This is a genomic window from uncultured Luteimonas sp. (genome assembly GCF_947492465.1).
Taxonomy (GTDB): domain Bacteria; phylum Pseudomonadota; class Gammaproteobacteria; order Xanthomonadales; family Xanthomonadaceae; genus Luteimonas.
The window spans coordinates 1-57249 of the sequence record NZ_CANLNF010000012.1; the positions used below are offsets into that span (position 1 = coordinate 1).

A 57249-nucleotide genomic window follows, 5' to 3' on the forward strand; every position below is an offset into this window, starting at 1 on the left:
GGCGGCAGCCTGTACGTCGAGGATCCGGACACGGGCGAAGTGCTGCTCGACCAGACCACGACGGCGTCGGAGGTCGGCGCGAGCGCGTTCGGCGCCGGCGCGCAGGCCAACGGCGCGTTCAGCACCGCGACCGGCGCGGCGGCATCGGCCGATGGCCTGCAGGCCACGGCGATCGGCTACAGCAGCACCGCATCCGGCCTCGCCGCGACCGGCCTGGGCGGATTCTCGGAGGCGACCGGCGACTTCTCCACGGCGCTGGGCTATGGCGCGGAGGCCAGCAATACCCGCACCACGGCCGTGGGCATCTCCTCGACCGCCTCGGGCGTGAATGCCACCGCGGTCGGCAATACCGCGACCGCCAGCGGCAATGCCTCGGCTGCACTGGGCACCAGCGCCAGTGCCAGCGCACTGAACACGACTGCCCTGGGCGGCTCCTCGCGGGCCAGTGCCGACAACGCCACCGCCATCGGCCAGCTGTCCTGGGCGACGGCGGCCGGCGGCACTGCGATCGGCCGCGATGCCTACGTGTACGGCGCGGGTGTCAATGCCACGGCAGTGGGCCTGAATGCCTGGGCCAATGGCGCCAGCAGCGTCGCACTGGGTGCCGGTTCGCGGGCGACCGAGGCCAACGTCGTCTCGGTTGGCAACGGCACCGGCGGCACGCATCCGGCCACGCGCCGGATCGTCAACGTCAGCGACGGCGTCGCCGCCACCGACGCCGCGACGGTCGGCCAGCTGGAACAGGCGACCGAACACACCCGCTACTTCGCGGCCAGCGGCGGTGTCGACAGCGACAGCGCGGCCTACGTGGAAGGCGAGTACGCGACCGCGTCCGGCGAGTCGGCCACTGCCGTGGGCCAAGGCGCGTCGGCCTATGGCAGCGGCGCGTTCGCGCTCGCTCCGCAGACCACCGTGGTCGGTTTCAACGCCTCCGCCAGCGGGCAGTACGCGGTGGCGCTTGGCGCCTCCGCGACCGCCGTTGGCGACGGCGCTGTGGTGGTCGGCCCCGGGGGCGCAGCCTGGGGTTCGGCGGCGGTGGCCGTCGGCTCGGGCAGCGCTGCCAACGGCGTCTTCTCGACGGCCGTCGGCGCATTCGCCAATGCCGCCGCGACGACCAGCTTGGCGATCGGCCGCAATGCGGTGGCGCTGGCGGACTTCTCCTCCGCCCTGGGTTCCGGCGCTTCCGCCACTGCCGAAAACAGCGTCGCGCTGGGCCAGGACTCGCTGGCCGATCGCGAGAACACGGTCTCGGTGGGCAGCGAGGGCAACGAGCGCCAGATCACCAATTTGGCCAACGGCAACGTCGTCGCGGGCAGCACGGATGCGGTGACCGGCGGCCAGATGTACGACGCCCTCGACAGCGCCGCGCAGATCCTCGGTGGCGGTTCGGAAGTGACGGCGTTCGGGACGCTCTCGGCACCGGCTTTCATGATCCAGGGCAGCACCTACTTCAGCGTCGGCGACGCGTTCGGTGCGGTGGACGCCCAGATCAGCAGGTTGGGGAGTCGCATGGATGCACTCGAGACAACCGTAGCCGACGTGGCAGCTCGGCAGAACAGCGGAGGATCTGGTAGTACGGATGGAGTAGAGGTCGATCCGGACGAACCTGCCTCCATTGAAGATGATGTGGCATTCGAGCCCGAGGATGAGGATACGGTGGCCGGTGAGGGTGATTCCGCAAACGGGGGCGTGGGCTCGCCGGGGACCGCTTCTGCTGGCAGACGCATTGCGGAAACGGACGTCGCAGGGAACTCTTCCATGCAGGATGGAAGCGGCAACGGTAGCCGGGGGTCAGGTCGGGTAGATATTGATGTTTCCGGGAATGGTGTGGCACCGGCGCTGGCCCTGGGGGAAGGAGCCAGCGCGGTAGCAGGTGCAACAGCAATAGGTGAGGGTTCGACGGCGACTGCGGAGGGATCGGTCGCCCTGGGTCAGGGTTCTTTGGCGAATCGCGCCAACACCGTGTCGGTCGGCAGCGCAGGCAACGAACGCCAGGTCACCAATGTGGCGGCGGGCACGCAGGCCACCGATGCGGTGAACGTGGCCCAGCTCGAGTCGACCGCCACCCAGGCGGTGAGCACGGCAAATGCCTACACCGACCAGCGCTTCGACGCCTGGAGCGACAGCTTCTCGGCCTACCAGACCGAGCTCGAGCAGCGCTTCACCGACCAGGACCGCCGCATCGATCGCCAGGGCGCGATGGGCGCGGCGATGCTGAACATGGCGACGAGCGCTGCGGGCATCCGCACCCAGAACCGCGTCGGCGTCGGCGTCGGTTTCCAGGGCGGCCAGAGCGCACTGTCGCTGGGCTACCAGCGTGCGATCAGCGATCGCGCCACGTTGACGATCGGCGGCGCGTTCAGCGGCGACGAGAAGTCGGTGGGCGTCGGCGCCGGCTTCGGCTGGTGATGGCTCGGGCGGGAGCGCCGGTGCGCTCCTGCCGGCACGACAACACGGTTCCCTTGGTGCGCACCGCGCGTCCGTCAGCCGCGGGGACGGCTGCAGCTTGAGACGGTACCTGCGACGCGTGCGGAGGATCCGCCCGCGTTGTCCCACGCCAGTTGATCCATTTCGTCGAGAGGGCATCACATGAGCAAGCGCAACATCATTCCCTGCACCCTGGCCGTCGCGGTCATCGCCGCCATCGGCGCGACGGGTGCCACCGCCGCCAAGAAGCCGAAGTTCGCGATGGACACGGCCAGCCTGTCGGCCAGCCTCGGCGACCAGCAGTCGTTCCATCGTTTCGTCGTGCAGTACCGCGACGGTACGCGCGAGAAGGCCGATCGCAGCGCGGGCGTGGCCGCGTTCAGCCGCGCGCTCAACCGCTCGGGCCTGGCCAGGGGGCGCATCGCCAACGCCAGCCACGTGCGCACGCTCGCCAACGGCCAGCAGCTCATCAAGCTCTCGCGCAGTCTCGACCGGGTCGAAGCCGGCGCCCTGCTGCGCCAGATCAAGGCCGACCCGAACGTGGTGTCGGTGCGCCCGGACCGCCTGCGCCAGATCGCGCGCCTGCCGAACGTGCAGCCGGCCTACGTCCCCAACGACCCGCTGTTCCAGGAATACCAGTGGCACATGCGCGCCCCCGACGGCGGCGCGACGTTCGACGGTGGCCCCAACCGCGGCGGCGCGAACGTCTCGGCCGCGTGGGACCTGGCCGACGGCAACGGCGTGACCATCGCCGTGCTCGACACGGGCATCTCCGCGCACCCGGACGTGGACACCACGCTGGCCGACGCGGGCTACGACTTCATCTCCGACGCTTTCGTCTCCGGCCGCGACACCGACGACCGCGTGCCCGGCGGCTGGGATCTCGGTGACTGGACCATCGGCTATCCCGGCGCCGAAACCTGCCAGCAACGCAACAGCTCCTGGCACGGCACCCACGTCGCCGGCACCGCGGGCGCGCAGGCCACCGACAACAGCGTCGGCATGACCGGCGTGGCCTACAACGCCAACATCCTGCCCATCCGCGTGCTCGGCCACTGCGGCGGCTACGACACCGACATCTCCGACGCGATCGTCTGGGCGGCCGGTGGCGAGGTCGAAGGCATGCCGATGAACGAGAACCCGGCGCAGGTGATCAACCTCAGCCTTGGCGGCGCGGGCGAGTGCACCGCGTACGAGGCCGACGCCATCGCCCAGGCCAACGCGCTGGGCGCGGTGGTGGTGGTGGCCGCCGGCAACCAGAACGCGAACACCTCGGGCTATTCGCCCGGCAACTGCCCCGGCGTGATCACGGTGGCCTCCAACGGCGTGACCAGCCGGCGCGCGTTCTACTCCAACTACGGCGATGGCATCGAGATCTCCGCGCCGGGCGGCGGCGTCTACGCCAACGACGGCGGCAGCGGCACCCAGATCTACGACGGCTTCATCTGGCAGGCAGTCAATCCCAGCGACACCGAGCCGATGCCGGCCGACGAGATCGCACCGGACGGCTCCAACGGCGGCTACGGCGGCTCGGCCGGCACCTCGCAGGCCGCGCCGCACGTGGCCGGCGTGGTCGCGCTGATGCAGGGCGCGCGTCTGGATGCGGGCATGCCGCTGCTCACGCCCGCCGAAGTGCTCGACATCCTCCAGGACACCGCAAGCCCGTTCTCCGTCGCGCCCTCGGCCTCGCAACCGATCGGCCCGGGCATCGTCAACGCCGCCGCGGCGGTGGCCAAGGCGATCGAACCGCCGTGCGAGGTGGACTGCGCTCCCGACGCCACGCCAATCGCCAACGGCGTGGCGGTCACCGGCCTGTCGGGCACCGCGGGCAGCGAGACGCTGTACAGCATCACCGTGCCCGAGGGCGCGCGCGGCCCGCTGAGCATCACCACCACCGGTGGCAGCGGCAACGTGAACCTGCTGGTGAGCTTCGAGGCCGAACCCACGGATGCCGATGCGGACTTCCGTTCGACCCGGCCAGGCAACAACGAGACTGTGCGGATCAACTCGCCGCAGGCAGGCACCTACTACATCAAGCTGGTCGGCGCCCGCGCCTACAGCAACGTGCGCCTGCAGGCTCGCCACAACTGATCGCCGACGTGTGTCATTGCAGGAGTACCGGCCCATGCCGGGGCTCCTGCTTTTTTTTGCATGCGCCGCCGCCGGCCCGGTTGGCGACGCGGACCGGCCGCGGATCGTGAATATGCTCTGTCGACCCGCCTGCCGGCGGACGGATCCGGCAGCGCCGGCGGCACAAACTGCTAAAGTCGTGGCCCCCGACGGATGCCGAACGTGAACGCGATCCCCGATCCTCCCGTCAGCGACTCCGTGGCGCAGGACGCGGAGGACCGCATCGTCGCCGCGCTGCTCGAGCGCCAGCAGCTCAAGGAAGTGGATCTGGCGCGCGCGCGCCGCCTGCAGGAAGAAACCGGCGGCGGCATCCTGCCGCTGCTCTCGCGCCTGGGGCTGGTGTCCGAACGCGACCATGCCGAGGCCTGCGCCGGTGCGCTGGACCTGCGACTGCTCGCGGCCCGGGACATGCCCGCCGAGCCTCCCGAAATGCCGTCCGATGCGCCGCCGCTGAGCGCGCGCTTCCTCAGGCAGTTCCACCTGTGTCCGATCGGCGAGCAGGACGGCCGCCTGCAGCTGTGGATGGCCGATCCGCACGACGGCTACGCACTCGAAGCGGTGCGGCTTGCCGCCGGCCGCCCGGTCGAACCCGTGGTCGGACTGCGATCGGAGATCGACGACCTGATCGAGCGCTGGCATGGCCAGGGCCGCAGCGCGATGGGCGCCATCGTCGAGACCGCCGACGGCGAAGGCGGCGCCGACATGGACGACGTCGAGCACCTGCGCGACCTCGCCAGCGAAGCGCCGGTGATCCGCCTGGTCAATCTCGTCATCCAGCGCGCGGTCGAGCTGCGCGCTTCGGACATCCACATCGAGCCGTTCGAGAACCGGCTCAAGGTGCGCTACCGCATCGATGGCGTGCTGGAGGAGGGCGAGAGCCCGCCCAGCAACCTCACCGCCGCGGTCATCAGCCGCATCAAGATCATGGCCAAGCTCAACATCGCCGAGCGCCGCCTGCCGCAGGACGGTCGCATCATGCTGCGCGTGCAGGGCAAGGAGCTGGACCTGCGCGTGAGCACCGTGCCCACCGCGCACGGCGAGAGCGTGGTGATGCGCCTGCTCGACCGCGAGACGGTGGTGTTCGATTTCGGCCGCCTCGGATTCACCGGCGATTTCCTGCCCGCCTTCCAGCGCGTGCTCGAACAGCCGCACGGCATCCTCCTGGTCACCGGCCCGACCGGCTCGGGCAAGACGACGACCCTGTACACGGCGCTGAGCAAGCTCAACACGCCCGACGTCAAGATCATCACCGTCGAGGATCCGGTCGAGTACCAGATCGAGGGCATCAACCAGATCCAGGCGCGGCCGCAGATCGGGCTGGACTTCGCCAACGCCCTGCGCAGCATCGTGCGCCAGGATCCGGACATCATCATGATCGGCGAGATGCGTGACCTCGAAACCGCGCGCATCGCGATCCAGTCCGCGCTCACCGGGCACCTGGTGCTCAGCACCCTGCACACCAACAACGCCGCCGGCGGCATCACCCGCATGCTCGACATGGGCGTGGAGGACTACCTGCTGACCTCGACGGTCAACGGCATCCTCGCCCAGCGCCTGGTGCGGAAGCTGGAGCCCACGCATGCCGAGCGGTACCCGGCATCGCCCGAGGAAATCGAGAAGTTCGGCCTGCGCCGCTTCCAGCCCGAAGGCGAGATCTTCCTGTACCGCGCGTGCGGTTCGGCGATCGCGCCGACCGGCTACCTCGGCCGGACCACGATCGTCGAGTTCCTGGTGATGAACGACGAGCTGCGGCGCGCGGTGATGCGCCACGCCGGCATGGGCGAACTCGAGCAGCTCGCGCGCCAGAACGGCATGCGCACCATGTACGAGGACGGCCTGGCCAAGGCGCTGGCGGGCGTGACCACGATCGAGGAAGTGCTGCGGGTGACGGAGGAGGCATGAGACCTTCGGTCTTCCTCCGGCCGGCCGTGCGGCGATCCCCTTGCGCTGGCGTGGGCGGCTGATGCCCCTGTACCGCTACAAGGCGCTCAACAGCCGCGGCGAGACGCTGGACGGGCAGATGGAGGCCGCCAGCGACAGCGAGGTGGCGCTGCGGCTGCAGGAGCAGGGCCACCTGCCGGTGGAGACACGGCTGGCCAGCGCGGGCGGTGGCGGCGCGTCCTGGCGGTCGCTGCTGCGGCCGAAGCCATTCGCCGGGCAGCGCCTGGTGCAGTTCACCCAGCAGCTGGCCACGCTGCTGGGCGCGGGACAGCCGCTCGACCGCGCCCTGACCATCCTGCTTGAACTGCCGGAGGAGCCGGCCGCCAAGCGCACGATCGTCGAGGTCCGCGACGCGGTGCGCGGCGGCAGCACGCTGTCGGGCGCGCTCGAACGCCAGCACGGCACCTTCTCGCGCCTGTACATCAACATGGTCCGCGCGGGCGAGGCTGGCGGCAGCCTGGAGGAGACGCTGCAGCGCCTGGCCGACTATCTCGAGCGCAGCCGCCTGTTGCGCGGACGCGTGGTCAACGCGCTGATCTATCCGGTGATCCTGCTGGTGATGGTCGGCCTGTCGATGATGTTCCTGCTCGGCTACGTGGTGCCGCAGTTCGCCGCGATGTACGAGAGCCTGGACGCGCCGCTGCCGCTGTTCACGAAGATCGTGCTGGCGCTGGGGCTGTTCGTGCGCGACTGGTGGATCGTGCTGCTGGCGGTGCCGGCACTGGCGCTGTGGTGGCTGGACCGGCGCCTGCGCGATGTCGCGTTCCGCACGCGTTTCGACGGATGGGTGCTGCGGCTGCGGCTGGTCGGGCCGATGATGGCGCGCCTGGAAACCGCGCGGCTGGCGCGGACGCTGGGGACGCTGTTGCGCAACGGGGTGCCGCTGATGGCGGCGCTGGGTATCGGCCGGACCGTGGTGGGGAACCGCGTGCTGGCGGCGGATGTCGAAGTCGCGGCGGAGGAAGTGAAGAACGGCGTTGGCCTGTCGGCGGCGCTGGGGCGGGGCAAGCGTTTTCCGCGGCTGGCGCTGCAGATGGTGCAGGTCGGCGAGGAGTCCGGGGCGCTGGACGCGATGCTGCTCAAGACCGCCGACACCTTCGAGCAGGAAACCGGTCAGGCGCTGGACCGCATGCTGGCCGCGCTGGTGCCGGTGGTGACGATGGTGCTGGCGCTGGTGGTGATGGCGGTGATCCTGGCGGTGCTGGTGCCGGTGTACGACCTGACGAGCGTGATCGGTTAGATGCGCCTTCGTGCGGGTGGATTCGATGAATTGGAGAAATGTGATGGGAAATCGGCGATATCAGGCGCGGCATGGGGTTGAGGGGCGGGCACGCGATGGGTGGGATGGCGCAGATGGTGCGATGTCTTTCGGCGGCGTGCGAGGGCGGGAGGTTGCGCGCGGGCGATTCTCTGGCGTCAGCCGTGGCGACGGCATCATCAACCCGGCTACGGCGCGTGTCCCGCGGCGCGGCGACGGCATCATTGATGGCAAGTCGTCCGGCGGTTCGCAGCGGGACAGCGCCGGGCGCGGGCGATTCATTGGTGTCAGCCGTGGCGACGGCATCATTTTTGGCGAGTCGTTCGGCTTTTCGCAGCGCGGCTTCAGCCTGATCGAGATCATCCTGGTGGTGGTGCTGATCGGCGGCATCGTCGCGTTCGCGGCCACGCGCATCCTCGGCGGCGGCGACCGCGCGCGCGTCAACCTGGCGCGTGCCCAGGTCCAGACCATCGCCGACAAGGTGAGCCAGTTCGAGATGGATACCGGCGCGCTGCCGGCCTCGCTCGACCAGCTGGTGACCCAACCTGGCGGCAGCGTGGGCTGGCTGGGACCGTATGCGAAGGATTCCGAACTCAAGGATCCGTGGAACACGCCGCTCGAGTACCGCGCGCCGGGCGATGGCCAGCCCTACGACATCGTCAGCTATGGCGCCGACCGCAAGCCCGGTGGCGACAGCGTCGACGCGGACATCCGCAACGATTGACGGCCCGGGCGTCGGACGCGGTGAGGAGGCGGCTGCCCCGTGCAGGGCGCCCGACTGCGTCGCAGCGCGGGATGACCCTGCTCGAGATCCTGCTGGTGCTGTCGCTGGTCGCGGCCACCGGCCTGCTGGCCGCCGGCATCCTCACCGGCGGGTTCGACCGCATGGAGCTGCGCTCAAGCGCGCGTGAGCTCGCGGCGCAGCTGCGCTTCGCGCGTACCCGCGCGATCGCCACCGGCACCACGCAGCAGTTCACCATCGATCCGGCGACGCGCGCCTGGCAGGGCGCGGACGGGCACGGCGGCGAGCTGGGCGGATCGCTCGACGTGCAGTTCACAGGCGCGCGCGAGGTGCAGCCGGCCGAAGGCGTTGGCGCGATCGTGTTCTTTTCCGATGGCGCCTCGACCGGCGGCCGCGTGCAGCTGCGCATGCGCGATGCGGCCTGGAACATCGACGTGGCCTGGCTCACGGGCGAAGTGACGCTGCGGCGCGCGGAGCTGCGGCGATGACCGTGCGTGCATCGCATGTGGCGGTGGGGAATCGCTGCGCGGGCGGTCGCGCCGCCCTGGAACGCGCCGGTTCCCGCACCCGCCGCGGCCGCCTGCCGCGCAGCGCGCGTCGCTGCGCGCAGCGCGGCTATTCGCTGCTCGAGATCATCGTCGCCTTCGCCGTGATGGGGCTGGCGCTGAGCCTGCTGCTGGGCACCCTGTCCGGTGGCACGCGCCAGGTGCGATGGGCCGCCGACAGCGGGCGTGCGGTGCTGCATGCGCAGTCGCTGCTCGACCAGGTCGGCGTGGGCGAAGTGCTCGTGCCCGGACGCCGCGACGGCGAGTTCGATGGCGGCCGCTACCAGTGGGTGCTGGATGTCGCGCCTTACGTGGATCCCGAACGCCTGCCCGCACAGCCCGCCGATCCATACGCGCCGCGCCTGCTGCAGCTGCGGCTGCAGGTGACCTGGGGCGAGGGCGGGCCGCGCGAGCGCCTGCAGCTGGACACGCTGCGGCTGGTGCAGCCCGATCCGTCGGGGCTGTCGGGATGAGGGAATCGATGCCCGGTCTGCATGGATTCGCGGCTGGACTGGCGTGGCTGCTGTCGCGCCGCCGCCCCGGCTCTCCGCTACGGGCTGACGGGGAAGCCACGGCCAGTGCGGGGGTTGCCAGCGTGGGCGGGTCTTCTTGTGCGAAGGCCCGCTTCAGCCTGCGCGCCGGCGCCCTCTCGCGCCTTCGGCAGCGGGCTGGTGCGGGAACGAAGCTAGGTTTGCGACGTGCCGATGTCGGTACGGGACGCGGTTGGGATCCCGGGGCTGCCTGTGGGCCATTCACCGATGTCGGCCGTGGCGACGGCGCCACCGGCGTCGCGGGGGGAAGCCGCTCGCGGCGCGGCGACGGCCCCACCGGTGTCGCGATGAAGCGTTGCCGGGGGCGCGGCGGCGGCCCCGTTCCGCTCGCGACGGTGGGCAACTCGCAGCGCGGCTTTACCCTGATCGAGGTCCTGCTGGCGACCACCCTGCTCGCGCTCGGCCTGGCGCTGGCCTTCGCCACCCTGCGCGCGACGACCGCGACGGTGGAGCGGGGCGAGGTGATCGCCGCCCGCAGCGAACGCATGCGCGCGGTCGATGGTTTCCTGCGCCGACGCCTCGCCCAGGCCACGCCCATCGCCTTCGCCATCGACGAGGGCAGCGGCCGCATGATCCGCTTCATCGGCGAGCCCGATCGGATGCGCTTCGTCGCCGACCTGCCCGACTACCTCGGCCGTGGCGGGCCGCACCTGCACGACGTCGCGGTGCTGGACGGCGAGGGCGGGTCGCGGCTGGCCGTCTCGTTCGCGATGGTGGCCAGCGGCGCGATCATCGAGGACCGGCAGGCGCGCCCGCCTGAAACCCTGGTGCCCGACCTGGCGCAGGCGCGCTTCCGCTATCGCGGGTTGGGCGAGGACGGCCTGCTCGGCGAATGGACCGACACCTGGGAGCAGGTCGACATGCTGCCGCTGCAGGTGTCGGTGGAACTGGCCAGCCGCGGCGGCGGGACGTGGCCACCGCTGGTGGTGATGCTGCCGCAGCGCATGGGCGGGATGGTGCCGTGAGAGGTCGCGCCCGCCCTGTCATGCGCGGCGCCGCGCTGATCCTGGTGCTGTGGCTGACCGCGCTGCTGGCGGCATTGATCGGCGCCTTCGCGATGACCGCGCGTACCGAATACCTGCAGGGCCGCACGCTGGGCAGCGGCGTGGTGGCCGCGCAGGCCGCGCGCGCGGGGCTGGAGTACGCGGCCACGCGCGTGTCGGTGCCCGATCCGCGCCTGCAATGGCTGCCCGACGGCCGTCCGTATCGCTGGCAGCTGGGCACTGCCGAGATCGAGGTGCGTATCGTCGACGAGTCCGGCAAGCTCGATCTCAACGCTGCCGAAGCCGCGAGCCTGTCGGCGCTGATGCGCGTGGTCGGCGCCACGCCGCAGCAGGCCGACGCGATTGCCGCGGCGATCGTCGACTGGCGCGACGACGACGACCTCACCCAGGTCCAGGGCGGCGCCGAGGATCCCCAGTACGCCGCCGCGGGGCTGGCCTGGGGCGCCAAGGACGCGCCCTTCGAGACCGTCGCCGAAGTCGAACAGGTGCTGGGCATGACCCCGGCGCTGTTCGCGCGCCTGGTGCCGCACCTGACCATCTTCAGCGGCCTGCCGGTGGCGGACGCGCGCTTCGCCACGCCGCAGGTGCTCGAGTCGATGGGCGTGGACGCCGCCACCGTGCTGGCGGGGCGTGAACGCCCGCCGCAGCCGGGCGATGCCTCGTTCGTGGGCGCCGGCAGCGGCACGTATAGTATCGACAGCCATGCACGGCTCAGGGATGGGCGCGAATCCGTCCTGCGCGCCGTGATCCGGCTGGGGCCCAGTGGCGTGCCCGGATCGGCATTCACCGTCATGAGATGGGAGGAGGGCGCGTCGCCGCGATGATGGCCGTGGTCGAACAATCCGTAGACGCTTCGTCCGGCCTGCGCGGCGGGCTGCGCCGTGTCGACGGCTCGCTGCGCCCGCGCCTGCGCGGCTTCCGCCAGTGGTGGACGCGTTCGCTGGCGGCCTGGCTGCCGGCGCGCGTGCGCGACCTGTTCGGGCTCTCGCCGCAGCGCCTGCTGCTGCAGCCCACCGGCGAAGGCCTGCGGCTGGCGCTGTGGCGCGGCGACGAGGTCCGCACGCTGGCCGACCTGCCCATGCCGGCGGGCGCCGCGGACCAGGGCGATCCGCTCGCACGATTGCTGTCGCCGGCGATGGCGCGGGTCCCGCGCTGGCTGGTGCTGCCCGGCCACGCCGTGCTGCGCCGGCGCCTGACCTTGCCGGCGGCGGCGGGCGACCGGCTGCGCGAAGTGCTCGGTTTCGAGATCGACCGGCAGACCCCCTTCACCGCGGCCGACGTCAGCTACGACGCGCGCGCACTCGGCCGCCGCGGCGGAGACCAGCTCGAGGCCGAACTGGTGGTGGTGCCGCGTGCGACGCTCGCGGCGGCGCTGGCGGCCCTGGGCCCGCTGGCGCCGACCGTGGCCGGGGTGGACGTGGCCGATGCCGGCGCGGCGCCGCTCGGCGTCAACCTCGCCAGCGGCGCCGCGCGCCGGCACCGCGAGGATCCTGCGCGCGGTCGCAACCTGGTGCTGCTGCTGGTCGCGGTGCTCGCGCTGGCGGCGGGCATGTGGCAGATGCTCGCCAACCGCGAGGCGGCGGCGGACTTCTTCGCCCGGCAGGTCGAAGCCGAGGTGGAGCGCGCGCGCGCCGCCTCGCTGGAGCGGCGCCAGCTGGTCGACCTGATCGAGGGCGGCGCCTTCCTGCGCGCCGCGCGGGCGGGCCGCCCGACCATGGTCGAAGTGATGGACGAACTCGCCCGACGCCTGCCCGACGACACCTTCCTGGAAAAGCTCTCGGTCGAGGGCGACCGCATCCTGCTGATCGGCCTCAGCCGCGAAGCCTCGGCCCTGGTCGCCAGGCTGCAGGGTTCGCCGCTGTGGTCGGAGCCGACCTTGGCCGGTGCGCTGCAGCCCGATCCGCGCACGCGCATGGACCGCTTCACCCTGACCGCCACGCTGACCGTGGCCGAGACCCGCCCTGGCGCCGCGGTGCCCCCCGCGGAGGCGCCCGGTGCAGCCGGAGGTCACTAGCCGCGACCGCTGGCTGGCGCTGGCGATCCTGGCCGGCGTGCTCGTGCTCGCCTACCTGCTGCTGGTGCATCCGTGGTGGACGGTGCCGCTGCTAGAGACCAATGCCCGCATCGAGGGCCTGCGCGAGCGCGACCTGCGCGCCCGCACCAGCCTGCAGCAGGCGCCCGAGGTGCGCGAGCGGCTGGACGCCGCGCGCGCGGCCGCCGGCAGCGCACCGGGTTTCATGGCCGAGGGCAACGTGCAGCTGGCGACCTCGGCCCTGGTGCAGCGCCTGGAACAGGCCGTCGCCCAGGCCAGTCCCGGCAACCGCAGCTGCGCGATCAGCAACCGCCAGCCGATGAACGATCCGCGCGAGCAGCGCTTCCCTCGCGCCACCGTGCAGGTGCGCCTGACCTGCGGCAACGCCGAGCTCGCCACCGTGCTGCATTCGCTTGAAAGCGGCTCGCCGCGGCTGTTCGTCGACAACCTCAACATCCTCGCCCAGCGTTACCAGTTCAGCGGCAACCAGGGCAGCGGCGGCGGCGTCGACGCGAGTTTCGATCTGTACGGCTACCTGCAGCCGGGTCCAGCGACGGTGGCCGCCGATGCGCGCTGAGGATGTCGGCGCGCGCACCTGGCTGCTGGCCGGCCTGGCCGGATGGGCGGTGTGCGTGTGGGTGCTGGCGATGTTCGGCATGGGCGGCAGCATCGACCGGCTCGACGACGATCCCTCGTTGCGCCAGGCGCTGCCCGAACCGGCCGCGCCCGGCCAGGAACGCCTGGGGCCGCTCACGCAGTACGGCGATATCGCCGCGCGGCCGTTGTTCACCGACAACCGGCGGCCGCAGCCGTTCGTGATCGATCCGATGGGCGAGGCCGAGGGCGCCACCAACGATTTCGACTATGTGCTCAGCAGCGTGCTGCGCACGCCCACCCTGCAGATGGTGATCCTGCAGCCGGCCGGCGGTGGCGAGCCGGTGCGGGTGAAGCTGGGCGACGCGCCGGGATCCGCACCGGGCTGGGTGCTGCAGTCGGTCGCGGCCCGCGGCGCGGTGTTCGCCGGCCCCGACGGCGAACGCAGCCTGGAGCTGCGCGTGTTCGACGGCACCGGCGGCCAGGCGCCGACGCCGATGGCCACGCCTGCTGCTGCGTCCGCTGCCGGCGCACCGGCCCCGGCCGCGACGGCCGATGCGGACATGGCGGCGACGCCTCGCGCCACGGGCGGAGCGCAGGCGCCGGGCAAGAACGATGAGGCGGATGCCGGCGCCGCGGCCCAGGCCGACGCCGTTTCCACCGCGGCCCAGCAGCAGGCGGCGCAGGAACAGGTGGAGATGATTCGCCGCCGTATCGAGGAACGCCGCGCCCGGCTGCGCCAGGAAGACCGGGCGCGTGCTGGCCAGCCCGCCAACGAGAACCAATAGACTGCGCCGATGACTTCACGATCCCTGTGCCAATCCGCCGTCGCGGCGTTCCTGTCCATGGTGCTGGCCGGCTGCGCCTCGATGCCGCCGCCCACGCTCTCGCGCGGCCAGCCGCGCCCGCCCGCGGCGGCCGGCCCCGGCCAGGCCGGCATCCAGACCGAGCCGCTGCAGGACGAGGACGAAGGCCCGCGCGCGCAGATCCGCCGCGGCAACGGCCAGGTGATCAACCAGGGCGTGGCCGCCGTCCCGCCGCCCAACCTCGGCGGCAGCAGCGGCGAGGCCTCGTTCAACTTCGAGGGCGAGCCGCTGCACGCGGTGGTCAAGGCCATCCTCGGCGACATGCTGGGCCAGAACTACACCATCGCCCCGGGCGTGCAGGGCACGGTGACGCTGGCCACCCCGCGCACGGTCAGCCCGGCACAGGCCTACGTGCTGCTCGAGCGCGCGCTCGCCGACAACAACGCGCGCATGGTCTACAGCGGCGGCATGTACCAGATCGTGCCGGCCGACGCGGCGCTGCCGTCGGGCACGGTGGCCCCGCGCACCGGCGGCGCCGCGGCCGCGCGCGGCTTCGAGGTGCGGGTGGTGCCGCTGCGCTACATCTCCGCCACCGAGATGGAAAAGGTGCTCGAACCCTACGCGCGCCCCAACGCCATCGTCGCGGCCGACAACGGCCGCAACACCATCACCGTGTCCGGCTCGCGGGTGGAGCTGGAGAACTACCTGCGCACGATCGAGATCTTCGACGTGGACTGGCTGTCGGGCATGTCGGTGGGCGTGTTCCCGCTGCAGAGCGGCAAGGCCACGCGCGTGGTGGCCGACCTGGAGAAGGTGTTCGGCGAACAGAGCAAGTCGCCGGTCGCCGGCATGTTCCGCTTCATGCCGCTGGAAGGCGCGAACGCGGTGCTGGTGATCACGCCGCAGCCCGACTACCTCGACGACATCGGCGACTGGCTCGAACGCATCGACAGCGCCGGTGCGGGTGCCCGGCTGTATTCCTACGAACTCAAGTACATCCGCGCGCGAGACCTGGCCCAGCGCCTGGCCGAGGTGTTCGGCGGCAGCAGTGGCGGCTCGGGTGGCGGCGACGGCGGCGCCTCGCTGATGCCGGGACTGTCGCCGGCGACGATCGGCAGCGGCACTGGCGGCGATGGCGCCAAGCTCGACGGCAGCGATTCGATGTCCTCGGATTCGGGCATGGACGGCTCCGGGTCCGGTGGCCTGGGAGGAGGTGGCAGTTCCCTCTCGCTCAGCCAGGACCGCGGTGGTGCCAGCGGCGTGACCCTGGAGGTCGAGGGCGATCGCGTTGGCGTGTCGGCACTGGACGAGACCAACGCGTTGCTGGTGCGGACCACGCCGGCGGCTTGGAAGTCGATCCGCGACGTGATCGAACGGCTCGACGTGATGCCGCTGCAGGTGCATATCGAGGCGCAGGTGGCGCAGGTGACGCTATCCGGCGACCTCGAATACGGCGTGCAGTGGTTCATCGAGCGCGCCATGACCGACAACGGCCTGCCCGCGTTCCCGTCGCCGGCGGATGGCGGCCCCAGCAGCTGGAGCACGCTGGCTGGCAGCATCGGTGGCGTGGCCGGTAATGGTCTCGCCTGGACCCTGGCCAAGAACGATGCGGCCGCGATCATCCGCGCGCTCGACAGCGTGTCCGACGTGCGGCTGCTGCAGACGCCGTCGGTGTTCGTGCGCAACAACGCCGAGGCCGAGTTCAACGTCGGCGACCGGATCCCGGTCTCGACCGTGTCGGTCAACCCGATCCTCGGCAGCGACAACAGCCTCACCTCGGTGCAGTACCTGGAAACCGGTACCATCCTCAAGGTGCGTCCACGCGTCACCCAGGACGGCACCGTGTTCCTGGATATCGTGCAGGAGATCAGCGCGCCAGCCGGCCAGCCGGACAACAACGGCAATTACCGGATCACCACGCGCAGGCTCAAGACCGAGGCGGCTGCGCAGGACGGCGACACCGTCATGCTGGCGGGCCTGATCACCGACGGCGTCGAGCGCGGTGCCGGCGGCATTCCCGGGTTGAGCCGCATCCCGGTGCTCGGCGCGCTGTTCGGCACCCAGCGCTCCAATACATCGCGCAGCGAGACCATCGTGCTGATCACCGCGCGCATCGTCCGCAACAACGCCGAGGCCCGCGGCCTGACCGACGAATACAGCCGCCGCTTCCGCGCGATGGAGCCGCTGCACCGGACGCCGCAGGACTGACCGGCCGTGGACGCGTGTGGGGACGCGCATGGCTGAGGTTCCGGTGGTGCTGTTGCCGGTCGGCGCCGACGACGACGCGCTCGATGCCTGCCTGGCCGCGCTCGATGCCGGCACGCCCGCCGGCACGCGCGTCTGGCTGGCGGACGACGCGCAGGCCGGGCCGCGGGGTCTGGCGATCATCGAACGCTGGCTGGCGCACACGCCGCTGCAGGCCGACTACACTCGCCGCGACCGCCGCGTGGGCGAGGTCGCGCACATCGACCAGATGCTCGCCGCCTGCGGCGATGCCGACGCGATCGTACTCGCGCCCGATGCCGTGCCGGCGCCGGGCTGGGCCGTGCAGCTGTCGGCCTGCTTCGCGCGCGACGCTTCCATCGCCAGCGCCACGCCCTGGTGCAACGCCGGCGAAGTCGCGGCCTGGCCGCGGATCGGCGAGATCACGCCGGCGCCGGCCGATCCCGGCCGGATCGCGCGCGCCTGCGCGGCGATGCCGCCGCTGCATCCGGAGCTGCCGGCCGCGGTTGCGCATGCGGTACTGCTGCGCGGAACCGCGCGGCGCAAGGCCGGCGGGTTGGACGCGGCCAGCTACGGGTCCTGGTACGCCGCGCTGATCGACCTGTGCCTGCGCCTGTCCGGCCTGGGCTGGCGCAACGTGCTGTGCGAAACCGCCTTCGTCGCGCGCGGCGGCGAGGGCGGCGCGGCCGAAGGCGACATGGACGCGCTGGGCGCGCGCTGGCCGGCTTGGCATGCGCGGCTGGCGCACTTCCTGATGGAGGACCCGCTGCACGCGGCGCGCGAGCAGCTGGGCCAGCGCCACGCCGAGGCCGGCGGTCCGCAGCTGCAGCAGGAACTGTTCCCGGCGCCGCCCGGCGATGACGACGCGGCCGATTCCGCAACCGAAGATCCGCGGAGGCCGCACTGATGTCGGCCGACTCCGGCATCGCCGCCGTCGTGGTCAGCTACCAGAGCGAGGCCACCATCGACGAATGCCTGACGCGGCTGCGCGCGGCGGACGGGGTGCGCCAGATCCGGATCGTGGACAACGGTTCGACCGACGCCACGCTGGCCCTGGTCCAGCGCCACGCTTCGCTCGATCCGCGGCTGCATTTCATCGGCAACCCGGACAATCCCGGCTTCTCGGTCGCCTGCAACCAGGGCGCGCGCGACAGCGACGCGCCCTGGCTTGCCTTCGTCAATCCCGATTGCCTGCTCGAGAGCGACGCGCTGTCGCGACTGCTCGGTCATGCCGTCGCGATGGGCGGCGACTGCCTGCTCGGCGCGGACCTGGTGGACGAGCACGACCGGCGCGATGCCGCCGCGCGGCGCCGCGATCCTGCGTTCGTGGCCATGCTGCAGGACCGGTCCGCGCGCGAACTGGGCGTGGCCGCGGATGACGCCATCGCGCTGCAGCCGGTCGATGCGGTGTCCGGTGCGCTGATGCTGATGCCGCGCGCGCTGTTCGAGCGCATCGGCGGCTTCGATGAAGGCTACCGGCTGCACGCCGAGGACCTGGACCTGTGCCGCCGCGCGCGCCAGGCCGGCGCGCGCATCGCCGTGGCCAATGCGGTGCGCGTGCTGCACCTGCGCGGCGTGTCCAGCCGTTCGCGGCCGCTGTTCGTCGAATGGCACAAACATCGCGGCCTGTGGCGCTATTTCCGCAAGTTCGAATCCGGCCAGGTCGCCTGGACGACGCGGATGACGGTGTGGGCGGCGATCTGGCTGCGCTTTCCGCTGGCGGCGGCGCGGCAATGGATGGCGGGCTGACCCGGGCCACGCCACGGCCGGACCCGGCGCGGCGGTTGGTGCACCCGCTCAGCGGACGCGGTTGATGGCGTCGCGCAGGCGGCGTGCCGCGGCGGCGGCCGCGTCCGCGTAGCCTGCGCCGGACGAGGCGTAGAGGATCCCGCGCGAGGAGTTGACCATCAGGCCGGTGCCGTCGGCGCTGGCGCCGTGGCGCACCACGGCCTCCACGTCGCCACCCTGCGCGCCCACGCCCGGGATCAGCAGCGGCATGTCGCCGACGATGCCGCGGATCACCTTCAGCTCCTCCGGGAAGGTCGCGCCGACCACGAGCGCGCAGTTGCCGGACGCGTTCCACTCCTGCGCGATGGTGCGCGCGATGTGCTGGTACAGCGGTCGCCCGTCGACCTCGAGTTCCTGGAAGTCGCGCGCGCCGGGGTTGGAGGTGTGGCAGAGGAAGATGCAGCCGCGGTCGTCGCGGCGCAGGAACGGTTCGGCCGAATCGCGGCCCATGTACGGATTGAGCGTGACGGCGTCGGCGCCGTAGCGGTCGAAGGCCTCCACCGCGTACTGCTCGGCGGTGCTGCCGATGTCGCCCCGCTTGGCGTCGAGGATCACCGGCACGTCGGGATGCGCGCCGTCGATGTGCGCGACCAGCCGCTGCAGCGCCGCCTCGCCGCCGTTGTGCGCGGCGAAGTAGGCGATCTGCGGCTTGAACGCGCAGGCGAACTCCGCCGTCGCGTCGACGATGTCGCGGCAGAAGTCGAACAGCGCGTCCGGATCGTCCACCAGCGCCTCGGGGAATCGCGCCGGGTCCGGATCGAGCCCGACGCAGAGCAGGCTGTCGGCATCGCGCCAGCGTCGGCGGAGCTTGTCGACGAAGTTCATGCGGGTCTCCCGGAGGGTTCGGTCAGCACGATCGGTCCGGCAGCGGTCACCACCACCGTGTGCTCGAACTGCGCGCCGTGGCCGCGCCGGCAGGTCAGCGACCAGCCGTCCGCCGCCTCGTCGGCTGCGCTGCAGTGGGTGGAAAGGAAGGGTTCGATCGTGATCACCAGACCTTCGTGGAGCCGGCGCGCATCGCCCGCGACGTAATGCCCGGGAATGTGGCCCGGTTCCTCGTGCAGGGCGCGGCCGACGCCGTGGCTGCCGAGGTTGCGGATCACGCGGAAACCGCGGCGCGAGGCCACGGCCTCGATGGTGCGGCCGATGCCGTTCAGGCGTCCGCCCGGCCGCAGCTGGGCGATGGCCGCGTCGCGCGCCTCGCGGGTGGCGTCGAGCAGGCGCTGTTGCGCGGGCGTGGCCTGGCCGACGACGAAGCGGGCGCCGGTATCGGCGAAGAAGCCGTCGAGTTCCGCCGACACGTCGATGTTGACCAGGTCGCCGTCGCGCAGCCGAGTGTCGTCCGGGATGCCGTGCGCCACCACGCGGTCGACGCTGATGCAGGTGGCGCCGGGAAAGCCGTAGGTCAGTTGCGGGGCGGAGCGCGCGCCGGCGCTGCACAGCAGCCCGGCGCCGAAGGCGTCCAGCTCACGCGTCGGCGTCCCGGCCACGGCGGCCTCGCGCATCGACGCCAGCACCGATGCCACCAGCGCGCCCGCGCGGCGCAGGCCGTCAAGTTCGCTCTGGTGCTCGATGGTCATGGACGGCCCTCGCCGGATGGATGCTGGTGCCGGAAACGCGGCGCCTGCCCGGTCGCGGGCAGGCGCGGCCGTCTTACTTGAGCGCCTTGAAGCGCAGGCGCTTGGGACCGGCGTCGTCGCCCATGCGCCGGCGCTTGTCCTCTTCGTACTCGCGGTAGTTGCCCTGGAAGAACTCCACGTGGCTGTCGCCCTCGAAGGCGAGGATGTGGGTGGCGATGCGGTCGAGGAACCAGCGGTCGTGCGAGATCACGAAGGCGTTGCCGGGGAACTCCAGCAGGGCGTCTTCGAGTGCGCGCAGGGTCTCGATGTCCAGGTCGTTGGACGGTTCGTCGAGCAGCAGCACGTTGCCGCCCTGCAGCAGGGTCTTGGCCATGTGCAGGCGGCCGCGTTCACCGCCCGACAGCGCACCCACGCGCTTCTGCTGGTCTTGGCCCTTGAAGTTGAAACGGCCGATGTAGGCGCGCGACTGGATCTCGACGCCGTTGATGTTGAGGATGTCGAGGCCGCCGGACACTTCCTCGAACACGGTCTTGTCGCCTTCCAGCGCGTCGCGGCTCTGGTCGACGTAGGCCAGCTGCACGGTCGGGCCCATCTCGATGGTGCCGGAGTCGGGCTTTTCCTGTCCGGTGATCATCTTGAACAGGGTCGACTTGCCGGCGCCGTTGGGACCGATGATGCCCACGATCGCGCCGCCGGGGACCATGAAGCTGAGGTCGTCGATCAGCAGCCGGTCGCCGAACTTCTTCGAAACGTTCTTGAACTCGACGACCTTGTTGCCCAGGCGCTCGCCCGGCGGGATGAAGATCTCGTTGGTCTCGTTGCGCTTCTGGTAATCGACCGACTGCAACTCGTCCAGCCGCGCCAGGCGCGCCTTGCCCTTGGAGCGGCCGCCCTTGGCGTTCTGCCGCGCCCATTCCAGTTCCTTCTGGATCGCCTTCTGGCGCGCCTTCTCCTGGTTGTCCTCCTGCTTGAGGCGCTCTTCCTTCTGCTGCAGCCACTCGGTGTAGTTGCCCTTCCACGGGATGCCGCGGCCGCGGTCGAGTTCGAGGATCCACTCGGCGGCGTTGTCGAGGAAGTAGCGGTCATGGGTCACCGCGACCACGGTGCCGGTGTAGCGGGCGAGGAACTGTTCCAACCACTCGACCGATTCGGCGTCGAGGTGGTTGGTCGGTTCGTCGAGCAGCAGCATGTCCGGCTTCTGCAGCAGCAGCCGGCACAGCGCCACGCGGCGCTTCTCGCCGCCGGACAGCTTGCCGACCACCGCGTCCCACGGCGGCAGGCGCAGCGCGTCGGCGGCGACTTCCAGCTGGTTCTCCAGGGTGTGCGCGTCGCCGGCGGCGAGGATCGCCTCCAGACGCTCCTGTTCCTTGGCCAGCGCGTCGAAATCGGCGCCTTCCTCTGCATAGGCGGCGTACACCGCTTCCAGCGCGGCCTGGGCCTGCAGCACCTCGCCCACGCCTTCCTCGACCGATTCGCGCACGGTCTTCTCCGGATCCAGCTGCGGCTCCTGCTCCAGGTAGCCGACCTTGATGCCGGCCTGCGGACGCGCCTCGCCCTCGAAATCGGTGTCGACCCCGGCCATGATCCTGAGCACGGTCGACTTGCCGGCGCCATTGAGGCCGAGCAGGCCGATCTTCGCGCCCGGGAAGAACGACAGCGAGATGTCCTTGATGATCTGCCGCTTGGGCGGCACGACCTTGGACACGCGGTTCATGGTGTAGATGTACTGCGACGACATGGCGGCTCCGGGTTGCACGCGGCCGAGACCCGCACCTTGGGCACGGACCGGCGGGATCGAACGGGATCGGGAGATTATAGCGTCAGCGGGCCTGCGGGGCCGGCTGAGCAGCCGTTAAACGCGCGTGACGACCGCCGCCCGGGAGGCCGCCACGGGGAGCGCCTGTTCAGGCGCCCCAACCGATATTCACTCCACGCCGACCGGCATGCGGACGGCCCGGGATCGTGGAGAGACACATGAACCGTAGACTCAAGTGGGGCACCGCCCTGATGCTGGCGCTGGCGACCGCCGCCGCCCCCGCCATTGCCATGGCCGACAACGACCGGCGCGGAGGCTACAGCCACCGCGACCACGACCGCCGTGGCCACGATCGCCACGAGCGCCGCTGGGACAACCGCGACCATCGGCAGGCGCGCCGCGAGTATCGCCAGGACCGGCGGGACCATCGCTACGACCGTCGCCACGACCGCCGTGACTACCGCGATGCCCACCGCTACTCGTACTCGCGCACCCACCGCGCGCCGGTGCGGGTGGTCCATCATCGCCCCGTGGTCCGCCACTACCACCCGGGCCCGCGCCACGGTCCGCCGCGCTGGGCGCGCGGTGGCTACGTACACCACTACCAGCGTCCGATCTACGTGGTGAACGACTACTACGGGCGCGGCCTGCGTCATCCGCCGCGCGGCCACCACTGGGTGCGCGACGACCGCGGCGACATGCTGCTGGTCGCCATCGCCACCGGGCTGATCGTGGACATGATCCTGCGCTGACACACGGCCCGGGCCTGTTGAAGAACGCGCCTTCCGGAAGGGGGCGCGTTTTCTTGTGCCCGCCACGCCGGGATTGGCTGGCGCGGTCAGATGTGCAGCGGCAGGCCGTGCGGGCGCTGCGGGGCTGCCGTCGCGAACCCTGCGCGACCGCAATTCCGCCCGACACAGGCATCCGCCTGCGGCCGCCAGGGCCGGGGCGACGCGGCACCGACGGAACGGGCCGGTGCGCCAGGTCAGGACCGGCGCGCCACGTTGCTGCCGGCGGCCGTTGCTTGCAAGGGAAACCGGATGCCCATGCGGGTGGCGCGCGCTGCCCTCCGCCCGCCTCCGCGGCAGCGGAGAGGTACAATCGCAGGGGTCCGTCACCGCCCCGGAGTCACGATGTTTTCCCGCCAAGCCCGTATCGAAGGCTACGACCCTGAACTCGCCGCGGCGATCGCTTCGGAGGTCCGGCGCCAGGAAGACCATGTCGAGCTGATCGCGTCGGAAAACTACGCCAGCCCGCGGGTGATGGAGGCGCAGGGCAGCCAGCTGACCAACAAGTACGCCGAAGGCTACCCGGGCAAGCGCTACTACGGCGGTTGCGAATACGTCGACGTGGCGGAGCAGCTCGCCATCGACCGGCTCAAGGCGCTGTTCGGCGCCGACTACGGCAACGTGCAGCCGCATTCGGGCTCGCAGGCCAACCAGGCGGTGTACTTCGCGCTGCTGCAGCCGGGCGACACCATTCTCGGGATGTCGCTGGCGCACGGTGGCCATCTCACCCACGGCGCCAAGGTCAACGCCTCGGGCAAGCTGTTCAACGCGGTGCAGTACGGCGTGAACGACGCCGGCCTGATCGACTACGACCAGGTCGAGAAGCTGGCGCTCGAGCACAGGCCGAAGATGGTGGTCGCCGGCTTCAGCGCCTATTCGCAGAAGATCGACTGGGCGCGTTTCCGCGCCATCGCCGACAAGGTCGGCGCGCTGCTGTTCGTCGACATGGCGCACGTGGCCGGCCTGGTCGCCGCGGGCGTGTATCCCAACCCGGTGCCGCATGCGCACGTGGTCACCTCGACTACGCACAAGACCCTGCGCGGCCCGCGCGGCGGCGGCATCGTCGCCTCGAAGGAGGGCGCCGGCGAGCAGTTCGACGAGATCACCAAGAAGCTGCAGTCGATCGTGTTCCCCGGCATCCAGGGCGGGCCGCTGATGCACGTCATCGCCGCCAAGGCCGTCGCCTTCAAGGAGGCGCTGGAGCCGGAGTTCAAGGCCTACCAGGCGCAGGTCGTCAGGAACGCGCAGGCGATGGCCCGGACAATCATCGAGCGTGGCTACAAGATCGTCTCCGGCGGCACCGAGAACCACCTGATGCTGGTCGACATGATCGGCAAGCCGATCACCGGCAAGGCGGCCGAGGAAGCGCTGGGCAAGGCGCACATCACGGTCAACAAGAACGCGGTCCCCAACGATCCGCAGAAGCCCTTCGTCACTTCGGGCCTGCGCATCGGTACGCCGGCGGTCACCACCCGCGGCTATGGCGAGCAGGACTGCATCGACCTGGCCAACTGGATCTGCGACGTGCTCGACGCGCCGCAGGACGAGGCGGTGCTGGCACGCGTGCGCGACAGCGTCACGCGGCAGTGCCGGCAGTTCCCGGTCTATGGTTGAGATGCGGGGATCCGGGATTCCGTATCCGGGACGCGAAGCAGCGCCCCGGGTCACGGCTTTTCCGAATCCCCAATCACTAATGTCCAGTCCCGAAGCCTGATGCATTGCCCCTTCTGCCAGCACCAGGACACCAAGGTCATCGATTCGCGCGCGTCCGACGACGGCGCGACGATCCGGCGCCGGCGCGAGTGCGAGGCCTGCGGCGAACGCTTCAGCACGCTCGAGACCATCGAGCTCAAGCTGCCAGCCATCATCAAGGACGACGGCCGGCGCGAGCCGTTCGATGCGCGCAAGCTGCGCACCAGCATGGACCGCGCGCTGCACAAGCGGCCAGTGTCGGAAGAACAGGTCGAGGCGGCGGTGCGCGCGGTCGTGCACCAGCTGCGCATGACCACCGAACGCGAACTGCCGTCGCGCCGCGTGGGCGAGTTCGTGATCGCCGAACTGCGCAAGCTCGACCACGTCGGTTTCGTGCGCTTCGCCTCGGTGTACCGCTCGTTCGAGGACATCACTGACTTCCGCGAGGAGCTCGACCGGCTCGAGCGCGAGCTGCCCGGTGAAGGCCAGCTGCCCCTGCTCGGCGGCGGCGACGTGGTGCCGTTCGGCAAGCCCGGCGGCAAGGGCCGCAAGCGTTGATGCGACGCTCGCGGCCGGGCCGCGGATCCGCAGGGAGCCGGGCGTGCCCGGGCGAAGCGCGACGCGGGGCGTCGCCGCATCCATCCGTGACGACACAAGGCGGCTTGCATGACTGATTTCAGCGCGACCGACCACGCGATGATGGCGCGCGCGCTGCGCCTGGCCGAACGTGGTGCCTGGACCACCAAACCCAATCCGATGGTCGGCTGCGTGATCGCGCAGGGCGACGAGGTGCTGGGCGAAGGCTGGCACGAACGCCATGGCGGACCGCATGCCGAGGTGGCGGCGCTGCAGGCGGTTGGCGCGCGCGCGCGCGGCGCCACGGCCTACGTCACGCTCGAGCCCTGCAACCACACCGGCCGCACCGGGCCGTGCGCGACCGCGCTGATCGACGCCGGCGTGGCGCGCGTGGTGGCGGCGATGCGCGACCCCTTTCCGCAGGTGGACGGCGCGGGGTTCGCCCGCCTGCGCGAGGCGGGCATCGCGGTCGAGGCAGGCCTGATGGAAGCGCAGGCGCGCGCGCTCAACGTCGGTTTCCTCTCGCGCGTGGAGCGCGGGCGCCCTTGGGTGCGGGTCAAGCTGGCCTGCAGCCTGGACGGCCGCACGGCCATGGCCAGCGGCGAGTCGAAGTGGATCACCGGCGAGGCCGCGCGCGCGGACGTGATGCGCTGGCGCGCGCGTGCCGGCGCGATCCTCACCGGCGCCGGCACGGTACTGGCGGACAATCCCTCGCTGACGGTGCGCCTGGACGAGGTACGCGAATTCGTGCCGCCGCTGCGCGTGGTGCTCGATCCGGGCCTGGCCACGGTGGCGCGCGGGCGGGTGCGCGAAGGCGATGCGCCGACCCTGTACCTGCACGCGCCGGACGTCAAGCCGCCGCGCGACCTGGTGGCCGACCGCGCACCGGTCGCGGTGAAGGCCGGCGTGTTCGACCTGGCGGCCGTACTGGCGCTGCTGGCGCAACGCGGGATCAACGAGGTCCACGTGGAGACGGGCGCCACCCTCGCCGGCGCCCTGCTCAAGGCCGGGCTGGTGGACGAACTGCTGCTGTACGTCGCGCCGGTGCTGCTGGGCGACACCGCGCGTCCGCTGTTCGGCGGGCTGGGCTTCACCGAGATGGCGCAGACCCTGCACATGCGCACCCTCGACAGCCGCCGCGTCGGCGACGACCTGCGGCTGCTGCTGCGCCCGGCCGGCACCTGAGGCGGGCAGCGGATGCGCACCGCGCGCCGCGCGCCGGGCAGGCCCGCTCCGGGCAAGGCGGAGGCATGAGCCGAGCGGACTTCAAGGACCATTTCTCCGCGGTCGCGCAGGACTATGCGCGGGCGCGTCCCGGCTATCCGGAGGCGCTGTTCGACTGGATCGCCGCGCAGGCACCGGCCCGCGACCTGGCCTGGGAGGCGGGCTGCGGCAGCGGGCAGGCCTCGCGCGGGCTGGCGGCGCGCTTCGCGGCAGTGCACGCCAGCGACGCCAGCGCCAGGCAGATCGCACAGGCCAGCGCGCCCGCCAACGTCCACTTCGCGATCGAGCCCGCCGAGCACTGCAGCCTGGCCGATGCCAGCGCGGACGTGGCCTGCGTGGCGCAGGCCATGCACTGGTTCGACACGCCCGCGTTCTTCGCCGAGTGCACGCGCGTGCTGCGACCCGGCGGACTGCTGGTGGCCTGGAGCTACGACGGCCTGCGCGTGCCGGAACCGGTGGCCGGGGCCGTGGCCGCGTTCTCGCGCGAGATCCTGCCCTGGTGGCCGGAAGAACGCGGCCTGGTGGGCGCGGCCTATGCCGGCTTCGACTGGCCGTTCGACGCGGTCGAGGCGCCTGCCTTTCCGCTCGAAGCCGACTGGCCACTGGCGCGGCTGCTGGGCTACTTCTCCAGCTACTCGGCGACGCGCCGCATGCGCGCGGCGACCGGGATCGACCCGGTGGCGGCGCATGCGCCGGCCATCGCGCGGGCCTGGGGCGATCCGGACGCCACGCGGCGGCTGCAGTGGCCGCTGTTCGTGCATGCCAGGAGGAAGCGATGACCGCCTGGGGGACCATCGGCTGCGGCGACGTCACCGAGGTCAAGAGCGGCCCGGCCCTGCAGCAGGCGCGAGGCTCCTCGCTGGTGGCGGTGATGCGCCGCGACGGGGGCCGCGCGCAGGACTACGCGCGCCGCCATGGCGTGCCGCGCTGGTACGACGATGCCGATGCGCTGATCGGCGATCCGGGGGTGGAGGCGGTGTATGTCGCCACGCCGCCTTCGACCCACGCCCGCTACGCGATCGCGGTGATGCGCGCCGGCAAGCCGGCGTATGTCGAGAAGCCGATGGCGCTGGATGCGGCCGAATGCGAGGCGATGCTGGAGGTCAGCCGCGAGACGGGCATGCCGCTGTTCGTGGCCTATTACCGGCGCGCGCTGCCGCGCTTCGCGAAGGTGCGCGAACTGCTGGCCGCGGACGCGATCGGCCGGCCGCGGCAGGTGCGGGTGTGCCTGACGCGCACGCCCGATCCGCGCCTGGCCGATCCGGCGGCGCCGCCCTGGCGCGTGCGCCCGGACATCGCTGGCGGCGGCCTGTTCGTCGACCTGGGCAGCCACACGCTCGACCTGCTCGATCACCTGTTCGGCCCGCTGCTCGGGGTGTCTGGCGAAGCGTCCTCCGCCGGCCTGTACCCGGCCGAAGACACCGTGTCGATGCGGTTCGGGTTCGCCACTGGCGTGGAAGGGCAGGGCGAGTGGTGCTTCCGCGGCCAGGCGCGGCGCGATTGCGTGGAGATCCTTGGCGACGCCGGCACCCTGCGCTTCGCCACCTTCGACGAGGTGCCGGTCGAACTCGAACGCGCCGATGGCACGCAGCGTTTCAGCATCGCCAATCCGCGCCATATCCAGCTGCCGCTGGTGGAAACGCTGGTGGCGCAGCTGCGTGGGGAAGGCGTCTGTCCCTCGACCGGCGAGTCCGCCGCGCGCACCACGCGGGTCATCGACACGGTGCTGGCGGGCTTCCGCGAGACGGCGGCGCAGCGGGCGACCCGGCCGGCGCTGCGGTAGAATGCGCGGGCCGGCGCAGGCCGGCACTCACCAATGCAGATGTCTTCAGGGCGGGGTGCAAGTCCCCACCGGCGGTAGGCGGAACGTCGCGGTCGCGACGCATCCGCGAGCCCGCGAGCGCCCGCATGCTGTTGCGCATGCGGGGTCAGCAGACCCGGTCCGAATCCGGGGCCGACGGTCATAGTCCGGATGAAAGAAGACCACCGCGCGCGGCCGTGCCGTGCGTGGCCCGCCCTTTGGGCGTTTGCCGCCATTGCGGGAAACGGACCATGTTCACGGGATTGATCCAGGGAGTCGGCACGCTGGCCTCGCGCCAGGCGCGCGGTGCCGATGCGCGCCTGCGCGTCGGCTTCGGCACGCTGGCCGCCGACGGCATCGAACTGGGCGAAAGCATCGCGGTCAACGGCGCCTGCCTCACGGTGGTGGCCTTCGACGCGACGCACTTCGAAGCCGACGTGTCGGCCGAGACCCTGTCGCTGACCACGCTGGGCGCGCTGGTCGAGGGGCGCGCGCTGAACCTGGAGCGCGCGCTGCGCATGGGCGACCGCCTCGGCGGCCACCTGGTCAGCGGCCATGTCGACGGCGTGGGCGCGGTGGCCGCGATCGACCAGGCGGCGGACGGCGCGCAGCGCTGGCGGTTCCGCGCGCCGGCGCCGCTGTCGCGCTACATCGCGCTGAAGGGTTCGATCTGCGTCGATGGCGTGAGCCTGACGGTCAACGCCGTGGACCGGGACGGCTTCGAGGTGGCGCTGGTGCCGCACACGCTGGCCCACACTGCGTTCCCGCAGACCGCGCAGGACGACCCGGTCAACCTCGAGGTCGACCTGCTGGCGCGGCACGTGGAGCGGCTGCTGGCCGCGTGCATGGAGGAGACGGCATGAGCTTCGCCCCGGTCCCGGAACTGCTGGAGGAAATCCGCAACGGCCGCATGGTGGTGATCGTCGACGACGAGGACCGCGAGAACGAAGGCGACCTGATCATGGCCGCCGAGCTGGTTCGGCCCTCGGACATCAATTTCATGGTCACCCATGCGCGGGGCCTGGTGTGCCTGTCGCTGACCCGCGAGCGCTGCCGCCAGCTGGGCCTGCCGCCGATGGTGCAGTCCAACACCTCGCGCCACCGCACCAACTTCACGGTGAGCATCGAGGCGGCGGAGGGCGTGACCACCGGCATTTCCGCCTACGACCGCGCCCACACCATCCGCACCGCGGTGCGGCCGGACGCGCAGCCCGACGACCTCTCGCAGCCCGGCCACATCTTTCCGCTGATGGCCGAGCCCGGCGGCGTGCTCGCGCGCAGCGGCCACACCGAAGCCGCCGCCGACCTGTCGCGCCTGGCCGGACTGGAACCGGCGGGCGTGCTGGTCGAGATCCTCAACCCCGACGGCAGCATGGCGCGGCGTCCGGAACTGGAGGTGTTCGCGCGCGAGCACGGCCTGAAGATCGGCTCGATCGAGGACCTGATCCGCCACCGGCTGGAAACCGAGCACACCGTCGAGCGCGTGGACGAGCGCGACATCGACACGCCGCATGGCCCGTTCCGGCTGGTCACCTACCGCGACCGCGTCGGCCACGCCCTGCATTTCGCGCTGGTGCGCGGAACGCCGGAGGCCGCGCGCGCCTCGCTGGTGCGGGTGCAGCCGCAGAACCCGCTGGCCGATGCGCTGCACTGGCGTCGCGGCGACTTCGGCCCGGCTACCGGCGACGTGCTGGCGATGCTGGCCGCGGACGGGGGCGGGGCGCTGGTGCTGCTCGACGAACCGCACGATCCCGAGGCGCTGCTGGCGCGCATCCGCGCCGCCGGCGTGGCGGCGACGCCGTCCAAAGCCGGCGCCGCGGGCGAATGGCGCCGCAACGGCGCCGGCTCGCAGATCCTGCACGACCTCGGCTTCGGCCGCCTGCGCGTGCTGGGCACGCCGCGCAGGCAGGTGGGCCTGGCCGGGTTCGGGCTCGAGATCGTGGAGTACGTGGCGCCGTAGCGGCCGGCCCGGGCCCTCCCCGCCAACCGGGAAGGGCCAACAGGGCCGGCGCCCGTGCCCTCGCGACGGTGGAATGTCCCCGGGCGCGATGGCGGATCGCCGCTGCGCCGGGCTCGCCGACCGGCCCCTACGCCGCCCGCGCTAGAATTCCCTCCCCATTTCCGGAACCTTCCCAGGCATGAGCCACTACGAAGGCGACCTGCGCGCCCCAGCCGGCGCGCGCTTCGCGATCATCGCCAGCCGCTGGAACCCGCGCATTACCGATTCGCTGGTGGCCGGCGCGCGCAAGGCCTTCGCCGACCACGGCGTGGGCGAGGCGGCGGTGGACGTGGTGCGGGTGCCCGGTGCCTGGGAGATTCCGCTGGCCGCGCGCCGGCTCGCGGCGGGCGGCGGGCATTGCGCCATCGTCGCGCTGGGCTGCGTGGTGCGCGGCGACACCCGCCATTTCGAACAGGTGGCCGATGGCTGCAGCGAGGCGCTGATGCGGGTGGCGCTGGACCACGGCGTGCCGGTGGCCAACGGCGTGCTCGCCGTGGACGTGCACGAGGATGCCGAGCGCCGCGCGGGCGGCAGCCATGGCAACAAGGGCGAGGAGTGCGCACTGGTGGCGATCGAGATGGCGAACCTGCAGGAGAAGCTGGCATGAGCCGCGGGCCGCAGCGCCGCGACGGCGTCGATCCGGTCGCGCGCACGCGCTCGCGCCGGCGTGCGCTGCAGGCGGTGTACGCGATGCAGCTCTCGGGCGTGGACGCGACGAACGCGATCGCGCAGTTCGCCCACGAGCAGGCGCACGAAGTCGCCGACCTGGAGTATTTCGAGGACCTGGTGCGCGGCGTCAGCCAGCATCGCAAGACGCTGGATGCCTCGCTGCTGCCGTTCCTGGACCGCACCATCGACGAGGTCGACCCGATCGAGCGCGCGATGCTGCGCATCGCCGCATACGAACTGCAGCACCGCCTCGACGTGCCCTACCGCGTGGTCATCGACGAGGCGTTGAAGACGGTCAAGCGCTTCGGCTCCGAACACGGCCACACCTACGTCAATGGCGTGCTCGACCACGCCGCGGCGCAGTGGCGCGCGGCCGAGGTCCAGTCGCAGCGTCCGTAGCGGCGCCGGCAGGCACGCCCTGCCTGGATGCGAGCCCCGCGCGCCGCCGGGATCACGCCGGGTGCGTGATCGCGCCGCAGTGCGTTTCTTCCCCAAACAGGCGGACCGACCGGCAGCCATGGAATTCGACCTGATCGCCCGCATCCGCCAGCGCGTCGCCACGCGCGATGACGTGGTGCTGGGCATCGGCGACGACGCGGCCCTGCTGCAGCCGCCGCCGGGCATGCAGCTGGCGGTGTCGATGGACACGCTCAACGCCGGCGTCCATTTCCCCAGCGCCACCACGCCGGCCGACATCGGCTGGAAGGCGCTTGCGGTGAATCTGTCCGACCTGGCCGCGATGGGCGCGCAACCGGCGTGGTGCACCCTGTCGCTGTCGCTGCCCGAGGCGGATGCCGGCTTCGTCGATGGATTCCTCGACGGGTTCCTCGCGCTGTCCGCGCAGCACGGCGTCGCGCTGGTCGGCGGCGATACCACCCGCGGCCCGCTGTCGGTGTGCGTGGCCGTGCACGGGTTCGTGGCTGCGGGCGCGGCGCTGCGCCGCGATGGCGCGCGCAGCGGCGACGACGTCTGGGTCACCGGCAGCCTCGGCGATGCCGCCGCCGCGCTCGCGGCGATGACCGCCGGCGCGGTGAGCGACCGCGCCATGCGCGCGCGCCTTGATCGGCCCACGCCGAGGATCGAGGCCGGGCGCGCGCTGGCCGGCATCGCGCACGCCTGCATCGACGTCTCCGACGGGCTGCTGGCCGACCTGGGGCACGTCTGCAGCGCCAGCGGCGTGGGCGCCCGGATCGAGCTCGCGGCGCTGCCGGCATCGCCGGCGCTGGCGCGGTTCGCCGCGCCGGTGCGCTGGCCCTGGCAGGCCGGCGGCGGCGACGACTACGAGCTGTGCTTCACCGCGCCGCAGTCTGCGCGCGAGGCGGTGCTGCGGGTCCTTGCCACGGCGTCGACGCCGGTCAGCCGCATCGGTGCAATCACCGACGGGCAGGGCGTCATCGCCCTCGACCCGGAGGGCCAGCCCTGGCGCGGGACGCGCGCGGGCTACACCCACTTCGCCTGAGCCGGAAGGCGGACTTCAGCGCGCCGCCACGAGTGCGGCCTGCATGCGTTCCAGCGCCTGCAGCAGCAGCGGACGCGGCAGGGCGAAGTTCATGCGCACGAAGCCCGCGCCGGCTTCGCCGCAATCGCGGCCGTCGGTCAGCGCGACGCGCGCCTCGCGCTGGAAGAAGCGCGCGGCGGTCGTCGTGGCCGGCAGCGGCAGCGCGCGGCAGTCGATCCAGGCCAGGTAGGTGCCCTGCGGCGCGACGAAGCCCGCCTGCGGCCAGTGCTCCGCGATCCAGGCCGCCAGCAGGTCGCGGTTGCGCTGCAGGTAGGCCAGCACGTGCTCCAGCCAGGGTCCGCCATCGCGATAGGCCGCGACGGAGGCGATCATTCCCAGCCCCGCCACGCCGTGCCCGGCGAGCAGGGCCATGCCGCGCCACCGCGCCAGGTCCGCGTCGCTGGTGAACACCAGCTGCGCGCACTTGAGCCCTGCGAGGTTCCAGCCCTTGGACGCGGACACGGCGGTAATCGCATGTCGCGCCGCGGCCTTGCTCACGCTGGCGTAGGGCAGGTGGCGCCGGCCGGCGAACACCAGCGGCGCGTGGATCTCGTCGGAAAACACGCGCGCGCCATGGGCTTCGACAACCTCGGCCAGGGCGCGCAGTTCGGCGGCCGCGAACACCCGCCCGGTCGGGTTGTGCGGATTGCACAGCAGCACCAGTCCGGCGCCCGCGTGCAGCGCCTGGCCGATGCCATCCAGGTCCATCGCCGAGCCATCGGCAGTGCGGCAGTGCGGGACCTCGATCACCCGGTGCCCGAGCAGTTCGAGCAGCGGACGGAACGGCATGTAGGCGGGCGTTGGCAGCACCACCGGCGTCCCGGCCGGCAGGAAGTGTCGCAGCACGGTTTCCAGCCCCCCCAGCACGTCGCCGACGGCGTGGATGCGGTCCGGATCCACCTGCCAGCCGCAGCGTGCGTCGAACCAGCGTGCGCACTGCTCCGAAAGTTCCTGCGCCAGCGCCGGGGTGGGGTAGCCGCAGCGACCGTTGTCGATCGCATCGTGCAGGGCGGCGGCCACCGCCGGCGCCGTGCCGAAATCCATCTCGGCGACGAAGGCGCCGATGCAGTCCGGGTACGCGCTCCACTTCAGTCCGCCGGCGGCGCGCAACGCGGCCTCGTCGATCCGGTCGTAGTCGCGGAACTCAGGCATCGTCGGCGCGGAAGGCATCGCGGATCCAGGTCAGGAGCGGCGCGTCGGGATCGCCGCTGGCCTCGACGACATCGAACCGGCACGGTGCGTCGCGGTGGCGCGGATGCGCGGCCAGGAACTGGCGCGCAGCCAGCACCAGCCGCCGCCGCTTGCGCGCATCCACCGACGCGGCGCCGCCGCCGAAGCGGTCGGAGCGCCGGTAGCGCACCTCGATGAAGGCCAGGGTGTCGCCGTCGAGCATCACCAGGTCGAGCTCGCCGAACCGTGCCGCGGCGTTCGCCGCGACCGCACGCAGCCCGGCGGCGGCCAGATGGCGGGCGGCCGCGGCTTCGATGGCCGCGCCGCGGCTGCGCATGTTTGTCGCGGAAGCCTGCGGTGACGGCGCCATGTTCCGTGGATCAGCCGCCGGCGCCGGCCAGCGGCACCACGATCCCGTTGCGGAACGTGGCCCAGGCAGGCATCCGCACCACGTTGCCGCCCGGATTCAGGCTGAGCCGGCCGGTCGCGCCGTCCACGCTCGCTTCCGGATCGCCCGCCAGGTGCTGCAGGTAGGCGCTGAGCAGCCAGGCGTCGTAGCCGAAGGCGAACAGCCGGGCCGCCGGCCCGCGCGCGGTGGGCAGGTCGCCGGCCAGCGTCTGCGGCGAGGGCAGGGCGGCGATGCCGCCGGTGGTCCAGGGCTCGCTGGCGAAGGCGATCCCGTCCAGCGCACGGTCCTCGTCGGGCGTACCGGTGCCGGACACCAGCTGCGAGGTGGCGACCAGCAGCTTCTGCCCCAGGCCAGCCGCGAACAGCTGCGGCGTCAGCAGCCGCGCTTCGTTGCCGCGCAGCGCGATCAGGACCGCATCGATGCCGCCTTCGCGCGATGCCGCGGCGCGCAGGGCCGGCGTCTGGTCACCCGGCTGGTCGCCGGTGATCGCCAGCGTGCCGACGATCGCCCCGCCGCCGGCCTCCAGCCGGCTGCGGAAACTGTCCACGCTGCGCAGGGCATGGTCGTCGCCATTGCTCAGCACCAGCACCTGCCGGGCATTGCGCGCGAGCAGGTAGGCCGCCGCCGCGGCGCCTTCGTCTTCCGGCGCCAGCGAGAAGTCGGCGGCGTTGTCCGGCGGCGCGGTGTTGCCGCGGTTGAGCGCCAGCAGCGGCACGGCCTGCGCGGCGTTGAACAGGCTGGACACCTCGTCGCGGCCCAGCGGGCCGACGATCTGGTCGGCGCCCTCGGCCAGCGCGCGCTCGCGCGCGCCGATCGCGCCCGACGGCGCGCCGCCGGTGTCGTAGAACACCAGCTCCGGCTTCTCGCGGCGCTCGGCGTAGTAGCCGGCCAGCAACCCGTCGCGCACCGGCGCGGCGGCCGTGGCCAGTTCGCCGCTCATGGGCAGCAGCACCGCCAGCTTGCGCGGCGGGCGGTAGCCGTCGCGGTCGCCCGCGGCGCGCGCGGGATCGAAGTTCCAGTGCGGATTGACCGCGGGCGGCGCGGGCGCTTCGCTCTCCGTGCCCGGTCCGGCGACGCGCACCGTGGTGCAGCCGGCCAGCGTCGCCGCCACGGCCGCGCCCAACATCCATTTCGACATCTGCCGCATCTACGGGCTCCGCGGGTGGACAATAGCCCCCGATTCTAGCGTCCCAACCCCGGAGAGACGATGCCAGCCGACCCAACCGGTCCGCGCGCAGCGGGCACGCTGCACGTGGTCGCCACGCCCATCGGCAACCTCGGCGACCTGTCGCCGCGCGCGCAGGAGGTCCTGCGCGACGTGGCCGCCATCTGCGCGGAGGACACGCGCCGCAGCGGCCAGCTGCTGTCCCATTTCGGCATCGCCACGCCGCTGCTGGCGCTGCACGAGCACAACGAGGAGGCGATCGCCGAACGCGTGGTGGCGCGGCTGCTGCGCGGCGAGTCCCTGGCCCTGGTCAGCGACGCCGGCACGCCGCTGGTCAGCGATCCGGGCTACCGCCTGGTGCGCGCGGCGCGCGCGGCGGGGGTGCGCGTCAGTCCGGTACCCGGCGCCTGCGCGGCGATCGCCGCACTCAGCGTGGCCGGGCTGGCCAGCGACCGCTTCGCGTTCGAAGGCTTCCTGCCGGCCAAGGCCGCGGCGCGCCGCGAGCGCCTGCGGCAGCTGGCCGCGGAGCCGCGCACCCTGGTGTTCTACGAATCCTCGCACCGGATCGTCGAGACCCTGGAGGACCTGGTGTCCGCGTTCGGTGCCGGGCGCCCGGCCGTGCTCGCGCGCGAGCTGACCAAGCTGTTCGAAACCGTGCTCGACGGCGGCGTGGCCGACCTGCTGGCCGCGGTGCAGGCCGACGACAACCAGCGCAGGGGCGAGTTCGTGCTGGTGGTCGAGGGCGCGGGCGACGATGCCGACGCGCAGCTGGCCGAGGGCCAGCGCGTGTACGCCCTGCTCAGCGCGCAGCTGCCGCCGTCGGCCGCGGCGCGACTGGCCGGCGAGATCACCGGCGCGCCACGCAAGGCGCTCTACGGAAGCTGAGCGGTTCATCCGGTCCGCGAGGCGCGTGCGACAATGCGCGCGGCGGAGTCGGCCGGACAGTCGCGTCATCCCTCGTGGATGCCGAGGAAAGTCCGGGCTCCACAGGGCACGGTGCCAGGTAACCCCTGGGCGGCGCGAGCCGACGGAAAGTGCAACAGAAAGATACCGCCTACGTCTTCTTCGGAAGGCCGGCAAGGGTGAAATGGTGCGGTAAGAGCGCACCGCGAGCCTGGCAACAGGCCGGCACGGCAAACCCCACCGGGAGCAAGACCAAATAGGGAGACCATGCCGCGGCCCGCGGTGTCTCCGGGTAGGTTGCTTGAGCGTACCGGTGACGGTGCGCCTAGAGGAATGACTGTCCACGACAGAACCCGGCTTACAGGCCGGCTCCGCCACCTCTTCGTCCCTCGGAAACACAAGTGGCCAGGCTCCGCGCCTGTGCTCTCCGGTGCAGGCGGCGAGCCGCGGGGCGCGGCAGGCGTGCTCCCGCATTTGCGCGGCCGCCTGCGTGGACGACGCTCCATCATCGATCCGCGCCAAGGCGGCAGCGGCCGGGTCGCATCCGATGCCCCATGCCTGCCTGTCGGTGCCGGCCATGTTCACGGCCCGTGTGGGACGCGGCGCTAATTGGCGTCGGGCGCATGAACGGCGTCCCCGCGGGTCGCCAGCCATCCTCCGCCCCGGGCGGAGGCGCTCATTCTCAATTTTTGAGACGAATCAGCAGCTTGTGGATAAGGCTTGAACAAGTCTGTGAAGTATCGCGCAAGTCATTGACCGGATTAATGAAATTTCCACATCAAAGCTGTTGACATCCCTGTGACCCGTCCATAAGGTGGCGCTTCGTGGGGAAACCGGGAATTTCGTGGTTTTCCGATGCTGAAGCCCGCCGCAGACGGGCATCTCCGGGCAGGCAGTGGTGTTCCAGGGCGAGACCGCCATCACGATCGACGACAAGGGCCGGCTGGCGATTCCGACCAGCTACCGGGACCTCGTCGCGTCCGAATGCGGCAATCGCCTGGTCATCACCTACAACCCCTTCGAGAAGGGCTCGCTCTACATCTACCCGTTCGCCGCCTGGGAGAAGGTGCGCGACGGCGTCAACGCCCTGCCGCGGGTGAAGGAAGCCAACCGCCGCCTGCAGCTGAAGCTGGTGGGCGCGGCGGCGATCGTCGAACCCGACGGCAACGGCCGCATCGCCATCCCGGCCAGCCAGCGCGGTGCCGTGGGCATCGAGAAGAAGGCGGTGCTGCTGGGCATGGGCGACAAGTTCGAACTCTGGAGCGAGCAGGCGCACCGCGCGCAGATCGAGACGCCCCTCGGGGACGACGATTTCGGCGACGACCTGGTCGGGCTGCAGTTGTGACCGGGGGTGCTGCGGGCGCCCGCTCCGCGCACCTTCCGGTGATGTTCGAGCAGGTCATGGAAGGGCTGCGCGTGGTCGAGGACGGCACGTATCTGGACGGCACGTTCGGGCGCGGCGGACACGCGCGCGGCGTGCTGGAACGCTTGGCAGGCGGAGGCAGGCTGCTGCTGATGGACAAGGATCCCGAAGCGGTTGCGGTGGCCGAACGCGAGTTCGGCGCGGACGCGCGCGTCGCGATCCGCCGCGGCAGCTTCGCCGAGCTCGGCAGTTGGGACGCCGCCCGCGCGGGCCTGGACGGCGTGCTGCTGGACCTGGGCGTGTCGTCGCCGCAGCTGGACGTGGCCGGCCGCGGCTTCAGCTTCGGCAAGGACGGCCCGCTGGACATGCGCATGGATCCCGACAGCGGCGAGAGCGCCGCGCAGTGGCTGGCCCGCGCCGACGAGCGCGAGATCGCCGACGTGCTGTGGACCTATGGCGAGGAGCGCATGAGCCGGCGCATCGCGCGCGCCATCGTCGCGCACCGCGCCACCCGGCCGCTGGCGCGCACCACCGAGCTGGCCGACCTCATCGCCTCGGTGGTGCCGCGCGGGCGCCACGACATCCATCCGGCGACCCGGTCGTTCCAGGCCATCCGCATCCACGTCAACCGCGAGCTCGAGGACCTCGAGCGCGGGCTGGCGGCCGCGCACGACGCGCTCAGGCCGGGCGGACGGCTGGCGGTGATCAGCTTCCATTCGCTCGAGGACCGAATCGTCAAGCGCTTCATCGCCACCCACGCCAAGGCGCCGCCCGGCAACCGGCGCCTGCCCGAGGCGACCGGTTTCGTGCCGACGCTGTGCGCGATCGGCGCAGCGGCCAAAGCGCGCCCCGACGAACTCGCCGGCAACCCGCGCGCGCGCAGCGCGGTACTGCGGGTGGCCGAGAAGCTGGCGGCCGGCGCCGAGGCGCGGCCATGACCCGGCTCGCCGCCGCCGTGCTGGTGATCGCCTGCGTGATCTCCGCGATCGGCGTGGTATACGCGCGCCACCAGCATCGCGAACTCTACGTGCAGCTGACCCGCCTGGAGCGCGAGCGCGACGAGCTCAACATCGAGTTCGGCCGGCTGCAGCTGGAGCAGGCCACCTGGGCCGAGAGCAACCGCATCGACCAGGTGGCGCGCACGCGGCTGGGCATGAAGTTCCCGGCTGCCGGCGAAATCGTGGTGGTGCAGCCGTGAGGTTCGTCAGGACCAGTGGCGGCTCGGCCAAGAAGCCGCGCCCGCGCGCGCAGTTCAACCTGCGTGGCCGGCTGATGCTGGTAGCCGGCGCGATGGGGCTGTGCGCGGTGGCGCTGGTGGTGCGCGCGGTCGACCTGCAGCTGGTCGACAACGCCTTCTACCAGCAGAAGGCCGATGCGCGCTTCCTGCGCGAGGTGGCGATCCCGACCTCGCGCGGCATGATCACCGACCGCAACGGCGAGCCGCTGGCCGTTTCCTCGCCGGTCGAATCGCTGTATGCCAATCCGCAGGAGCTGGCCAACAATCCGGCTGCGATCGCGCGCCTGGCCGAGGCCACCGAGCTGCCGCTGGACTACCTGACGCGCTACGTCTCGCAGCGCAGCGACAAGGAGTTCATGTACGTGCCGCGGCATCGCCGGATCAATCCGGCGGTGGCGCAGAAGATCCTGGCGTTGAAGATCCCGGGCGTGTTCTCGCAGCGAGAGTTCCGCCGCTTCTACCCGCAGGGCGAGGCCGTCGCGCACGTGCTGGGCTTCACCAACATCGACGACCAGGGCCAGGAGGGCGTGGAGCTGGCGTTCGACGAATGGCTGCGCGGCACCCCCGGCGCGCAGAAGGTGATTCGCGACCGCCACGGCCGCATCGTCGAGCACGTCGACCTGATCCGCCCGGCCGAGCCGGGCAAGGACCTGGTGCTGAGCATCGACCGCCGCATCCAGTTCCTGGCCTACCGCGAGCTCAAGCGCACCCTGCTCGAAACCGGCGCCGCCAGCGGTTCGGTGGTGATCCTGGACGTGGCCACCGGCGAAGTGCTGGCGATGGCCAACCTGCCCTCGTACAACAACAACCGGGTCAGCGGCGAGAACCGCGACGCCTACCGCAACCGCGCGGTGACCGACCTGCTCGAGCCCGGTTCGACGATGAAGCCGCTCACCGTCGCCGCGGGCCTCGAGGCGGGCGTGATCACGCCGACCACGCGTTTCGACACCAGCCCGGGCTGGATCCCGAACGGGCGCTACCGCACCAGCGACTTCAAGAACTACGGCGTGCTGGACACCACCGGCATCATCACCAAGAGCTCCAACGTGGGCGTGTCGAAGATCGTCAAGCTGTTGCCCGACGCGCAGTTCGACGCGTTCCTGCGCCGCTTCGGTTTCGGCACCAGTACCGGCAGCGGCTTCCCCGGCGAGGCGCCCGGCACCTTTCCACCGCCCGAGCGCTGGAGCGGCACGCACAAGCAGACGCTGTCATACGGCTACGGCCTGTCGGTCACCCCGCTGCAGATCGCGCGTGCCTACGCCGCGCTGGGCAACGGCGGCCGGCTGGTGACGCCGACCTTCGTCAAGGGCGGCCACAGCGGCGATACGCAGCAGGCGCTGGACCCGCAGGTGGCCGCGCAGGTGATGCGGATGATGCAGACCGTCACCGAGCCCGGCGGCACCGCCACCCGCGCCGCGATCCTGGGCTACCACGTGGCCGGCAAGACCGGCACCGCGCGCAAGTCCTCGGGCGGCGGCTACTCGCGCCGCTACATCGCCTACTTCGCAGGCCTGGTGCCGGTCGAGCGGCCGCGCTTCGCCGTGACCGTGGTGGTCAACGATCCGGACACCTCCGGCGGCGGCTCGACCTATGGCGGCGGCTGGATCTCCGCGCCGCTGTTCGCGCGGGTGATGGAGGGCGCCCTGCGGCTGATGGACGTGCCGCCCGACGACATCCAGACCTGGCTGGCCGCGCAGTCGGCGGAAGAAGCCAGGCGCGCCAGGGCGACGGGCACGGCCACCGCTTCGGCGGCGCCGGTCGTGGCCCCGGTCCTGCCGGCCAGCCGCAGCGGGGCGACGCCATGAGCCGCACCATGGCGCTGGCCCAGCTGCTGCCCGACGTGGTCGGCGTGCCGGCCACGCTGCAGGTCTCGGGCCTGGTGCTCGACAGCCGCGACGTGCGTCCTGGCGATGCCTTCGTCGCGATCGGCGGCTTCGGTACCCACGGTCTGCATTTCACCGCGCAGGCGGCGCAGGCCGGTGCCGCCGCGATCCTGTTCGAACCGCCGGTGCCGGCCGACGTCCCGGCGCCGCCGGCCGATGCGATCGCCGTGCCTGGCCTGCGCGCGCGCATGGGCACGATGGCCGATGCCTTCCACGGGCACCCGTCGGCGCGGATGGCCACCATCGGCGTCACCGGCACCAGCGGCAAGACCTCGACGGTGCAGCTGCTGGCGCAGGCGCTGGAGCTGTGCGGCACGCGCGCCGGCACCATCGGCACGCTCGGCGCGGGCCTGTACGGCCAGGCGCGCGCGACCGGCTTCACCACGCCGCTGGTGCTGCAGACCCATGCGCTGCTGGCGCAGCTGCACGACGAGGGCGCGCAGGCGGTCGCGATGGAGGTCAGCTCGCATGCGCTCGACCAGGGACGCGTCGACGCGGTGCATTTCTCGGTCGGCGTGTTCACCAACCTCAGCCGCGACCACCTCGACTACCACGGCGACATGGAGACCTATGGCGCGGCCAAGGCCCGCCTGTTCGCCACGCCGGGCCTGCGCGCGGCGGTGCTCAACCTCGACGACGCGTACGGCCGCCGCCTGGCGCTGGACCTGCCCGGTTCGCTGCAGGCGATCGGCACCAGCGCGCGCGGCGCGGACGATGCCGACCTGCGCGCCACCGGAATCGAGCTCGACGCCGACGGCATCGCCTTCGACCTGCACCTCGACGGCCGCGTGCAGCGCGTGCAGTCGCCGCTGCTGGGCCGCTTCAACATCGACAACCTGCTGGCCGTGGCCGGTGTGCTGCATGCGCTCGGCCACGATGCCGGCAGCATCGCCGCCGTGCTCGGGCAGATGCAGCCGATCGCGGGCCGCATGAACCGCCTCGGCGGCGGCGACCTGCCGCTGGTGGTGATCGACTACTCGCACAAGCCCGATCCGCTGGAGCAGGCGCTCGAGTCGCTGCGCGGGCACCTGCGCGGCCGGCTGGTCTGCGTGTTCGGCTGCGGCGGCGAGCGCGACACCGGCAAGCGCCCGCAGATGGCGGCCATCGCCGAACGCCTGGCCGACGAGGTCGTGGTCACCGACGACAACCCGCGCGGCGAGGATGGCGATGCCATCGTGGCCGGGATCGTCGCGGGCTTTGCCGAACCGGGCCGGGTGATCGTGCAGCGCGACCGCCGCGCCGCGATCGTCGAGGCCATCGGCCGCGCGCGCGCCGGCGACATCGTCCTGGTCGCCGGCAAGGGCCACGAGGCCTACCAGGAAGTCGCGGGCGTGAAGCATCCCTTCGACGACGGCGTGGTCGCGCGCGAAGCGCTGGGAGGCCGCGCATGATCCCGATGCCGCTTTCGCGCATCGCGCAGTGGACCCAGGGCCGCCTGCATGGCGACGGCGACCAGCTGATCGACGCGGTCGAGACCGACACCCGCACGCTCGACACGCGCGATGGTCGCGCGGCGCTGTTCGTCGCGCTCAAGGGCGCCAACTTCGACGGCCACGAGCATGTCGCCGCGGCGGCCGGGCGCGGCGCGCGCGCCGCGCTGGTCTCGCGCGCGGTCGACGCGCCGCTGCCGCAGATCCTGGTCGCCGATACCGAGCGCGCGCTGGCCGCGCTGGCGGCCGCGCTGCAGCGTCCGCGCACCGGCAAGGTGGTCGGCATCACCGGCAGCAACGGCAAGACCAGCGTCAAGCAGCTGGTCCATGGCATCGTCTCGCGCTCGCTGCGCGCCTATGCCAACCCCGGCAACCGCAACAACGAGATCGGGCTGCCGCTGGCGGTGATCGACGCGCCCGAGGATGCCGAGGTGGCCATCTACGAGATGGGCGCCGGCAAGCCCGGCGACATCGCCTACCTGACCGCGATCGCGCGGCCCGACGTCGCCCTGGTCAACAATGTCGCGCCCGCGCACCTGGAGCGCATGCACAGCCTGCTCGGCATCGCCGACACCAAGGCCGCGATCTACGACGCCCTGCCGCACGACGGCGTGGCGGTGATCAACGCCGACGATGCGTTCGCACCGTACTTCGCCGAGCGCGCGCACGGCCGTCGCCTGATCCGCTTCGGCCTGGAAGCCAGTGCCGACGTGACCGCGCGTCAACTGCAACTGGATGCGGATGGCTCGCGTTTCATGCTTGTCGCGCCGATGGGCGAAACGCCGGTGTCGCTGCCGCTGGCCGGCCGCCACAACGTCGCCAACGCGCTGGCGGCGGCCTCGATCGCGCTGGCGCTGGGCATCGGCATCGATGCGATCGGGCAGGCGCTGGCGCAGGCGCGTCCGGTGCAGGGCCGGCTGGTGCGCCATCGCCTGGCCGGCGGCGCGATCCTGATCGACGACAGCTACAACGCCAATCCCGGATCGCTCAACGCCGCGATCGACACGCTGGCGGCCGGCGGCGGCGATGCCTGGCTGGTGCTGGGCGACATGCGCGAGCTGGGCACCGATGCCCTCGACCTGCACGCCGAGGCGGGCCGCCGCGCACGCCGCGCCGGCGTGGCGCGGCTCTACGCGCTGGGGCCGCTCAGCGCTGCCGCCGCGACGGCGTTCGGCGAGGGCGGGCGCCATTTCGACAACCACGATGCGCTCGCCGCAGCGCTGTCCGGGGACCTGCATCCGGAGGTGCGGATGCTGGTCAAGGGCTCGCGCGGCAGCGCCATGGACCGCATCGTCGACGCGCTGCTGGCCCGGTCAACAGGGGAACACGATGCTGCTTGAACTCACCCGCTGGCTGCAGCAGGTCGAGGGCCTGTTCGGACTGTTCGGCTACCTGACCTTCCGTGGCATCCTCGCCGCGCTGACCGCGCTTGCGCTGTCGCTGTGGTGGGGACCGGCGGTGATCCGCCGCCTCGCCCAGTACAAGGGTGGCCAGCCGATCCGCCAGGACGGCCCGCAGACGCATTTCTCCAAGGCCGGCACGCCGACCATGGGTGGCGCGCTGATCCTGTTCACCATCACCGCCTCGGTGCTGCTGTGGGGCGACCTGCGCAACAAGTACGTGTGGGTGGTGCTGCTGGTGATGGTCTGCTTCGGCGCGATCGGCTGGTACGACGACTGGATCAAGATCGTCAAGCGCGATCCCAACGGCCTGAAGTCGCGCTGGAAGTACCTGCTGCAGTCGATCTTCGGCCTGGCCGCGGGCCTGTACCTGTACCTGTACGCGGACGTGCCCGCGGCGACGACCTTCTACGTGCCGCTGTTCAAGTCGGTGGCGCTGCCGCTGGCCGGGATCAGCTTCGTGGCGATCGCCTATTTCTGGATCGTCGGATTCTCCAACGCGGTCAACCTCACCGACGGCCTCGACGGCCTGGCCATCATGCCGACAGTGCTGGTGGCCGGCGGCATCGCGGTGTTCGCCTACGCGTCGGGCCACGCCGAGTTCTCGCGCTACCTGCAGATCCCGCCGGTACCCGGCGCGGGCGAGCTGATCATCATCTGCGCGGCCATTGCCGGCGCCGGCCTCGGCTTCCTGTGGTTCAACACCTATCCGGCGATGGTGTTCATGGGCGACATCGGCGCGCTGGCCCTGGGCGCGGTGCTGGGCACCATGGCCGTGATCGTGCGCCAGGAACTGGTGCTGGTGATCATGGGCGGCATCTTCGTCATCGAGACGCTGTCGGTGATGATCCAGGTGGCTTCGTTCAAGCTCACCGGCAAGCGCGTGTTCCGGATGGCGCCGATCCACCACCACTTCGAACTCAAGGGCTGGCCGGAGCCGCGCGTGATCGTGCGCTTCTGGATCATCTCGGTGATCCTGGTGCTGGTCGGCCTCGCTACGCTGAAGGTGCGCTGATGGCCGTGACCACCGACTCCCGCGCGTTCGAAACCGCCCGCCAGGCCACGCGCCTGGACGCCATCGACGGCCGCTACGACGGCTGGCTGATCGCCATCGCCGCGACGATCGCCGCCTTCGGAGTGGTCATGGTCGCCTCCAGTTCGATCGCGGTGGCGGAGAACTTCGGCCAGGGGCCGTTCTACTTCCTCGGCCGCCACATCGTGTTCCTCGCGGTGGGCATCGCCCTGTGCGTCTTGGTGATGCGCACCGACCTGAAGCTGGTGGAGAAGTACCCGCAGGCGCTGCTGGGTGCCTGCGCGCTGATGCTGATGCTGGTGTTCGTGCCGGGGCTGGGCCACACCGTCAACGGCGCGCGGCGCTGGGTGAACCTGGGCGTGTCGAACTTCCAGATCGTGGAGGCGGTGAAGATCCTCTACCTGGTCTGGCTGGCCAGCTACCTGGTGCGCTTCCGCGACGAGGTCAACGCCGGCTGGGGCGCGATGCTCAAGCCGATCGGCGTGGCGATCGTGCTGGTGGCGCTGCTGCTCGCGCAGCCGGACTTCGGCTCGGCGACGATGCTGCTCGCGGTCACCGCCGGCATGCTGGTGCTCGGTGGCGGCCACCTCAAGCGGATGATGCTGCCGGTGCTCGGCCTGCTGCCGGCGCTGGTCGCGGTGGCGGTGATCGAGCCCTACCGGCTGCGCCGCATCACCTCGTTCTGGAATCCCTGGGACGACCAGCTCGGTGCCGGCTACCAGCTCAGCAATGCGCTGATGGCGATCGGCCGCGGCGAGCTGACCGGCGTCGGCCTCGGCGGCTCGATCCAGAAGCTGTCCTACCTGCCCGAAGCCCACACCGACTTCATCTTCAGCGTGATCGGCGAGGAGCTCGGCTTCTTCGGGCTGCTGTTCGTGATCGCGCTGTTCGCCGCGCTGGTCGGCCGCGCGCTGTGGATCGGCTATCGCTGCGTGGAGATGCGCCGTCACTTCGCCGGCTACGTCGCCTTCGGCGTGGCTCTGATGATCGGCCTGCAGAGCCTGGTGTCGATGGGCGTCAACCTCGGGCTGCTGCCGACCAAGGGGCTGACGCTGCCGCTGATCTCGTCCGGCGGCTCGAGCGTGATGATGACCTGCGTGGCGATCGGCCTGCTGCTGCGAGTGTCGTACGAGCTCGACCGCGCCCAGCGCCAGGTCGCGCGCCTGCGCGGCGAAGGCGCACGCACGGCCGCGGAGTCCGGCCCACCGCCGCCGCCCACCACCCAGCCACCGCCGTCCGCGGTGGCCAGCGCCCGCGGCACCAGCCGCCTGCGCCCGCGCATCGAGCCGACTTTCGGCGGCCTCGGGAGGAACGCATGATCCGTCGCCTGCTAGCCGCCAGCGACCTGAGCAAGGAAAGCATCGCCCGCGCGTTCTCGCGCGTGCATTTCGTCGGTATCGGCGGCGCCGGCATGAGCGGCATCGCCGAGGTGCTGTGCACCCTGGGCTACGAGGTGTCGGGCTCGGACACCGCCGACAACGCCACCACGCAGCGCCTGACCCGGCTGGGCGCGACCGTCCATCGCGGACATTCGGCGGCGAACGTGCTGGGCACCGACTGTGTGGTGGTGTCGAGCGCGATCCGCCCCGACAACCCGGAGCTGATGGAGGCGCGCTCGCAGCGCATTCCGATCGTGCCGCGCGCGGAGATGCTGGCCGAACTGATGCGGTTCCGCCGCGGCATCGCGGTGGCCGGCACGCACGGCAAGACCACCACCACCTCGCTCACCGCCAGCGTGCTGGGCGAGGGCGGGCTGGATCCGACCTTCGTGATCGGCGGCCAGCTGCTGGCCGCGGGCGCCAACGCGCGCCTGGGCGGTGGGCAGTGGCTGGTGGCCGAGGCCGACGAGAGCGACGGCAGCTTCCTGCGCCTGAACCCGCTGATCGCGGTGGTCACCAACATCGATGCCGACCATCTCGAGAACTACGGAGGCGACTTCGCGCGGGTGCAGGCGGCGTTCTCCGAGTTCCTGCACCGGCTGCCGTTCTACGGCCTGGCGGTGCTGTGCGCGGACGATCCGGAAGTGGCGAAGCTGGCTCAGGACATGCCGCGCCATGCGATGACCTATGGATTCTCCGCCGGCGCCGACGTGCGCGCCGAGGACGTGGAGCAGGGCGGCGCCGCGATGCGCTTCACCCTGTGCCTGCCCGACGGTTCGCGCACCCCGGTGACGCTGGCGCTGCCGGGCCGCCACAACGTGCTCAACGCGCTGGCGGCCTCGTCGATCGGCTGGCAGCTGGGCGTGGAGCCCGCCGCGATCGCGACCGCGCTGGAAAAGTTCGAAGGCATCGGCCGCCGCTTCAACCTGCTCGCGCAGCTGCGTACCGCGCAGGGCGCGCAGGTGCAGCTGGTGGACGACTACGGCCATCATCCCAGGGAACTGGCGGCGGTGTTCGAGGCCGCGCGCGGCGGCTGGCCCGACCACCGCCTCGTGGTCGCGTTCCAGCCGCATCGCTATACGCGCACCCGCGACCAGTTCGACGACTTCGCCGCGGTGCTGTCCGACGTCGACGCGCTGGTGCTCACCGAGGTCTACCCGGCCGGCGAAACGCCGATCGCCGGTGCCGACGCCAAGGCGCTGGCGCGTGCGATCCGCGCCCGCGGCCGCATCGACCCGGTCGTGGTCAACGGCGCGCAGGAACTGGCCGACGTGCTGCCGGACGTGCTGCAGGACGGCGACCTGCTGCTGATGATGGGGGCCGGCGACATCGGCCACGCGGCGCAGCAGCTGGCGCGCGACGGCTTCGCGGAGGTGGCCCGATGACGCCGGCCGTGCCCGCGCCGCGCTTCACCGACCCGTCCGTCTTCGGTCGCGTCGCCGTGCTGATGGGCGGCACCAGCGCCGAACGCGAGGTCTCGCTGGATTCGGGCCGCGGCGTGCTCGAGGCGCTGCGCTCGCGCGGCGTCGACGCGCAGCCGGTCGACGGGATTCCGGCGCTGGTCGATGCGATCCGCGCCGGCCGCGTCGATCGCGTGTTCAACATCCTCCACGGCAACCGCGGTGGCGGCGAGGATGGCGTGGTCCAGGGCCTGCTGCAGGCGCTGGGCGTGCCGTACACCGGCCCGGGCGTGCTCGGATCGGCGCTGACCATGGACAAGGTCCGCACCAAGCAGGTGTGGATCGCCGAAGGACTGCCGACGCCGCGCTTCGCCCGCGTGCCGGCCGGCGGCGACCTGGCGGCCGCGATCGTGCAGGTCGGGCTGCCGGCGTTCGTGAAGCCCTCGTGCGAGGGCTCGAGCGTGGGCGTCGCGCGCGTGGTGGCGCAGGCTGACGTCGCGCGGGCGGTCGAGGTCGCGCGCGGGTACGGCGGCGAGATGCTGGTCGAGGAGATGGTGGTGGGTGACGAACTCACCGTCGCCGTCCTCGGTGGCGTCGCATTGCCTTCGATCCGGATCGTGCCGGCGGGCGAGTGGTACGACTACAACGCCAAGTACATCGCCGACGACACCCAGTACCTGTGCCCGGGGCTGGACGAGGCGGGCGAGGGCGCAATCGGGGAACTGTCGCTCGCGGCCTTCGCCGCCGCCGGCTGCAGCGGCTGGGGCCGCGTCGACCTGATGCGCGAACGCGCCAGCGGTCGCCTGCTGCTGTTGGAGGTCAACACCGCGCCCGGCATGACCAGTCATTCGCTGGTGCCCAAGGCCGCCGCGCAGCTGGGCATCGACTATGCCGAGCTGTGCTGGCGCGTGCTGGAGCAGACGCTGTGAAGCCGGGATTCGGGATTCCGGAATCGGGATTCGGAAGCGCGAACGCGCCTGCGCGCGCGTGCGCCGGTGGCCTCGCTTTCCCGAATTCCCAATCCCCAATCCCGAATCCCGTCGCCTCCGCAGGAGGCGAACCATGAACGCCGCGCTTCGCCGCACCCTGCAGGTCGGCACCTGGGCGATCGCCATTGCCCTGGTGGCCCTGCCCGTGGTCGCGGTCCTCAACGGCTGGATCGGCGCCGAGCGCTGGCCGCTGCGCACCCTGCGCGTGACCGACGGGCTCGAACGCGTGGACACCGCGCGCCTGCGCGAAACGCTGCTGCCGTATGCGGCTTCGGGTTTCTTCGCGGTCAAGCTCGACCAGGCGCGCGCCGCGATCGCGCGGCTGCCCTGGGTCGAGCATGCCGAGGTGCGCAAGCGCTGGCCGGACGTGCTGGAGGTGCGCATCGTCGAACACCGTCCGTTCGCGCGCTGGGGCGACGACCGCCTGCTGTCCGAGCAGGGACGCCTGTTCCCGGTGGCCGGCATCGAGGTGCCCGCCGGCCTGCCGCAACTCTCCGCGGCCGATGCGCGGGTTCCGGACGTGGTCGCGCTCTACAACGAGTCGCGCGAGATGTTCGCGCCGGGCGGCTACTCGGTCGAGCGCCTGGCGCTGGACAGCCGCGACAGCTGGTCGCTGACCCTGGACAACGGCGTCGAGGTGGTGGTCGGCAGCCAGGAGGCGCGCCTGCGCCTGAAGCGCTTCGCGCGCGTCCTGCCGCAGCTGCTCTCGCGCAATCCGCAGCCGCTGCAGCGCGCGGACCTGCGCTACACCAATGGCTTCGCCCTTGAGTGGGCGAAGCCGGGATTGGGGATTGGGGATTCGGGATTCGAGAAAGCCGATGCGCACGCATCGGTGAGTCCCGGCCGGCCCGCCCTCCCCAATCCCGAATCCCGAATCCCCAATCCCGGCTTCTCCACATGAACCGCAAAGGCGACAAGGCCCTCATCGTCGGCCTCGACATCGGCACCTCCAAGGTGGTGGCTCTGGTCGGCGAGTATTCGCCGGGCAATCCCATCGAGGTGATCGGCATCGGCTCGCACGAATCGCGCGGGCTCAAGCGCGGCGTTGTGGTCGACATCGAATCCACCGTGCAGTCGATCCAGCGCGCCATCGAAGAGGCCGAGCTGATGGCCGGCTGCGAGATCCGCAGCGTGTATGCGTCGATCTCGGGCAACCACGTGCAGTGCCGCAACTCCAACGGCATCGTGCCGATCCGCGACGGCGAGGTGACCTGGGCCGACCTGGACCGCGTGCTCGACGCGGCCAAAGCGGTGGCGATCCCGGCCGACCAGAAGATCCTGCACGCGATCCCGCGCGAATACGTGCTGGACGATTCGCAGGAAGGCATCCGCAACCCGGTCGGCATGACTGGCGTGCGCCTGGAGGTGCATGCGCACCTGGTGGTGTGCGCGCAGTCGGCCGCGGCCAACGTCTCCAAGTGCGTGCAGCGCTGCGGCCTGTCGATCGACGACCTGGTGCTGTCCTCGCTGGCCTCGAGCACCGCGGTGCTCACCGGCGACGAGCGCGAGCTGGGCGTGGTGCTGGTGGACATGGGCGCGGGCACCACGGATCTGGCGGTGTTCGTGCAGGGCGCGATCTGCCATACCGCCTCGCTGCCGATCGCCGGTGACAAGGTCACCGAGGACATCGCGCACATGCTGCGCACGCCCACGCCCGAGGCCGAGCAGATCAAGGTGCGCTATGCCTGTGCGCTGGCGCAGCTGGCCACGTCCGAGGAATCGATCCAGGTGCCGAGCGTGGGCGACCGCCCGCCGCGGCGCCTGCCGCGCCAGTCGCTGGCGCAGGCGGTGCAGGCGCGCTACGAGGAGATCTTCGAGATGGTGCAGGCCGAACTGCGCCGCTCCGGCTTCGAACAGCACGTGCGCGCCGGCATGGTGCTCACCGGCGGCGCCGCGAAGATGGAGGGCGTGGTGGAGCTGGCCGAGGAGATGCTGCAGATGCCGGTGCGCGTGGGCATTCCGCAGCACGTCACCGGCCTGGGCGAAGTGGTCAACAACCCGGTCCACGCCACCGGCGTGGGCCTGCTGCTGATGGGCAGCCAGATCGAGAATCCCAGGCGTCCGTCGTTGCCGACCGGCAAGGCGGGCAGCCTGCTGAAGAAGGTCAGTACCTGGTTCCGCGGCGAGTTCTGACGAACTCGCCGCGGAACGGGATTGGGGATGCGGGATTGGGGATTCGGAACGGCAACGGCAAACGGCAACAACGCGGCAACAGCAGAGAAGAACGAGCAGGTGAGGCGAAGGCGGAAGGCGACAGCGGTACGGCGCGAAATTCATAAGAACGCCGGTGATGAGCGAAGTGGTGATGGAACCGGAGCTTCTCCGAATCCCCAATCCCCACTCCCCACTCCCGGCTCAAACTAGAGAGGACAAGGACATGGCACATTTCGAACTGGTTGAGAAGATGGCCCCGAACGCCGTCATCAAGGTGATCGGCGTCGGCGGCGGCGGCGGCAACGCGGTCGCGCACATGGTCAACAGCAGCGTGGACGGCGTCGAGTTCATCACCGCCAACACCGACTCGCAGGCGATCCGCAACTGCGGCGCCAAGCTGCAGCTGCAGCTCGGCGGCAACGTCACCAAGGGCCTGGGCGCGGGCGCCAACCCCGAGGTCGGCCGCCAGGCCGCGCTGGAGGACCGCGAGATCATCATGGACGCGCTGCAGGGCGCCGACATGGTCTTCATCACCGCCGGCATGGGCGGCGGCACCGGCACCGGCGCGGCGCCCGTGGTCGCGCAGCTGGCCAAGGAGATGGGCATCCTGACCGTGGCCGTGGTCACCAAGCCGTTCCCGTTCGAGGGCCGCCGCCGCATGCAGGTCGCGCTCAAGGGCATCGAGGACCTGTCCTCGCACTGCGACTCGCTGATCACCATCCCCAACGAGAAGCTGATCACCGTGCTCGGCCGCAACGCGACCATGGTGCAGGCCTTCCGTGCCGCCAACGACGTGCTGCTGGGCGCCGTGCAGGGCATCGCCGACCTGATCGTGCGCCCCGGCCTGATCAACGTCGACTTCGCCGACGTGCGCACCGTCATGTCCGAGATGGGCCTGGCGATGATGGGCACCGGCCACGCCCGCGGCGACGACCGCGCCCAGGCCGCCGCCGAGTCCGCGATCCAGAACCCGCTGCTCGACGACGTCAACCTGGCCGGCGCCAACGGCATCCTGGTCAATATCACCGCCGGCCCGGACTTCACCATGAGCGAGTTCGACGAAGTCGGCCGCACCGTGGAGAACTTCGCCAGCGAGGACGCCACCATCGTCATCGGCACCGTGCTCGATCCGGACATGGCCGACGACGTGCGCGTGACCGTGGTCGCCACCGGCCTCAACCGCGGCGTGGCCCGCGGCACCGGCCGCGGCGCCGACCAGGGCAGCTTCGAGCAGGCGCGCCGCCCGCACGTGCAGCTGATCAACACCGGCAAGCGCGACGGCACCACCGGCATGTTCATCGAGGACGGCAACGACGCGTTCGCCAGCGGCAGCAGCATCGCCTCGGGCCTGCGCGGCCGCAGCGTCGCCGCCGAGACCGCGCCGGCCACCCCGCCGGTGGCCGACCTGGGCGACAGCTACCTCGACATCCCCGCGTTCCTGCGCCGCCAGGCGGACTGACGGCGAGTGCGGGCCGGACGAGTCCTGTCCTCCCCCCCAACCGCGGGGAGGGCAGGATCGGGCCCCGGTCCGACACGCCGTCGCGAGTCCCTGGTCGGGCCTTCCGCGGCCCGCCGGGAGGGCGCAATCCGGCCCTCGAACCCCCAGTCCGGGCACGCCGCCACTCCCGTCCAGTTCAGGGGGCGGAGTGATAATCTGCGCCGTTGCCCCCATTTCCGGGGCTGCCACGGACGTCAACAGGCCGAACAGATGCCGCAGCAACGCACCATCAAGAACGTGATCCGCGCCACCGGCGTGGGCCTGCACAGCGGCAACAAGGTCTTCCTGACGCTGCGCCCGGCCGCCCCGGATACCGGCATCGTGTTCCGTCGGGTCGACCTGGACCCGGTGGTCGAGATTCCCGCGGCCGGTGAACTGGTCAGCGAGACCACGCTGTGCACCGGCCTGTCGCGCGATGGCGCCAAGGTCCAGACCGTCGAGCACCTGATGTCGGCGCTGGCCGGACTGGGCATCGACAATCTCTACGTGGAACTGTCCGCGCCGGAAGTGCCGATCATGGACGGCTCGTCGGGACCGTTCGTGTTCCTGCTGCAGTCTGCCGGCATCGTCGAGCAGGATGCGCCCAAGCGCTTCATCCGCATCAGGCGCCCGATCGAGGTGCGCGAGGGTGACAAGATCGCGCGTTTCGAGCCCTACGACGGCTTCCGCCTCGGCTTCACCGTGCAATTCGACCACCCGGCCATCCCGCAGTCGCAGTCGCGCGCGCAGGTCGAGTTTTCCACCGGCAACTACATCCGCGAAGTCAGCCGCGCGCGCACCTTCGGCTTCATGCGCGACCTGGAATACATGCGCGAACGCAACCTCGGCCTCGGCGGCTCGATGGACAATGCGATCGTGCTCGACGAGTTCCGCGTGCTCAACGACGACGGGCTGCGCTACGCCAACGAGTTCGTGCGCCACAAGATCCTCGACGCGGTCGGCGATCTGTACCTGGCCGGCCGGCCCATCCTCGGCGCATTCGAGGGCTACAAGTCGGGACACGCGCTCAACAACAAGCTGGTGCGCGCGCTGCTGGCCAATCGCGAAAGCTGGGAAGAAGTCACCTTCGCCAGGACCGCGCCGCCGCCGGTCGTCTACGGCGAGCCCGTCGCCGCCTGAGTTTCCTCCCGCGGCGCAGCGGCGGGATGTCCCGATTGGCCGCTTGACGTCCGGCTACCTGGTCGCGGGCGCTGCAATGTGCCCGCATCGCGTCGGACGTCTTTCCGCTGTGCGATGGCTCCCGAACGCGCCAGGGCATGGCGCCTCAGGGCCGAACGCCCCGGATTCCTTCACAAGCTGCCCCGCTGGCTGAACCGCCTGCACGGGCTCTTCACGCCTGCCAACCGCCATTTCTGGCCGAAAATGCGGATTGGTAACAACAAATTAACGAAATTGGAACGCTCGTGAAGCGGCGCATTAACGTTTCGCCGGAAAGTGGCCGCTAGCATGCCCTGTCCGCGTGGGCCGGCCGGGAGGCCGGGCAACCGCCCAGCGGATCCCGGGAACCAGGCTCAGCCGCGGCTCTTCGGGTCTTCCGGTCCGGGTTCGTCCAGTGCTTCCAGCGCGGCGCGAAATGCCTCCTGCGCAGCCGGGCCGGGTCCGCGGGAGGGGGGCGCGACCTGCGCGGAAAGCCGCGCGTCGGGCCGGATCGGTTGGGAGGTCGTCCGGACGGTGACCTCACGCACTTCCAGCCCGACGGAGCGGGCAGCGTCGAGCAGTTCGTCGGCCGACAGGCGCAGCCTGGCGTGCCAGACGGGGGAATCGGCGAGGAACACCAGCCTGCCGTCGACGACGTTGGCCAGCCGCACGTGTGCGGCCAGCCCCGGAGGCAGGAGGGGACGCAGTTGGCGGTCCAGCGCGTCGAGCCCCAGCGCATGGCGCACGGGATCGCGGGCGGTACCGGACAGCAGTGCATCGAGCGCTGTCTGCATGGTCGCGGAGCGATCCGCAGCAGGCGGCACCTTTGGCGAACTGGACCGCCGCGATCGGAAATCAGACATAGACACATGACTTTACACACAATCCAGGTGCAGACGCTGTCGACGCTCAGGAACGTGGGCGAACGTGCACGCAAGCGACTGCACGAACGCCCTCTGGCCGCGGCCTTGCTGTTGCTCGGCGTCGGCGTCGTCATCGGCGGTGGCCTCAATGCCTCGGGCATGAGCCATCTGCAACGCCAGGTCGCCAGCCAGGAGCAGGCGCTGGACACCACCCGCCGCGAGGCGCAGCGCGAAGTGAATGCGCTGGCCGCGCGCCTGGGCGAACTGCAGGCGCAGGCCAACCGCCTCAATGCGCTGGGCGACCGCCTCACGCGCATCGCCAAGCTCGGCGACGGCGAGTTCGATTTCGACCGGCCGGTGGGCCTGGGCGGCGCCGAACCCAGCCAGGACATGCCGGCGCGTCAGCTGGTCGGCGGCCTCGACGAGGTCGATGCGCAGTTCGGCAACGCCGGACGCCAGCTGTCGGTGCTCGAGGCGCTGCTGTTCGACCAGGAACTGGAGCGCAACGCGGTGCCCTCGCGCTCGCCGGTCGCCAGCAGCTACATCACCTCGGGTTACGGCGGCCGCGCCGACCCGTTCGGCGGCGGCAGCCAGTTCCACAAGGGCATCGATTTCGACGCCAACACCGGCGATCCGGTCCTGACCGTGGCCGACGGCGTGGTCAGCTATTCCGGCGTGCGCAGCGGCTATGGCAACGTGGTCGAAGTGGACCACGGCAATGGCTACGTCACCCGCTATGCGCACAACTCGCGCAACACGGTGAAGGTCGGCGATCTGGTGCGCGTGGGCCAGCAGATCGCCAGGGCCGGCTCGACCGGCCGCTCCACCGGCGCCCACGTGCACTTCGAAGTCTGGGAGAACGGGCGCGTGCACAACCCGCGCAAGTTCCTGGGCGAGATGGGCGCCAAGCGCGGCTGAGGGCTTCGGCCGGTCGGCCTTCGGGCGAGTCGCCTCTGCGTGGGCGCATGCGCCCCGGGGGAGGGACGCAAGGCGCTGGGCAGCGGGCAAGGGCGGTGAGCCGCTGCAGGTGCGGTCCCGAGCCAGCACCAGGGGCGTCGAACGTCCATAGCGGGGTTGTTCACCGATGTCGCGCGTGGCGACGCGTTCGGCTCGCGGGGCGCGTTGGGGGACGTCTGGCGCCCCTTGCAAACGCTCCCGGCCGCCACCACGGTACAATGCGCGTTGCCATCGAAAAGGGCGCCACTGCGCCCTTTTTCATTGCCGGCGCGCCTCCTCCGGCGCAACAGCCGGCCCCGTCCAGCTTCCGGTAAACCCATGCTCAATCGCCTGCTCACCAGCGTCTTCGGCAGCCGCAACGACCGCCTCATCAAGCAGCTCGGCGGCATCGTCAAGAAGATCAACGCCCTCGAACCGCAGATGCAGGCGCTGTCGGACGCCGAACTCCAGGCCAAGACCCCCGAACTGCGCGAGCGCGTCGCCAAGGGCGAAACGCTGGACAAGGTGTTGCCCGAAGCCTTCGCCGTGTGCCGCGAGGCCAGCGTGCGCGTGCTGGGCATGCGCCACTACGACGTGCAGCTGATCGGCGGCATGGTGCTGCACCTGGGCAAGATCGCCGAAATGCGCACCGGCGAAGGCAAGACCCTGGTCGCGACGCTGCCGTGCTACCTCAACGCGCTCGAGGGCAAGGGCGTGCACGTGGTCACGGTCAACGACTACCTGGCCCGCCGCGACGCCGCGCAGATGGGCAAGCTCTACAACTGGCTGGGCCTGAGCGTGGGCGTGGTCTATCCGGGCATGAACCATGGCGACAAGCACGCCGCCTACCGCGCCGACATCACCTACGGCACCAACAACGAATTCGGTTTCGACTACCTGCGCGACAACATGGCCATGTCCAGGCAGGACCGCTTCCAGCGCGGCCTGCACTACGCCATCGTCGACGAGGTCGACTCGATCCTGATCGACGAGGCGCGGACCCCGCTGATCATCTCCGGCCCGGCCGACGAGTCGCCCGAGCTGTACATCAAGGTCAACCGCATCGTGCCCTCGCTCAAGCGCCAGGAAGTCGAGGACGGCGTGGGCGACTACTGGGTGGACGAGAAGGGCAAGCAGGTGCACCTGTCCGAGGCCGGACAGGAACATGCAGAAACCCTGCTGCATCGCGCCGGCATCCTGGAAGAGGGCGACGACCTCTACGCCCCGCACAACATCCACGTGGTCCACCACCTCAACGCCGCGATGCGCGCGCACGCGCTGTACCAGCGCGACGTCGACTACATCGTGCGCGATGGCGAGGTGGTGATCGTCGACGAGTTCACCGGCCGCACCCTGACCGGGCGCCGCTGGTCCGACGGCCTGCACCAGGCGGTCGAGGCCAAGGAAGGCGTGCCGGTGCAGCGCGAGAACCAGACGCTGGCCAGCATCACCTTCCAGAACCTGTTCCGCATGTACGGCAAGCTGTCGGGCATGACCGGCACGGCGGACACCGAGGCCTTCGAGTTCAACAGCATCTACAGCCTGGAAGTGGTGGTGATCCCCACCCACCGGCCGATGATCCGCGTCGACCACCCCGATGCGGTGTTCCTCAACCGCAACGGCAAGTACCGCGCGGTGTGCAACGAGATCAAGGACTGCTATGAGCGCGGCCAGCCGGTGCTGGTGGGCACCACCTCGATCGAGGTGTCCGAGCTGCTGTCGCAGTTCCTGCGCAACGAGAAGATCCCGCACGAGGTGCTCAACGCCAAGCAGCACGAGCGCGAAGCGCAGATCATCGCCAACGCCGGCCAGCCCAAGGCCGTGACCATCGCCACCAACATGGCCGGCCGCGGCACCGACATCGTGCTGGGCGGTTCGCTGGAGGTCGAGCTGCACGCGCTGGGCGAGGACGCCAGCGACGCCGACCGCGCGCGTGTGCGCGCGGAGTGGCAGAAGCGCCACGACGAGGTGGTGGCGCTGGGCGGCCTGCACATCCTGGGCACCGAACGTCACGAGTCGCGCCGCATCGACAACCAGCTGCGCGGCCGTTCCGGACGCCAGGGCGATCCCGGTTCGAGCCGCTTCTATCTGTCGCTCGAAGACAACCTGATGCGCATCTTCGCCGCCGACTGGGTGCAGAAGGTCATGGCGCGCATGGGCCTGAAGGAAGACGACATCATCGAGTCGCCGCTGGTGTCCAAGCAGATCGCCAACGCGCAGCGCAAGGTCGAGGCCCACAACTTCGACATCCGCAAGAACCTGCTCGACTTCGACGACGTCAACAACGACCAGCGCAAGGTGATCTACGGCCAGCGCGACGAGTTGCTGGACGCCGAGAGCGTCAAGGACAACATCGAGGGCATCCGTGGCGACGTGGTGATCGATACCGTCGAGCGCTTCGTGCCGCGCGATTCCATCGACGAGCAGTGGGACCTGCCGGGCCTGGAGGCGACGCTGGAGCAGGAATTCGGCCTGCGCCTGGACCTGCAGGGCATGGCCAGGACGCGCAAGGAACTCGACGCCGACGACATCCAGGACCATGTGCGCGAGTCGCTCGACCAGGTGTTTTCCGACAAGGAAGCGCAGGTCGGCGGCGAGACCATGCGCGCGCTCGAGAAGCACATCATGCTCAACGTGCTCGACGACAACTGGAAGCAGCACCTCGGCCGCATGGACTACCTGCGCCAGGGCATCCACCTGCGTGGCTATGCGCAGAAACAGCCCAAGCAGGAGTACAAGAAGGAAGCGTTCGAACTGTTCAGCGAGATGCTGGACAAGGTCAAGCGCGAGGTCGTGACCCTGCTGGCGCGCGTGCGCGTGCGCACCGAGGAGGAAGTGGCCGCGATCGAGGCACAGGAGCGCGCGCAGACCGAGGCGCGCCTGCGCCAGGCCCAGTTCCAGCATGCCGACGCGGGCGGTTACAGCGCCGACGAGGAAGCCGCGCAGCCCGACTACCAGCACGGGGCGCAGTCGCCGATCGTGCGCGACGGCGCCAAGATCGGCCGCAATGATCCCTGCCCCTGCGGAAGCGGCAAGAAGTACAAGCACTGCCACGGCCAGCTGGCCTGACCGACGAGGGGCGACACGGGGGAGGCACGGTCGCCTTCTCCCCCGGCGCCGTGCGCCGCCTGCGGGCGATTTCCCGTACCCCGAAGGCGCGGTGGTCCGGGCTGGGCCGGATGGCCTGGCAGCAGGGACCTTCGCGACCAAGGTCGCTCCCACAGGGTGCGGACGGCCCGCGACTTGTGGGAGCGCGCTCGCGCGCGAAGGCGTTCG

The 57249-nt window shown here is 71.2% G+C and carries 50 protein-coding genes, 1 other RNA gene and 1 riboswitch; of the genes, 44 read left to right on the forward strand and 7 right to left on the reverse strand.

Translation table 11 applies throughout. The annotated features are described in order from the left end of the window. From Q0863_RS17240 to Q0863_RS17310, 15 genes are all read left to right on the forward strand, one after another. Positions 1-2409 (forward strand): YadA-like family protein (locus Q0863_RS17240; RefSeq protein WP_298581359.1); only part of this gene is annotated, 2409 nt, incomplete at its 5' end. Positions 2410-2589: 180 nt separating this feature from the next. Further along, the gene (locus Q0863_RS17245) at positions 2590-4518 is read left to right on the forward strand and encodes a S8 family serine peptidase (RefSeq protein WP_298581361.1); all 1929 of its coding nucleotides are present in this window, start codon (positions 2590-2592) and stop codon (positions 4516-4518) included. 192 nt (positions 4519-4710) lie between these two features. Beyond that, positions 4711-6459, forward strand: coding sequence for a type II secretion system ATPase GspE (gene gspE, locus Q0863_RS17250; protein WP_298581362.1), 1749 nt, complete (start codon positions 4711-4713; stop codon positions 6457-6459). 61 nt (positions 6460-6520) lie between these two features. Continuing rightward, positions 6521-7738: a type II secretion system F family protein gene (locus Q0863_RS17255; RefSeq protein ID WP_298581364.1), complete on the forward strand. Its 1218-nt coding sequence runs from the start codon at positions 6521-6523 to the stop codon at positions 7736-7738. Positions 7739-8060: 322 nt separating this feature from the next. Beyond that, complete coding sequence (gspG, locus tag Q0863_RS17260) at positions 8061-8480, forward strand: type II secretion system major pseudopilin GspG (protein WP_298581440.1); 420 nt, start codon at positions 8061-8063, stop codon at positions 8478-8480. Positions 8481-8551: 71 nt separating this feature from the next. Then, entirely contained in the window at positions 8552-8986 is a 435-nt protein-coding gene (locus Q0863_RS17265; RefSeq protein ID WP_298581366.1) for a GspH/FimT family pseudopilin, read from the forward strand. Between the two features lie 92 nt (positions 8987-9078). Beyond that, positions 9079-9516, forward strand: a complete 438-nt coding sequence (locus tag Q0863_RS17270) for a prepilin-type N-terminal cleavage/methylation domain-containing protein (protein ID WP_298581441.1) — start codon at positions 9079-9081, stop codon at positions 9514-9516. A gap of 365 nt (positions 9517-9881) precedes the next feature. After that, entirely contained in the window at positions 9882-10559 is a 678-nt protein-coding gene (locus Q0863_RS17275; protein WP_298581369.1) for a prepilin-type N-terminal cleavage/methylation domain-containing protein, read from the forward strand. A 20-nt stretch (positions 10560-10579) separates the two neighbouring features. Then, on the forward strand, positions 10580-11422 hold the full coding sequence (locus tag Q0863_RS17280) for a type II secretion system protein GspK (protein WP_298581442.1): 843 nt from the start codon (positions 10580-10582) through the stop codon (positions 11420-11422). A gap of 5 nt (positions 11423-11427) precedes the next feature. After that, positions 11428-12612 (forward strand): PilN domain-containing protein, encoded by a 1185-nt coding sequence (locus tag Q0863_RS17285; protein WP_298581371.1) that lies wholly within the window; start codon positions 11428-11430, stop codon positions 12610-12612. Beyond that, on the forward strand, positions 12593-13207 hold the full coding sequence (gene gspM, locus Q0863_RS17290) for a type II secretion system protein GspM (protein WP_298581373.1): 615 nt from the start codon (positions 12593-12595) through the stop codon (positions 13205-13207). The genes Q0863_RS17285 and gspM overlap by 20 nt, the downstream gene beginning before the upstream one ends. After that, entirely contained in the window at positions 13197-14012 is an 816-nt protein-coding gene (locus tag Q0863_RS17295) for a hypothetical protein (RefSeq protein ID WP_298581375.1), read from the forward strand. Before gspM ends, Q0863_RS17295 begins: the two co-directional genes overlap by 11 nt. A 9-nt stretch (positions 14013-14021) precedes the next feature. Continuing rightward, complete coding sequence (gene gspD / locus Q0863_RS17300) at positions 14022-16238, forward strand: type II secretion system secretin GspD (RefSeq protein WP_298581377.1); 2217 nt, start codon at positions 14022-14024, stop codon at positions 16236-16238. A 28-nt stretch (positions 16239-16266) separates the two neighbouring features. After that, a complete protein-coding gene (locus Q0863_RS17305) occupies positions 16267-17160 on the forward strand; it encodes a glycosyltransferase (protein WP_298581379.1) in 894 nt (297 codons plus the stop codon). Next, a complete protein-coding gene (locus Q0863_RS17310) occupies positions 17160-18002 on the forward strand; it encodes a glycosyltransferase family 2 protein (protein ID WP_298581381.1) in 843 nt (280 codons plus the stop codon). The genes Q0863_RS17305 and Q0863_RS17310 overlap by 1 nt, the downstream gene beginning before the upstream one ends. Positions 18003-18050: 48 nt before the next feature. Here the strand turns inward: Q0863_RS17310 and pyrF are convergent, their stop codons facing one another. The 3 genes from pyrF to ettA form a co-directional block, all read right to left on the reverse strand. Continuing rightward, complete coding sequence (gene pyrF / locus Q0863_RS17315) at positions 18051-18866, reverse strand: orotidine-5'-phosphate decarboxylase (RefSeq protein WP_298581383.1); 816 nt, start codon at positions 18864-18866, stop codon at positions 18051-18053. Beyond that, positions 18863-19621, reverse strand: coding sequence for a type I methionyl aminopeptidase (gene map / locus Q0863_RS17320; protein WP_298581385.1), 759 nt, complete (start codon positions 19619-19621; stop codon positions 18863-18865). The genes pyrF and map overlap by 4 nt, the downstream gene beginning before the upstream one ends. A gap of 73 nt (positions 19622-19694) precedes the next feature. After that, on the reverse strand, positions 19695-21359 hold the full coding sequence (ettA, locus tag Q0863_RS17325; protein ID WP_298581387.1) for an energy-dependent translational throttle protein EttA: 1665 nt from the start codon (positions 21357-21359) through the stop codon (positions 19695-19697). A gap of 236 nt (positions 21360-21595) precedes the next feature. Here ettA and Q0863_RS17330 point away from each other — a divergent pair, with 236 nt between their 5' ends. From Q0863_RS17330 to thiL, 11 genes are all read left to right on the forward strand, one after another. After that, positions 21596-22129 carry an RcnB family protein gene (locus Q0863_RS17330; RefSeq protein WP_298581388.1) on the forward strand — a complete coding sequence of 178 codons (534 nt, stop codon included), beginning with the start codon at positions 21596-21598 and terminating at the stop codon, positions 22127-22129. A gap of 381 nt (positions 22130-22510) precedes the next feature. Further along, positions 22511-23779, forward strand: a complete 1269-nt coding sequence (gene glyA, locus Q0863_RS17335; protein WP_298581390.1) for a serine hydroxymethyltransferase — start codon at positions 22511-22513, stop codon at positions 23777-23779. A 99-nt stretch (positions 23780-23878) separates the two neighbouring features. Continuing rightward, entirely contained in the window at positions 23879-24415 is a 537-nt protein-coding gene (nrdR, locus tag Q0863_RS17340) for a transcriptional regulator NrdR (protein ID WP_298581392.1), read from the forward strand. A 108-nt stretch (positions 24416-24523) separates the two neighbouring features. After that, positions 24524-25618: a bifunctional diaminohydroxyphosphoribosylaminopyrimidine deaminase/5-amino-6-(5-phosphoribosylamino)uracil reductase RibD gene (ribD, locus tag Q0863_RS17345; RefSeq protein ID WP_298581394.1), complete on the forward strand. Its 1095-nt coding sequence runs from the start codon at positions 24524-24526 to the stop codon at positions 25616-25618. A 65-nt stretch (positions 25619-25683) separates the two neighbouring features. Then, on the forward strand, positions 25684-26436 hold the full coding sequence (locus Q0863_RS17350; protein WP_298581396.1) for a class I SAM-dependent methyltransferase: 753 nt from the start codon (positions 25684-25686) through the stop codon (positions 26434-26436). After that, positions 26433-27440, forward strand: a complete 1008-nt coding sequence (locus Q0863_RS17355) for a Gfo/Idh/MocA family oxidoreductase (protein WP_298581398.1) — start codon at positions 26433-26435, stop codon at positions 27438-27440. The genes Q0863_RS17350 and Q0863_RS17355 overlap by 4 nt, the downstream gene beginning before the upstream one ends. A 37-nt stretch (positions 27441-27477) precedes the next feature. Further along, a riboswitch (FMN riboswitch) is annotated at positions 27478-27645 on the forward strand. A 64-nt stretch (positions 27646-27709) separates the two neighbouring features. After that, entirely contained in the window at positions 27710-28321 is a 612-nt protein-coding gene (locus Q0863_RS17360) for a riboflavin synthase (RefSeq protein ID WP_298581400.1), read from the forward strand. After that, a complete protein-coding gene (gene ribB, locus Q0863_RS17365; protein WP_298581402.1) occupies positions 28318-29418 on the forward strand; it encodes a 3,4-dihydroxy-2-butanone-4-phosphate synthase in 1101 nt (366 codons plus the stop codon). The genes Q0863_RS17360 and ribB overlap by 4 nt, the downstream gene beginning before the upstream one ends. A 178-nt stretch (positions 29419-29596) precedes the next feature. Then, complete coding sequence (ribH, locus tag Q0863_RS17370) at positions 29597-30064, forward strand: 6,7-dimethyl-8-ribityllumazine synthase (RefSeq protein WP_298581404.1); 468 nt, start codon at positions 29597-29599, stop codon at positions 30062-30064. Continuing rightward, positions 30061-30525, forward strand: coding sequence for a transcription antitermination factor NusB (gene nusB, locus Q0863_RS17375; RefSeq protein ID WP_298581406.1), 465 nt, complete (start codon positions 30061-30063; stop codon positions 30523-30525). Before ribH ends, nusB begins: the two co-directional genes overlap by 4 nt. A 118-nt stretch (positions 30526-30643) precedes the next feature. Next, positions 30644-31585 (forward strand): thiamine-phosphate kinase, encoded by a 942-nt coding sequence (gene thiL, locus Q0863_RS17380; RefSeq protein WP_298581408.1) that lies wholly within the window; start codon positions 30644-30646, stop codon positions 31583-31585. Positions 31586-31600: 15 nt separating this feature from the next. Here thiL and Q0863_RS17385 read toward each other — a convergent pair whose 3' ends face one another. From Q0863_RS17385 to Q0863_RS17395, 3 genes are read right to left on the reverse strand one after another with little or no spacing between them, the layout of a single operon-like run. Beyond that, positions 31601-32776 (reverse strand): aminotransferase class I/II-fold pyridoxal phosphate-dependent enzyme, encoded by a 1176-nt coding sequence (locus tag Q0863_RS17385; protein WP_298581410.1) that lies wholly within the window; start codon positions 32774-32776, stop codon positions 31601-31603. Next, positions 32769-33131 (reverse strand): YraN family protein, encoded by a 363-nt coding sequence (locus tag Q0863_RS17390; RefSeq protein ID WP_298581413.1) that lies wholly within the window; start codon positions 33129-33131, stop codon positions 32769-32771. The genes Q0863_RS17385 and Q0863_RS17390 overlap by 8 nt, the downstream gene beginning before the upstream one ends. A 43-nt stretch (positions 33132-33174) precedes the next feature. Further along, entirely contained in the window at positions 33175-34341 is a 1167-nt protein-coding gene (locus tag Q0863_RS17395; protein WP_298581415.1) for a penicillin-binding protein activator, read from the reverse strand. Between the two features lie 69 nt (positions 34342-34410). On the opposite strand from Q0863_RS17395, the gene rsmI reads away from it, so the two are divergent. The 16 genes from rsmI (at position 34411) to lpxC (ending at position 52156) form a co-directional block, all read left to right on the forward strand. Beyond that, positions 34411-35253, forward strand: coding sequence for a 16S rRNA (cytidine(1402)-2'-O)-methyltransferase (gene rsmI / locus Q0863_RS17400; RefSeq protein ID WP_298581417.1), 843 nt, complete (start codon positions 34411-34413; stop codon positions 35251-35253). A 44-nt stretch (positions 35254-35297) separates the two neighbouring features. After that, positions 35298-35648: RNase P RNA component class A (gene rnpB / locus Q0863_RS17405), an RNA gene on the forward strand. Positions 35649-36169: 521 nt separating this feature from the next. Then, entirely contained in the window at positions 36170-36616 is a 447-nt protein-coding gene (mraZ, locus tag Q0863_RS17410; RefSeq protein WP_298581419.1) for a division/cell wall cluster transcriptional repressor MraZ, read from the forward strand. Continuing rightward, positions 36613-37572 carry a 16S rRNA (cytosine(1402)-N(4))-methyltransferase RsmH gene (gene rsmH, locus Q0863_RS17415; protein WP_298581421.1) on the forward strand — a complete coding sequence of 320 codons (960 nt, stop codon included), beginning with the start codon at positions 36613-36615 and terminating at the stop codon, positions 37570-37572. Before mraZ ends, rsmH begins: the two co-directional genes overlap by 4 nt. Continuing rightward, positions 37569-37832, forward strand: a complete 264-nt coding sequence (gene ftsL, locus Q0863_RS17420) for a cell division protein FtsL (RefSeq protein WP_298581423.1) — start codon at positions 37569-37571, stop codon at positions 37830-37832. The genes rsmH and ftsL overlap by 4 nt, the downstream gene beginning before the upstream one ends. A 74-nt stretch (positions 37833-37906) precedes the next feature. Continuing rightward, the gene (locus Q0863_RS17425; RefSeq protein ID WP_345780532.1) at positions 37907-39676 is read left to right on the forward strand and encodes a penicillin-binding protein 2; all 1770 of its coding nucleotides are present in this window, start codon (positions 37907-37909) and stop codon (positions 39674-39676) included. Beyond that, positions 39673-41145 (forward strand): UDP-N-acetylmuramoyl-L-alanyl-D-glutamate--2,6-diaminopimelate ligase, encoded by a 1473-nt coding sequence (locus tag Q0863_RS17430; RefSeq protein WP_298581424.1) that lies wholly within the window; start codon positions 39673-39675, stop codon positions 41143-41145. Before Q0863_RS17425 ends, Q0863_RS17430 begins: the two co-directional genes overlap by 4 nt. After that, on the forward strand, positions 41142-42524 hold the full coding sequence (gene murF / locus Q0863_RS17435) for a UDP-N-acetylmuramoyl-tripeptide--D-alanyl-D-alanine ligase (RefSeq protein ID WP_298581426.1): 1383 nt from the start codon (positions 41142-41144) through the stop codon (positions 42522-42524). The genes Q0863_RS17430 and murF overlap by 4 nt, the downstream gene beginning before the upstream one ends. Beyond that, a complete protein-coding gene (gene mraY / locus Q0863_RS17440; RefSeq protein ID WP_298581428.1) occupies positions 42514-43599 on the forward strand; it encodes a phospho-N-acetylmuramoyl-pentapeptide-transferase in 1086 nt (361 codons plus the stop codon). Before murF ends, mraY begins: the two co-directional genes overlap by 11 nt. Then, positions 43599-44936 carry a putative lipid II flippase FtsW gene (ftsW, locus tag Q0863_RS17445; RefSeq protein WP_298581430.1) on the forward strand — a complete coding sequence of 446 codons (1338 nt, stop codon included), beginning with the start codon at positions 43599-43601 and terminating at the stop codon, positions 44934-44936. Before mraY ends, ftsW begins: the two co-directional genes overlap by 1 nt. Next, the gene (murC, locus tag Q0863_RS17450) at positions 44933-46381 is read left to right on the forward strand and encodes a UDP-N-acetylmuramate--L-alanine ligase (protein ID WP_298581431.1); all 1449 of its coding nucleotides are present in this window, start codon (positions 44933-44935) and stop codon (positions 46379-46381) included. The genes ftsW and murC overlap by 4 nt, the downstream gene beginning before the upstream one ends. Continuing rightward, on the forward strand, positions 46378-47325 hold the full coding sequence (locus tag Q0863_RS17455) for a D-alanine--D-alanine ligase (RefSeq protein WP_298581432.1): 948 nt from the start codon (positions 46378-46380) through the stop codon (positions 47323-47325). The genes murC and Q0863_RS17455 overlap by 4 nt, the downstream gene beginning before the upstream one ends. Before the next feature lie 133 nt (positions 47326-47458). Then, on the forward strand, positions 47459-48286 hold the full coding sequence (locus Q0863_RS17460) for a cell division protein FtsQ/DivIB (RefSeq protein WP_298581433.1): 828 nt from the start codon (positions 47459-47461) through the stop codon (positions 48284-48286). Beyond that, entirely contained in the window at positions 48283-49518 is a 1236-nt protein-coding gene (gene ftsA / locus Q0863_RS17465; protein ID WP_298581434.1) for a cell division protein FtsA, read from the forward strand. Before Q0863_RS17460 ends, ftsA begins: the two co-directional genes overlap by 4 nt. Before the next feature lie 244 nt (positions 49519-49762). Further along, entirely contained in the window at positions 49763-50998 is a 1236-nt protein-coding gene (gene ftsZ / locus Q0863_RS17470) for a cell division protein FtsZ (RefSeq protein ID WP_298581435.1), read from the forward strand. 249 nt (positions 50999-51247) lie between these two features. Continuing rightward, complete coding sequence (gene lpxC / locus Q0863_RS17475; RefSeq protein WP_298581436.1) at positions 51248-52156, forward strand: UDP-3-O-acyl-N-acetylglucosamine deacetylase; 909 nt, start codon at positions 51248-51250, stop codon at positions 52154-52156. 392 nt (positions 52157-52548) lie between these two features. Here the strand turns inward: lpxC and Q0863_RS17480 are convergent, their stop codons facing one another. After that, positions 52549-52968 (reverse strand): DUF721 domain-containing protein, encoded by a 420-nt coding sequence (locus tag Q0863_RS17480; RefSeq protein WP_298581437.1) that lies wholly within the window; start codon positions 52966-52968, stop codon positions 52549-52551. Between the two features lie 75 nt (positions 52969-53043). Here Q0863_RS17480 and Q0863_RS17485 point away from each other — a divergent pair, with 75 nt between their 5' ends. Further along, positions 53044-53955, forward strand: a complete 912-nt coding sequence (locus tag Q0863_RS17485; RefSeq protein ID WP_298581438.1) for a M23 family metallopeptidase — start codon at positions 53044-53046, stop codon at positions 53953-53955. 357 nt (positions 53956-54312) lie between these two features. Further along, on the forward strand, positions 54313-57042 hold the full coding sequence (gene secA / locus Q0863_RS17490; RefSeq protein WP_298581439.1) for a preprotein translocase subunit SecA: 2730 nt from the start codon (positions 54313-54315) through the stop codon (positions 57040-57042). Positions 57043-57249: the final 207 nt, after the last annotated feature.

Coding starts and splice junctions, on each gene's coding strand:
- Q0863_RS17245 (WP_298581361.1), top strand. CDS start 2,590: ATGAGCAAGCGCAACATCATTCCCTGCACCCTGGCCGTCGCGGTCATC.
- gspE (WP_298581362.1), top strand. CDS start 4,711: ATGCCGAACGTGAACGCGATCCCCGATCCTCCCGTCAGCGACTCCGTG.
- Q0863_RS17255 (WP_298581364.1), top strand. CDS start 6,521: ATGCCCCTGTACCGCTACAAGGCGCTCAACAGCCGCGGCGAGACGCTG.
- Q0863_RS17265 (WP_298581366.1), top strand. CDS start 8,552: ATGACCCTGCTCGAGATCCTGCTGGTGCTGTCGCTGGTCGCGGCCACC.
- Q0863_RS17275 (WP_298581369.1), top strand. CDS start 9,882: ATGAAGCGTTGCCGGGGGCGCGGCGGCGGCCCCGTTCCGCTCGCGACG.
- Q0863_RS17280 (WP_298581442.1), top strand. CDS start 10,580: ATGCGCGGCGCCGCGCTGATCCTGGTGCTGTGGCTGACCGCGCTGCTG.
- Q0863_RS17295 (WP_298581375.1), top strand. CDS start 13,197: ATGCGCGCTGAGGATGTCGGCGCGCGCACCTGGCTGCTGGCCGGCCTG.
- gspD (WP_298581377.1), top strand. CDS start 14,022: ATGACTTCACGATCCCTGTGCCAATCCGCCGTCGCGGCGTTCCTGTCC.
- Q0863_RS17305 (WP_298581379.1), top strand. CDS start 16,267: ATGGCTGAGGTTCCGGTGGTGCTGTTGCCGGTCGGCGCCGACGACGAC.
- Q0863_RS17310 (WP_298581381.1), top strand. CDS start 17,160: ATGTCGGCCGACTCCGGCATCGCCGCCGTCGTGGTCAGCTACCAGAGC.
- pyrF (WP_298581383.1), bottom strand. CDS start 18,866: ATGAACTTCGTCGACAAGCTCCGCCGACGCTGGCGCGATGCCGACAGC.
- map (WP_298581385.1), bottom strand. CDS start 19,621: ATGACCATCGAGCACCAGAGCGAACTTGACGGCCTGCGCCGCGCGGGC.
- ettA (WP_298581387.1), bottom strand. CDS start 21,359: ATGTCGTCGCAGTACATCTACACCATGAACCGCGTGTCCAAGGTCGTG.
- Q0863_RS17330 (WP_298581388.1), top strand. CDS start 21,596: ATGAACCGTAGACTCAAGTGGGGCACCGCCCTGATGCTGGCGCTGGCG.
- glyA (WP_298581390.1), top strand. CDS start 22,511: ATGTTTTCCCGCCAAGCCCGTATCGAAGGCTACGACCCTGAACTCGCC.
- nrdR (WP_298581392.1), top strand. CDS start 23,879: ATGCATTGCCCCTTCTGCCAGCACCAGGACACCAAGGTCATCGATTCG.
- ribD (WP_298581394.1), top strand. CDS start 24,524: ATGACTGATTTCAGCGCGACCGACCACGCGATGATGGCGCGCGCGCTG.
- Q0863_RS17350 (WP_298581396.1), top strand. CDS start 25,684: ATGAGCCGAGCGGACTTCAAGGACCATTTCTCCGCGGTCGCGCAGGAC.
- Q0863_RS17355 (WP_298581398.1), top strand. CDS start 26,433: ATGACCGCCTGGGGGACCATCGGCTGCGGCGACGTCACCGAGGTCAAG.
- Q0863_RS17360 (WP_298581400.1), top strand. CDS start 27,710: ATGTTCACGGGATTGATCCAGGGAGTCGGCACGCTGGCCTCGCGCCAG.
- ribB (WP_298581402.1), top strand. CDS start 28,318: ATGAGCTTCGCCCCGGTCCCGGAACTGCTGGAGGAAATCCGCAACGGC.
- ribH (WP_298581404.1), top strand. CDS start 29,597: ATGAGCCACTACGAAGGCGACCTGCGCGCCCCAGCCGGCGCGCGCTTC.
- nusB (WP_298581406.1), top strand. CDS start 30,061: ATGAGCCGCGGGCCGCAGCGCCGCGACGGCGTCGATCCGGTCGCGCGC.
- thiL (WP_298581408.1), top strand. CDS start 30,644: ATGGAATTCGACCTGATCGCCCGCATCCGCCAGCGCGTCGCCACGCGC.
- Q0863_RS17385 (WP_298581410.1), bottom strand. CDS start 32,776: ATGCCTGAGTTCCGCGACTACGACCGGATCGACGAGGCCGCGTTGCGC.
- Q0863_RS17390 (WP_298581413.1), bottom strand. CDS start 33,131: ATGCGCAGCCGCGGCGCGGCCATCGAAGCCGCGGCCGCCCGCCATCTG.
- Q0863_RS17395 (WP_298581415.1), bottom strand. CDS start 34,341: ATGTCGAAATGGATGTTGGGCGCGGCCGTGGCGGCGACGCTGGCCGGC.
- rsmI (WP_298581417.1), top strand. CDS start 34,411: ATGCCAGCCGACCCAACCGGTCCGCGCGCAGCGGGCACGCTGCACGTG.
- ftsL (WP_298581423.1), top strand. CDS start 37,569: ATGACCCGGCTCGCCGCCGCCGTGCTGGTGATCGCCTGCGTGATCTCC.
- Q0863_RS17425 (WP_345780532.1), top strand. CDS start 37,907: ATGCTGGTAGCCGGCGCGATGGGGCTGTGCGCGGTGGCGCTGGTGGTG.
- Q0863_RS17430 (WP_298581424.1), top strand. CDS start 39,673: ATGAGCCGCACCATGGCGCTGGCCCAGCTGCTGCCCGACGTGGTCGGC.
- murF (WP_298581426.1), top strand. CDS start 41,142: ATGATCCCGATGCCGCTTTCGCGCATCGCGCAGTGGACCCAGGGCCGC.
- mraY (WP_298581428.1), top strand. CDS start 42,514: ATGCTGCTTGAACTCACCCGCTGGCTGCAGCAGGTCGAGGGCCTGTTC.
- ftsW (WP_298581430.1), top strand. CDS start 43,599: ATGGCCGTGACCACCGACTCCCGCGCGTTCGAAACCGCCCGCCAGGCC.
- murC (WP_298581431.1), top strand. CDS start 44,933: ATGATCCGTCGCCTGCTAGCCGCCAGCGACCTGAGCAAGGAAAGCATC.
- Q0863_RS17455 (WP_298581432.1), top strand. CDS start 46,378: ATGACGCCGGCCGTGCCCGCGCCGCGCTTCACCGACCCGTCCGTCTTC.
- Q0863_RS17460 (WP_298581433.1), top strand. CDS start 47,459: ATGAACGCCGCGCTTCGCCGCACCCTGCAGGTCGGCACCTGGGCGATC.
- ftsA (WP_298581434.1), top strand. CDS start 48,283: ATGAACCGCAAAGGCGACAAGGCCCTCATCGTCGGCCTCGACATCGGC.
- ftsZ (WP_298581435.1), top strand. CDS start 49,763: ATGGCACATTTCGAACTGGTTGAGAAGATGGCCCCGAACGCCGTCATC.
- lpxC (WP_298581436.1), top strand. CDS start 51,248: ATGCCGCAGCAACGCACCATCAAGAACGTGATCCGCGCCACCGGCGTG.
- Q0863_RS17480 (WP_298581437.1), bottom strand. CDS start 52,968: ATGCAGACAGCGCTCGATGCACTGCTGTCCGGTACCGCCCGCGATCCC.
- Q0863_RS17485 (WP_298581438.1), top strand. CDS start 53,044: ATGACTTTACACACAATCCAGGTGCAGACGCTGTCGACGCTCAGGAAC.
- secA (WP_298581439.1), top strand. CDS start 54,313: ATGCTCAATCGCCTGCTCACCAGCGTCTTCGGCAGCCGCAACGACCGC.